At 60.0% G+C, this 54,563-nt stretch carries 56 protein-coding genes (1 of these 56 running past the window's edge); 24 read left to right on the top strand and 32 right to left on the bottom strand.

Translation table 11 applies throughout. The features are described 5' to 3' along the window. The 3 genes from F3H58_RS02345 to F3H58_RS02335 all read left to right on the top strand — a co-directional run. On the top strand, positions 1-652 hold the 3' portion of the coding sequence (locus F3H58_RS02345) for a cytochrome c1 (protein ID WP_149741072.1). The gene continues 257 nt to the left of window position 1, outside the view; 652 of the gene's 909 nt are visible here — the last part of the coding sequence; the start codon falls outside the window, past its left edge; its stop codon occupies positions 650-652. An 84-nt stretch (positions 653-736) separates the two neighbouring features. Continuing rightward, the gene (locus F3H58_RS02340; RefSeq protein ID WP_149741071.1) at positions 737-1,129 is read left to right on the top strand and encodes a GFA family protein; all 393 of its coding nucleotides are present in this window, start codon (positions 737-739) and stop codon (positions 1,127-1,129) included. 92 nt (positions 1,130-1,221) lie between these two features. Continuing rightward, positions 1,222-1,764, top strand: a complete 543-nt coding sequence (locus F3H58_RS02335) for an adenine phosphoribosyltransferase (RefSeq protein WP_149741070.1) — start codon at positions 1,222-1,224, stop codon at positions 1,762-1,764. 43 nt (positions 1,765-1,807) lie between these two features. On the opposite strand, the gene F3H58_RS02330 is transcribed toward F3H58_RS02335, so the two are convergent. The 3 genes from F3H58_RS02330 to ychF all read right to left on the bottom strand — a co-directional run bounded on the left by F3H58_RS02330 (position 1,808) and on the right by ychF (position 4,141). After that, positions 1,808-2,275: a MaoC family dehydratase gene (locus tag F3H58_RS02330; protein WP_059757406.1), complete on the bottom strand. Its 468-nt coding sequence runs from the start codon at positions 2,273-2,275 to the stop codon at positions 1,808-1,810. Continuing rightward, complete coding sequence (locus F3H58_RS02325; protein ID WP_149741069.1) at positions 2,272-2,745, bottom strand: MaoC family dehydratase; 474 nt, start codon at positions 2,743-2,745, stop codon at positions 2,272-2,274. Before F3H58_RS02325 ends, F3H58_RS02330 begins: the two co-directional genes overlap by 4 nt. Before the next feature lie 292 nt (positions 2,746-3,037). Next, positions 3,038-4,141 carry a redox-regulated ATPase YchF gene (gene ychF / locus F3H58_RS02320; RefSeq protein WP_149741068.1) on the bottom strand — a complete coding sequence of 368 codons (1,104 nt, stop codon included), beginning with the start codon at positions 4,139-4,141 and terminating at the stop codon, positions 3,038-3,040. A gap of 241 nt (positions 4,142-4,382) precedes the next feature. On the opposite strand from ychF, the gene clpS reads away from it, so the two are divergent. Then, positions 4,383-4,694, top strand: a complete 312-nt coding sequence (clpS, locus tag F3H58_RS02315) for an ATP-dependent Clp protease adapter ClpS (protein WP_035260429.1) — start codon at positions 4,383-4,385, stop codon at positions 4,692-4,694. A gap of 3 nt (positions 4,695-4,697) precedes the next feature. Here clpS and F3H58_RS02310 read toward each other — a convergent pair whose 3' ends face one another. The 5 genes from F3H58_RS02310 to F3H58_RS02290 all read right to left on the bottom strand — a co-directional run bounded on the left by F3H58_RS02310 (position 4,698) and on the right by F3H58_RS02290 (position 9,987). Beyond that, a complete protein-coding gene (locus F3H58_RS02310) occupies positions 4,698-5,150 on the bottom strand; it encodes a GNAT family N-acetyltransferase (RefSeq protein WP_149741067.1) in 453 nt (150 codons plus the stop codon). A 7-nt stretch (positions 5,151-5,157) separates the two neighbouring features. Beyond that, the gene (pth, locus tag F3H58_RS02305) at positions 5,158-5,874 is read right to left on the bottom strand and encodes an aminoacyl-tRNA hydrolase (protein ID WP_149741066.1); all 717 of its coding nucleotides are present in this window, start codon (positions 5,872-5,874) and stop codon (positions 5,158-5,160) included. Positions 5,875-5,963: 89 nt separating this feature from the next. Further along, on the bottom strand, positions 5,964-6,677 hold the full coding sequence (locus tag F3H58_RS02300; RefSeq protein WP_149741065.1) for a substrate-binding periplasmic protein: 714 nt from the start codon (positions 6,675-6,677) through the stop codon (positions 5,964-5,966). A 17-nt stretch (positions 6,678-6,694) separates the two neighbouring features. Next, positions 6,695-9,082: an EAL domain-containing protein gene (locus tag F3H58_RS02295; protein ID WP_149741064.1), complete on the bottom strand. Its 2,388-nt coding sequence runs from the start codon at positions 9,080-9,082 to the stop codon at positions 6,695-6,697. A 296-nt stretch (positions 9,083-9,378) separates the two neighbouring features. Next, positions 9,379-9,987, bottom strand: coding sequence for a 50S ribosomal protein L25/general stress protein Ctc (locus tag F3H58_RS02290; protein ID WP_065655715.1), 609 nt, complete (start codon positions 9,985-9,987; stop codon positions 9,379-9,381). Positions 9,988-10,292: 305 nt separating this feature from the next. Here F3H58_RS02290 and F3H58_RS02285 point away from each other — a divergent pair, with 305 nt between their 5' ends. From F3H58_RS02285 to adh, 3 genes are all read left to right on the top strand, one after another. Beyond that, the gene (locus tag F3H58_RS02285) at positions 10,293-12,377 is read left to right on the top strand and encodes a putative bifunctional diguanylate cyclase/phosphodiesterase (protein WP_149741063.1); all 2,085 of its coding nucleotides are present in this window, start codon (positions 10,293-10,295) and stop codon (positions 12,375-12,377) included. A gap of 105 nt (positions 12,378-12,482) precedes the next feature. Further along, entirely contained in the window at positions 12,483-13,442 is a 960-nt protein-coding gene (locus tag F3H58_RS02280; RefSeq protein ID WP_065655946.1) for a helix-turn-helix domain-containing protein, read from the top strand. A 173-nt stretch (positions 13,443-13,615) separates the two neighbouring features. Continuing rightward, on the top strand, positions 13,616-15,133 hold the full coding sequence (gene adh / locus F3H58_RS02275; RefSeq protein WP_127757805.1) for an aldehyde dehydrogenase: 1,518 nt from the start codon (positions 13,616-13,618) through the stop codon (positions 15,131-15,133). A gap of 132 nt (positions 15,134-15,265) precedes the next feature. On the opposite strand, the gene F3H58_RS02270 is transcribed toward adh, so the two are convergent. Then, entirely contained in the window at positions 15,266-17,530 is a 2,265-nt protein-coding gene (locus F3H58_RS02270; RefSeq protein WP_149741062.1) for a methyl-accepting chemotaxis protein, read from the bottom strand. A 189-nt stretch (positions 17,531-17,719) separates the two neighbouring features. On the opposite strand from F3H58_RS02270, the gene F3H58_RS02265 reads away from it, so the two are divergent. From F3H58_RS02265 to F3H58_RS02250, 4 genes are read left to right on the top strand one after another with little or no spacing between them, the layout of a single operon-like run. Then, complete coding sequence (locus F3H58_RS02265; protein ID WP_149741061.1) at positions 17,720-18,559, top strand: glycosyltransferase family 2 protein; 840 nt, start codon at positions 17,720-17,722, stop codon at positions 18,557-18,559. 20 nt (positions 18,560-18,579) lie between these two features. After that, positions 18,580-18,867 carry a lipid-A-disaccharide synthase N-terminal domain-containing protein gene (locus F3H58_RS02260; protein ID WP_031233742.1) on the top strand — a complete coding sequence of 96 codons (288 nt, stop codon included), beginning with the start codon at positions 18,580-18,582 and terminating at the stop codon, positions 18,865-18,867. Next, the gene (locus F3H58_RS02255; RefSeq protein ID WP_188128736.1) at positions 18,842-20,350 is read left to right on the top strand and encodes an ArnT family glycosyltransferase; all 1,509 of its coding nucleotides are present in this window, start codon (positions 18,842-18,844) and stop codon (positions 20,348-20,350) included. Before F3H58_RS02260 ends, F3H58_RS02255 begins: the two co-directional genes overlap by 26 nt. Next, the gene (locus F3H58_RS02250; RefSeq protein WP_149741060.1) at positions 20,340-21,188 is read left to right on the top strand and encodes a phosphatase PAP2 family protein; all 849 of its coding nucleotides are present in this window, start codon (positions 20,340-20,342) and stop codon (positions 21,186-21,188) included. The genes F3H58_RS02255 and F3H58_RS02250 overlap by 11 nt, the downstream gene beginning before the upstream one ends. Positions 21,189-21,438: 250 nt before the next feature. On the opposite strand, the gene F3H58_RS02245 is transcribed toward F3H58_RS02250, so the two are convergent. The 6 genes from F3H58_RS02245 to lgt form a co-directional block, all read right to left on the bottom strand. Further along, entirely contained in the window at positions 21,439-22,371 is a 933-nt protein-coding gene (locus F3H58_RS02245) for a ribose-phosphate pyrophosphokinase (protein ID WP_003522877.1), read from the bottom strand. A gap of 221 nt (positions 22,372-22,592) precedes the next feature. Continuing rightward, the gene (locus tag F3H58_RS02240) at positions 22,593-23,342 is read right to left on the bottom strand and encodes a hypothetical protein (RefSeq protein WP_149741059.1); all 750 of its coding nucleotides are present in this window, start codon (positions 23,340-23,342) and stop codon (positions 22,593-22,595) included. A gap of 89 nt (positions 23,343-23,431) precedes the next feature. Continuing rightward, positions 23,432-24,583, bottom strand: coding sequence for a M24 family metallopeptidase (locus F3H58_RS02235; protein ID WP_149741058.1), 1,152 nt, complete (start codon positions 24,581-24,583; stop codon positions 23,432-23,434). A gap of 1 nt (position 24,584) precedes the next feature. Beyond that, positions 24,585-25,379 carry a peptidoglycan editing factor PgeF gene (gene pgeF / locus F3H58_RS02230; RefSeq protein WP_149741057.1) on the bottom strand — a complete coding sequence of 265 codons (795 nt, stop codon included), beginning with the start codon at positions 25,377-25,379 and terminating at the stop codon, positions 24,585-24,587. 151 nt (positions 25,380-25,530) lie between these two features. Next, entirely contained in the window at positions 25,531-26,631 is a 1,101-nt protein-coding gene (locus F3H58_RS02225; RefSeq protein WP_149741056.1) for a class I SAM-dependent methyltransferase, read from the bottom strand. Between the two features lie 15 nt (positions 26,632-26,646). Then, positions 26,647-27,459 carry a prolipoprotein diacylglyceryl transferase gene (lgt, locus tag F3H58_RS02220; RefSeq protein ID WP_174039662.1) on the bottom strand — a complete coding sequence of 271 codons (813 nt, stop codon included), beginning with the start codon at positions 27,457-27,459 and terminating at the stop codon, positions 26,647-26,649. A 308-nt stretch (positions 27,460-27,767) separates the two neighbouring features. On the opposite strand from lgt, the gene F3H58_RS02210 reads away from it, so the two are divergent. The 4 genes from F3H58_RS02210 to F3H58_RS02195 all read left to right on the top strand — a co-directional run bounded on the left by F3H58_RS02210 (position 27,768) and on the right by F3H58_RS02195 (position 30,133). After that, positions 27,768-28,031 (top strand): accessory factor UbiK family protein, encoded by a 264-nt coding sequence (locus tag F3H58_RS02210; RefSeq protein ID WP_003522871.1) that lies wholly within the window; start codon positions 27,768-27,770, stop codon positions 28,029-28,031. Between the two features lie 428 nt (positions 28,032-28,459). Continuing rightward, complete coding sequence (locus tag F3H58_RS02205) at positions 28,460-28,960, top strand: type III secretion system chaperone family protein (protein ID WP_003522870.1); 501 nt, start codon at positions 28,460-28,462, stop codon at positions 28,958-28,960. 1 nt (position 28,961) lies between these two features. Continuing rightward, a complete protein-coding gene (gene proC, locus F3H58_RS02200) occupies positions 28,962-29,780 on the top strand; it encodes a pyrroline-5-carboxylate reductase (protein ID WP_125145549.1) in 819 nt (272 codons plus the stop codon). An 11-nt stretch (positions 29,781-29,791) separates the two neighbouring features. Continuing rightward, the gene (locus tag F3H58_RS02195) at positions 29,792-30,133 is read left to right on the top strand and encodes a tRNA-binding protein (RefSeq protein ID WP_149741054.1); all 342 of its coding nucleotides are present in this window, start codon (positions 29,792-29,794) and stop codon (positions 30,131-30,133) included. A 70-nt stretch (positions 30,134-30,203) separates the two neighbouring features. Here F3H58_RS02195 and F3H58_RS02190 read toward each other — a convergent pair whose 3' ends face one another. The 4 genes from F3H58_RS02190 to F3H58_RS02170 all read right to left on the bottom strand — a co-directional run bounded on the left by F3H58_RS02190 (position 30,204) and on the right by F3H58_RS02170 (position 33,678). Beyond that, positions 30,204-31,583: an ATP-binding protein gene (locus F3H58_RS02190; RefSeq protein WP_149741053.1), complete on the bottom strand. Its 1,380-nt coding sequence runs from the start codon at positions 31,581-31,583 to the stop codon at positions 30,204-30,206. Between the two features lie 31 nt (positions 31,584-31,614). Continuing rightward, complete coding sequence (locus tag F3H58_RS02185; RefSeq protein WP_003522866.1) at positions 31,615-32,328, bottom strand: response regulator; 714 nt, start codon at positions 32,326-32,328, stop codon at positions 31,615-31,617. A 2-nt stretch (positions 32,329-32,330) separates the two neighbouring features. Then, positions 32,331-32,837 carry a MarR family winged helix-turn-helix transcriptional regulator gene (locus F3H58_RS02180; protein WP_031234081.1) on the bottom strand — a complete coding sequence of 169 codons (507 nt, stop codon included), beginning with the start codon at positions 32,835-32,837 and terminating at the stop codon, positions 32,331-32,333. A gap of 241 nt (positions 32,838-33,078) precedes the next feature. Further along, entirely contained in the window at positions 33,079-33,678 is a 600-nt protein-coding gene (locus F3H58_RS02170; protein ID WP_065655730.1) for a DUF1236 domain-containing protein, read from the bottom strand. 230 nt (positions 33,679-33,908) lie between these two features. Here F3H58_RS02170 and F3H58_RS02165 point away from each other — a divergent pair, with 230 nt between their 5' ends. Then, positions 33,909-34,553 (top strand): MBL fold metallo-hydrolase, encoded by a 645-nt coding sequence (locus tag F3H58_RS02165; RefSeq protein WP_003522863.1) that lies wholly within the window; start codon positions 33,909-33,911, stop codon positions 34,551-34,553. 145 nt (positions 34,554-34,698) lie between these two features. On the opposite strand, the gene F3H58_RS02160 is transcribed toward F3H58_RS02165, so the two are convergent. From F3H58_RS02160 to F3H58_RS02140, 4 genes are all read right to left on the bottom strand, one after another. Continuing rightward, positions 34,699-34,914 carry a cold-shock protein gene (locus F3H58_RS02160; RefSeq protein ID WP_003494703.1) on the bottom strand — a complete coding sequence of 72 codons (216 nt, stop codon included), beginning with the start codon at positions 34,912-34,914 and terminating at the stop codon, positions 34,699-34,701. Positions 34,915-35,358: 444 nt separating this feature from the next. Continuing rightward, positions 35,359-36,261, bottom strand: coding sequence for a DMT family transporter (locus tag F3H58_RS02150; RefSeq protein ID WP_149741052.1), 903 nt, complete (start codon positions 36,259-36,261; stop codon positions 35,359-35,361). A gap of 150 nt (positions 36,262-36,411) precedes the next feature. Continuing rightward, complete coding sequence (locus tag F3H58_RS02145; protein WP_149741051.1) at positions 36,412-36,723, bottom strand: hypothetical protein; 312 nt, start codon at positions 36,721-36,723, stop codon at positions 36,412-36,414. Between the two features lie 146 nt (positions 36,724-36,869). Then, positions 36,870-37,796, bottom strand: coding sequence for an EAL domain-containing protein (locus F3H58_RS02140; RefSeq protein ID WP_149741050.1), 927 nt, complete (start codon positions 37,794-37,796; stop codon positions 36,870-36,872). A 211-nt stretch (positions 37,797-38,007) separates the two neighbouring features. On the opposite strand from F3H58_RS02140, the gene F3H58_RS02135 reads away from it, so the two are divergent. Beyond that, positions 38,008-39,210, top strand: coding sequence for a pyridoxal phosphate-dependent aminotransferase (locus F3H58_RS02135; protein WP_003522859.1), 1,203 nt, complete (start codon positions 38,008-38,010; stop codon positions 39,208-39,210). Positions 39,211-39,268: 58 nt separating this feature from the next. On the opposite strand, the gene F3H58_RS02130 is transcribed toward F3H58_RS02135, so the two are convergent. Then, the gene (locus F3H58_RS02130; RefSeq protein ID WP_149741049.1) at positions 39,269-40,375 is read right to left on the bottom strand and encodes a calcium:cation antiporter; all 1,107 of its coding nucleotides are present in this window, start codon (positions 40,373-40,375) and stop codon (positions 39,269-39,271) included. 194 nt (positions 40,376-40,569) lie between these two features. Between F3H58_RS02130 and F3H58_RS02120 the strand changes: the two genes are divergently transcribed. Continuing rightward, positions 40,570-40,836: a DUF2188 domain-containing protein gene (locus tag F3H58_RS02120; RefSeq protein WP_003522857.1), complete on the top strand. Its 267-nt coding sequence runs from the start codon at positions 40,570-40,572 to the stop codon at positions 40,834-40,836. 109 nt (positions 40,837-40,945) lie between these two features. Here the strand turns inward: F3H58_RS02120 and F3H58_RS02115 are convergent, their stop codons facing one another. Further along, positions 40,946-41,890: a LysR family transcriptional regulator gene (locus tag F3H58_RS02115; RefSeq protein ID WP_149741048.1), complete on the bottom strand. Its 945-nt coding sequence runs from the start codon at positions 41,888-41,890 to the stop codon at positions 40,946-40,948. An 89-nt stretch (positions 41,891-41,979) separates the two neighbouring features. Here F3H58_RS02115 and F3H58_RS02110 point away from each other — a divergent pair, with 89 nt between their 5' ends. Further along, entirely contained in the window at positions 41,980-43,017 is a 1,038-nt protein-coding gene (locus F3H58_RS02110) for an NAD-dependent epimerase/dehydratase family protein (RefSeq protein ID WP_149741047.1), read from the top strand. Beyond that, positions 43,017-43,406, top strand: a complete 390-nt coding sequence (locus F3H58_RS02105; protein WP_149741046.1) for a DUF6220 domain-containing protein — start codon at positions 43,017-43,019, stop codon at positions 43,404-43,406. The genes F3H58_RS02110 and F3H58_RS02105 overlap by 1 nt, the downstream gene beginning before the upstream one ends. Positions 43,407-43,459: 53 nt before the next feature. Here F3H58_RS02105 and F3H58_RS02100 read toward each other — a convergent pair whose 3' ends face one another. From F3H58_RS02100 to trxB, 4 genes are all read right to left on the bottom strand, one after another. Then, entirely contained in the window at positions 43,460-44,572 is a 1,113-nt protein-coding gene (locus F3H58_RS02100) for an alkene reductase (protein ID WP_065655738.1), read from the bottom strand. Positions 44,573-44,699: 127 nt separating this feature from the next. Beyond that, positions 44,700-44,990, bottom strand: a complete 291-nt coding sequence (locus F3H58_RS02095; RefSeq protein ID WP_003522852.1) for an ArsR/SmtB family transcription factor — start codon at positions 44,988-44,990, stop codon at positions 44,700-44,702. 599 nt (positions 44,991-45,589) lie between these two features. Then, positions 45,590-46,486: a LysR family transcriptional regulator VtlR gene (locus F3H58_RS02090; protein ID WP_020011327.1), complete on the bottom strand. Its 897-nt coding sequence runs from the start codon at positions 46,484-46,486 to the stop codon at positions 45,590-45,592. Positions 46,487-46,510: 24 nt separating this feature from the next. Next, the gene (gene trxB / locus F3H58_RS02085; RefSeq protein ID WP_003522850.1) at positions 46,511-47,485 is read right to left on the bottom strand and encodes a thioredoxin-disulfide reductase; all 975 of its coding nucleotides are present in this window, start codon (positions 47,483-47,485) and stop codon (positions 46,511-46,513) included. 267 nt (positions 47,486-47,752) lie between these two features. On the opposite strand from trxB, the gene F3H58_RS02080 reads away from it, so the two are divergent. After that, positions 47,753-48,220, top strand: a complete 468-nt coding sequence (locus F3H58_RS02080) for an Lrp/AsnC family transcriptional regulator (RefSeq protein WP_020811379.1) — start codon at positions 47,753-47,755, stop codon at positions 48,218-48,220. 25 nt (positions 48,221-48,245) lie between these two features. Here F3H58_RS02080 and F3H58_RS02075 read toward each other — a convergent pair whose 3' ends face one another. Together F3H58_RS02075 and greA are read right to left on the bottom strand one after the other, a co-directional pair. After that, positions 48,246-49,301 (bottom strand): glycosyltransferase family 4 protein, encoded by a 1,056-nt coding sequence (locus F3H58_RS02075; RefSeq protein WP_149741045.1) that lies wholly within the window; start codon positions 49,299-49,301, stop codon positions 48,246-48,248. Positions 49,302-49,391: 90 nt separating this feature from the next. Next, positions 49,392-49,868: a transcription elongation factor GreA gene (gene greA, locus F3H58_RS02070; RefSeq protein WP_003522847.1), complete on the bottom strand. Its 477-nt coding sequence runs from the start codon at positions 49,866-49,868 to the stop codon at positions 49,392-49,394. Positions 49,869-50,089: 221 nt separating this feature from the next. Between greA and F3H58_RS02065 the strand changes: the two genes are divergently transcribed. From F3H58_RS02065 to F3H58_RS02055, 3 genes are all read left to right on the top strand, one after another. Beyond that, on the top strand, positions 50,090-51,322 hold the full coding sequence (locus tag F3H58_RS02065; RefSeq protein ID WP_142845462.1) for a putative DNA modification/repair radical SAM protein: 1,233 nt from the start codon (positions 50,090-50,092) through the stop codon (positions 51,320-51,322). Next, the gene (locus F3H58_RS02060) at positions 51,322-52,770 is read left to right on the top strand and encodes a UdgX family uracil-DNA binding protein (RefSeq protein ID WP_149741044.1); all 1,449 of its coding nucleotides are present in this window, start codon (positions 51,322-51,324) and stop codon (positions 52,768-52,770) included. Before F3H58_RS02065 ends, F3H58_RS02060 begins: the two co-directional genes overlap by 1 nt. 151 nt (positions 52,771-52,921) lie before the next feature. Beyond that, positions 52,922-54,061 (top strand): GGDEF domain-containing protein, encoded by a 1,140-nt coding sequence (locus F3H58_RS02055; RefSeq protein WP_149741043.1) that lies wholly within the window; start codon positions 52,922-52,924, stop codon positions 54,059-54,061. Positions 54,062-54,140: 79 nt separating this feature from the next. On the opposite strand, the gene F3H58_RS02050 is transcribed toward F3H58_RS02055, so the two are convergent. Then, positions 54,141-54,329: a type II toxin-antitoxin system antitoxin gene (locus tag F3H58_RS02050; RefSeq protein ID WP_149741042.1), complete on the bottom strand. Its 189-nt coding sequence runs from the start codon at positions 54,327-54,329 to the stop codon at positions 54,141-54,143. Positions 54,330-54,563 lie beyond the last annotated feature (234 nt).

The raw sequence follows: 54,563 nt of genomic DNA, 5'->3' as shown, positions 1-54,563 counted from the left end.
TTCCTTCCGCACGCTGGAGGATCTCGGCTATTCGGAGGAGCAGGTGAAGGCTTTCGCCGCGGAATATGAGGTACAGGACGGGCCGAACGCCGATGGTGAAATGTACAATCGCAAGGCCGTGCCTTCCGATCATTTCCCTTCGCCTTTCCCCAACCATGAGGCGGCCGCTGCCGCCAACGGCGGAGCGGCCCCGCCCGACATGTCGCTGCTCGCCAAGGCGCGTGGCGTGGAGCGCGGCTTTCCGCAATTCCTCATCGACATGATCCCGATCGTCGGTGGTTACCAGGAAGGCGGCCCGGATTACATTCATGCGCTGCTGACCGGATATCAGGATCCGCCGGCCGGCATAAAAAACCCGGATGGTTCGGAGTACAAGGTGTCGGAAGGCACGCACTTCAATCCGTACTTCGTCAGCGCCACTTCCTTAAAGATGGCGCCGCCGATCAGTGCCGATCAGGTAACCTATGACGACGGCGCGCCGCAGACCGTGGACCAATATTCCAAGGACGTTGCTGCGTTCCTGATGTGGGCGGCAGAACCGCATCTGGAAGAGCGCAAGCGCACCGGCTTCATGGTCATGGTGTTCCTGTTCATCTTCACGGCGCTGATCTATCTCACCAAGAAATCGGTCTACGCCAACAAGGAACATTGATCGGCATCCAGAAGATGCCCGTCAGTGATTGGCCCCCACGGTCTTCCGTGGGGGCCTTTTCATGTGCCGGGAGGGATGGTGGAAATGACGACAATTCGTAACGGCGGCTGCCTGTGCGGCTCCATCCGTTTTGAAGCGAAGGGCGAGCCCGGTAATCCGCACACTTGCTCCTGCGATATCTGCCAGCGGCATTCTGGCGCCCCCAGCCTTGCCTGGGTGGAGTTCGAGAAGGATGCGGTGACATGGACGGGAGAGGGCGGCGCGCCTTCGACTTTCCGATCCTCCGATTATTCCAGCCGGGCTTTCTGCCCGATCTGCGGCAGCACGCTTGGCGCCGTCGACGACGCGCCGACGGTTGCGCTGGTCGTTGGAAGTTTCGATGACAGGGACGACGAGGCGCTGCGGCCCCTGTCGCATTCCTTCGATGATGTCTGCCCGGTCTGGGCGCGGATCGAAGGAATGTTGCCGGCGGAATGAGCGCCGGTCCTTTTTAGTTGGTCCGCAGCCGTCAAGTTGATAGGGTGGCCCGAACCTTCTGATCCATTTCCCTTATCTCAACTGGAAATACCATGACCGTTATCGCTTCGGAGCTTTCCGCTGCCATCCGTTCCATTCTCGACTATCCGAAGCCGGGCATCATCTTCCGGGACATCACGACGCTGCTCGGCAACCCCCGCGCTTTTCGCCGTGCCGTGGACGAACTCGTGCAGCCCTATGCGGGAACGAAGATCGACAAGATCGCCGGCATGGAAGCACGCGGCTTCATTCTGGGCGGTGCGGTGGCGCATCAGCTATCGGCCGGTTTCGTGCCGATCCGCAAGAAGGGCAAGCTGCCGCACACCACCGTCCGTGTCGCCTACAGCCTTGAATACGGCGTCGACGAAATGGAAATGCATGTGGATGCGGTCCAGCCGGGCGAAAAGGTCATTCTGGTCGACGACCTGATTGCCACGGGCGGCACTGCCGAAGGTGCGGTCAAGCTGCTGCGGCAGATGGGTGCGGAAATCGTTTCCGCCTGTTTCGTTATCGACCTGCCCGATCTCGGTGGCCGCAAGAAGCTGGAAGACCTCGGTGTCGAGGTGCGCACACTGGTGGAATTTTCCGGCCACTGAGATGGTAACGGGGCAATGGTGACGCTATTGCCCCGACGCTTTGCTATTCGAATTCCAGAACCCCGCTCTGGAAGGTCATCACCGTTTCTCCCGACTGGTTGACGCCCTCGTTAAATGTGGTGTTCAGCCAGACGCCGGCCCTGGATTCCAGCGCTCGGGTCTCGAGCAGGGTCACGAAATAGGTGACATCGTCTCCGGCGAAGACCGGTTTTTTCCATTTGAGTTCGCGAAAGCCGGGGGAGGGGCCGAGTTTGGGCGGCTCAAGGCCCTGTAGCTTCAACCTTTTCACCTCTTTGGCCCAGTGAGAGAGGAAGCATTTCATCCAGCCTGCGCCGGTGTGCCAGCCGGAAGCGCAGAGAGCGCCGAAAACGCTGTTCTTTGCGGCTTCCGCGTCGAGATGAAAGGGCTGCGGATCGAAATCGCGTGCAAAACGGATGATGTCTTCGGCGGAAAAATGCAGCGTGTCGAGGGTGACACGTTCGCCGATGGGAGAAAGTTCTGCCAGTTTCATGCTGCAACGCCTCCATTGCCACGCATCAGGAACATCACGGTGTTTTCCCCGTACGATACCAGACCGCCGCGCTGGTTATAAAGCTCGTGGCGTAATTTCACGAGGCCGATGCCGGGGCGCGAGGCGGAGGGCCGCTGTTCCAGCACGATGGATTTTCCGACAAGCGTATCGCCCGCCAGAACCGGCTTTTTCCAGTCGACGAAGTCGATGCCGGGGCTGCCCTGCGAGGTCGAGTTCGAGATGTAGCTGTCCGCCATCATCCGCATCAGCAGGCTGCAGGTGTGCCAGCCGGAAGCCGCCAGCCCGCCGAGAATGCTCTGGCGGCCAGCCTCTTCGGAAAGATGCATCGGCTGTGGGTCGAATTCGCTGGCGAAGGCGATGATCTGCTCTGCGGAGATCGATTGCGGGCCTAAAGGAAATTCCCGACCGACGGAAAAATCCTCATAGGCATATGTCGCGACCGGCGTCATGGTTTCCTCCCTTCGCACAGTCAATATCGGCGGCATCTAAAATGATTTTTTCCTTTACGTAAAGGTCAAATCGAGGAAGCGATGCAGAGGAATGGGGCGAGTGGCTGCCGCTTGTTTCTTCTCCCCGAGGGGGAGACGGTCGCGGCAGCGGGATGAGGGGGCGAGGATCGATATATTCGGAGAGCTTGCCCCCTCATCCGAGCCTTCGGGCCACCTTCTCCCCGGTGGGGAGAAGAAACCGTGCCGCGATGTCCGGGCGACTACGCCCCGACCGTCCTCACCTCAACCCAGATCAGGTATTGAAGCGGAAGTGGATGACGTCGCCGTCCTGAACCACATATTCCTTGCCTTCGTCGCGAGCCTTGCCGGCTTCCTTCGCGCCGACTTCGCCCTTGAAGGCGACATAGTCGTTGTAAGCGATGGTGTTGGCGCGGATGAAGCCGCGTTCGAAATCGGAGTGGATGACGCCGGCGGCCTGCGGGGCCTTGGTGCCGCGCTCGATGGTCCAGGCGCGGCATTCCTTCGGGCCCACGGTGAAATAGGTGATGAGATCGAGCAGCTTGTAGCCGGCGCGGATCAGGCGGTCGAGGCCTGCTTCCTCGAGCCCGAGGGCGGAGAGGAATTCCTTCGCCTCTTCATCGGGAAGCTGTGCGACTTCGGATTCGATCGCCGCGGAGATGACGACCGATTCGGCGCCCTGGGCCTTGGCCATTTCGGCAACGGCCTTGGTATGTTCGTTGCCGTCGACGGCGTCGCTCTCGGCGACGTTGCAGACGTAGAGGACCGGATGCGCGGTCAGGAGGTTGAGGCCCTGAAGGATGCGCAGTTCCTCGGCATCCAGCGTGGAGAGCAGGGTGCGGACCGGCTTGCCTTCGTTCAGGAGCTTCAGCGAGGCTTCCATCAGCGGCAGCTGCGCCAGCGATTCCTTATCCTTGCCGGTGGCGCGCTTGCGGGTCTGTTCCGTGCGGCGCTCAAGGCTTTCGAGATCGGAAAGCATCAGCTCGGTCTCGATGGTTTCGGCATCGGCCACCGGGTTGATGCGGCCTTCGACGTGAGTGATGTCGTCATCTTCGAAGCAGCGCAGAACGTGAACCACGGCGTCCACTTCGCGGATATTGGCGAGGAACTGGTTGCCGAGGCCTTCGCCCTTCGATGCGCCGCGCACCAGGCCGGCAATATCCAAGAAGGAGATGCGGGTGGGGATGATTTCCTTCGAGCCGGCAATGTCGGCGAGGATTTTCATGCGCGCATCCGGAACCGCCACTTCGCCGGTGTTCGGCTCGATGGTGCAGAAGGGATAGTTGGCCGCCTGCGCCGCTGCCGTTTTCGTCAGCGCGTTGAAGAGAGTGGACTTGCCGACATTTGGCAATCCAACGATACCGCATTTGAAGCCCATGGCTTGAAACCTGTCCGTTTGAAAGAATTCGTTGAGGAGCCTTTTGCGGAAAGGGCAGGGCAAGGTCAAGCCCGCGGGCCGATTTGTGCGGGCAAAGCCCCTTTAATGGTGCGGAATTTCGGGCAGGGTTGCCGATGCTGCGGTTGCGGCGCAATATAAGCCGGTCAAGCGATCGATCTTTCGTCATCAACGGGGTTTTCCCATGAACAACCGCGATGAGCGACAGGCACGAGCGACCATGATGAGTGACAGTCCTGTCGATCTCAAGCCGAAGCCGAAAGTCAAACCGAAGCTGGAGCGGCCGAAGCTCTACAAGGTCATTCTGCTGAATGACGACTATACGCCGCGTGAGTTCGTTACCGTGGTGTTGAAAGCCGTCTTCCGCATGAGTGAGGAGACCGGCCACCGGGTGATGATGACGGCGCACCGCTTCGGCAGCGCTGTCGTCGTTGTCTGCGAGCGCGATATCGCCGAGACCAAGGCCAAGGAAGCGACCGATCTCGGCAAGGAAGCGGGTTTTCCGCTGATGTTCACCACCGAGCCGGAGGAGTGAGCGTTAATCCTGCCTTATCTGAAAACCCGTCTTGTTCTGCACGAAACCGCAGCTTTCGTAAAAGGCGTGGACCTCCGGGCGTTGTCGCCCGGTCAGCAGCATCACCTTGTAGCAGTTCGCCGCAAAAGCGGCCTCGACGGCATGGCGCACCACCGCGCGGCCATATCCGCAGCCGCGACGGTTCTCCAGCGTCACCACGTTTTCAATAAGGGCATAGGGGCGGGCGGCGCGCGTCAGGTTCGGAACGATCTGCAGCGTGGCGGTGGCGACCGCTTCTTCGCGTTCGGTCGCAAGAAATACGGTCAGGCCCGGCTGGGCGAGCATGGCTGCGAAAGCCGTGTTCGCTTCTTCTGCCGTCATTTCACGGTCGGACGGATTGAGCGCCCGGTAAAGGTCAAGCAATCCGGCCAGATCGCTGGCTCCGGCTGCGCGCAGAACGATGGGCTCCGAAGACATTTGCGATCTAGTCCTTCTTGCTGAACATGCGTTGCAGCATTTCGGCCATCGGGCCGGTTTCCGGCAGCTTTTTCGGCTGGGCGCTGTTGCGTGCCTGATGGATATGGGACTGTGCGGCGGGTTTGGCTGCCTTGGCCGGCTTTTCGGCTTCCGGCTTGCTGCCCGTGGCGAGCGCCAGCTTGTTCATCAGCTGCGAATCCTCGGCTTTCACCAGCATGGCGGCATTGTCGGCAATGGCGTCCAGAAGCGGATCGAGCCAGACCCGGTCTGCCTTGGCGAAATCGCCGAGCACGTGGCCGTGCACCCGTTCCTTGTCACCGGGATGGCCGATGCCGAGACGCAGGCGGCGATAGTCCCTGCCGCAATGGGCGTCGAGCGATTTCAGGCCGTTGTGACCGCCATGGCCGCCGCCGGTCTTGATGCGGGCGCGGCCGGCCGGCAAATCCAGTTCGTCGTGGATGGCGATGATATCTGCCGGCGCGAGCTTGAAAAAGCGCATGGCTTCGCCGACGGACTCACCCGAAAGGTTCATATAGGTCAGCGGCTTCATCAGCAGGACCTTTTCACCGCCGATCTCGCCTTCGGAAATCTCCGCCTTGAATTTTTTCGACCAGGGCGCAAAGGACGGCAGGCGCTGCAGCGCATCGACGGCCATGAAGCCGATATTGTGACGGTTTCCCGCATATTGCGCGCCGGGATTACCAAGTCCTGCGATGATCTTCATGGGGCATGTCCGCGTTTTGCCTGATGATGCTGTTGTCACCACCCCGAAAACCGCCGGCTGTCAATCTTTTTATGGAATTTCGGATGGGATCAGGGGCTGACGAGATTGTAGCGGTCGAATATCCGCTGCTGCGTTCCATCGGCGATCAGCCTGTCCAGCCGGGCCTGTAATTTCGCGATGACCTCGTCGGGCACGCTTTTGTTGCAGGCAAGTCCAAGCTGCTGCCGGGAGAGAGTTATCACTTCGCTGAACGTGTCGGCGGGCAGGCTTTTGAAGGTGCTTTCAGACATGGGCATCAGGTCGATGCGGCCGGCCTTCAGCTTGTGAAGCGTGATCTCGAAATCCGCGCCGACATCCACCTGCGGGAAACCGAGCTTTTCCAGAAGCGCTTCGGTATAATCTCCACGCTGGGTTCCCACCCGATATTTCTTGGCTTCCTCAAGGCTGAAGGCTTCGATATTCGCGTTGCGGCGCGCCACGAGAATGTTGCGGTCGATATGGATCGGCGTGACCCATTTGAACTGTTTTTCCCGCTCCGGTGTTCTCGCAGCGGCGAAGACGCAGTGCATGGCCTGCGTTCTGGCCAGTGCGATGGCCCGCGCCCAGGGCATGACGGCGACCTCGTAACTGGTGCCGGTGTCTTCGAGCACGGTTCTGAGCTGGTCGAAATAGACACCCCGCACGCTGCCGTCGCTGGCCTGCAGATTATAGGGCGGATAGACCTCGGTGGTCAGGAAGAGCTTGGCCGCGCTGGCCGGAGTGGCGAGTGCAAGAAAGATCAGGCAAAAGCGGATCAATCCCATGGCTGCCCCCTGCCGATTCATGCTTGCCGCGCAGCGGCGCGGTTCTGCCCGGACGCCGTGTCGAGTGAGGAGATCAGCCTTTCGACCGGCTGCGGACGCGCGAAGAAATAACCCTGCCCGAAATCCGCGCCTATATCGCTCAGAAGCGCCTTCTGTTCTTCCGTCTCGACGCCCTCGGCAATGACGGCGCAGTTCATCTTGTGCGAGATGGCCGCGATGCCTTCGACCAGCATGCGGTTGCGCTGCCTGATGTCCATCCTGTCGTCGCAGATCGAGCGGGTGAAGGACTGGTCGATCTTGACGATATCGACCGGAAAACGGCTGAGATAGCTAAGCGAGGAATAACCCGTGCCGAAATCATCCAGCGCGATGCGGCAGCCGAGTTGTTGGATGGCATTGAGGATCGCCCGGACCTGCGGATCGTCCTTCATGATAACGGCTTCGGTGATCTCGATGACCAGCCGTCTGGGAAGAATGCCATGGCGGTGCAGAACGCCGGCGATGCGCGTCGGCAATCCCGGTTCGAATTGCAGGGGCGAGAAATTCACCGCCACATAGGTCTGTTCCATGCCCGGCAGGCGCGACAGCCGGGCGAGATTGGCGATAGACTGATCGAGAATGACATTGCCGATGCGGCGGATAGTGCCGTTTTCTTCCGCAAGGCTGACGATTGCGGCCGGGGAAAGCAGGCCCTTGTCCGGATGGTTGAGACGCAGCAACGCCTCGAAACCCGCCGTCTGGCCGGTGGCGAGGTCTTGAATCGGCTGGAAATAGGCCTCGAACCAGTCTTCGGAAAGCGCCTGCGCGATATCCCGTTCCAGCTCCGCATGTTCGCGCGCCCGGTCCATGATCGAACTGTCGAAGACCTGCGAGCCGTTCTTGCCCGTGCGCTTGCGGGTATACATGGCCATGTCGGCATTCTGCAAAAGCTCGGAGGCGCTCGCGGCGTGCAGGGGATAGACCGCCATGCCGATGCTGGCGCTGAGGCGGATGCTGTTGCTTTCGATCTCGAAGGGCGTGTCGAGCATGGCGCAGATGCGCTCGCAGAATTGCAGGGCGCGCTCTTCCACCTTGTCACCGGCCAGAAGAATGGCGAATTCGTCGCCGCCCAGCCGCGATGCGCTGTCCAGCGGTGTCAGCAGCGGTTCGAGCTTCAACGTGAACTGTTTGAGAACGGCGTCGCCCGCGGCATGGCCGAGATTGTCGTTGATCGCCTTGAACCGGTCGAGGTCGATGAAGAGACAGGCCAGCTCGCTGCCGTTGCGGTCCGCATCGCGGATTTGCAGGTCGAGAATGGCCTCGAAGCCCTGGCGGTTGAAAAGGCCGGTCAGGTGGTCGGAAATGGCCTGCTGGCGGTTGCGCTTTTCCGACTGGCGCAGTTCGGTCACGTCCGTCATGACGCAGAGGCAGGTGCTCTGATGGGCCGTATCGCCGGAATCAAGGGCCTTTTCGAGGATGAGCGCATCCATGAGGCTGCCATCCATGCAATGGAAGCGGACCGTAATGCCGCTATGCGAGGCATCGGGCAGGGGATGAGCCGTCTTGCGCTGCTGGAACAGAAGCCGGTCATCGGGATGGATGAGATCGGCGAAATTCAGGCCGAGTATCCGGGTGCGGTCGTAACCGGTCGCCTGCACCCAATAGTCACTGACGGCGGCAATGCGGTCGTGTCTGTCGAGCGAAAACAGCATCGCGGGCGTGCGGTTGTAGATTTCCGTCTTGCGCTCATGCGCATTTTTGATCTCCAGCTCTTCCTTTTCGAGCTGGGTCTGCATTTCGTTGAAGCTTTTCGCCAGCCGGCCGATTTCGTCCTTCGAGCGCCAGTCGACGTGGTGGCGCGAGCCGAGACGCCGCGTCGCCTCGATGGCGGCCGCGAGCCGCATCAGCGGGCGGATGACCATGAAGCGATTGCCGGCGATGGCGGCAAGAACGATGGTAAGGACGGCGAGTATGAAAATCGTGATGAAGGCCAGTTCGGTGCGGCTGAGAGAAGTCAGAAGGCCGACATCGTCGTAATAGACCGTCAGTTGCCCGACGGTGACGGTGCCCTTTGTGGTCTTGTAGGTGACCTCGCGGGTCATCGAGGCGGCATCCTGAATGATGTCGCTGCCGGCAGTCTGGACGACATCAAGCTGGCCGGATGTATCCTTGACTTCGACCATGCGGATGATGGGATCGGAAACGAGAGTTCCGGTAATCTGGTTTATCGTGTCGTCATCCAGGTCCCACAGGGGCCGGGCAAGCGCCTGCGCATTGGTCGACAGCAGAATCTCAAGGTGGTTACGCTGGCCGCGAATGGCTTCGTGATATGAGAGCGTCAGCAAAAGCGTGAAGAGCGGGGCGACCACTGTAAGAAGTGCGCCGGAAACAATCGCGATAAAGCGACTTTCGACGGAATGAGCCATGTTCGATTGCAGCTACCCTTTGCCCCAGACTTGCTGCGCCCGTTTCCTCCGCCCGGAGGGTTTTGCGAGGGTTTTCGGCAAAAGCCTGTTTTCCCACGCATTTCCTCAGCCCGGCCAGTGTTCCACGACAGCGCGAGGGTATCGTTTCATGGAAGTGTTAATCGACACTGAAACGGGTTCCGTATCAGGTGAGGATGGCAAGCTTTCTGGTTTTAAAGTTCATAAAAACTAAAAGGCCCGTTCCGAAAACGGAACGGGCCTCATTGTTCAAAGCTATCCGGCCTTGCGGCCGCCGATTATTCCTCGGAAGCTTCTTCGGTCGTTTCTTCTGCAACGCCAGCGGCCGGAGCGACGATCGTTGCGATCGTGAAGTCACGGTCGGCGATAACCGGCGTGATGTTTTTCGGCAGCTTCACATTCGAAATGTGGACGTTGTCGCCGATCTTCAGACCAGCGAGATCGACCGTGATGAACTCCGGAATGTCGTTGGCCGGGCAGTGGAATTCCACCGTGTGGCGAACGATGTTCAGAACGCCGCCGATCTTGATGTCCGACTTTTCTTCGTTGACGAAGTGAACCGGAACTTCGACGTTGACGAGCGTGTTGCCCGAAACGCGCAGGAAGTCGACGTGCATGGTGAAGTCGCGGACCGGATCAAGCTGGTAGTCCTTCGGGAGAACCTTGATCTTCTTGCCGTCGACGTCGATGGTCGCAACCGTCGTCATGAAACCGCCAGCGTGGATACGCTTGGTGACTTCGTTGGTCGAGAGCGCGATGGAAATGGGGGCCTGCTTGTCACCATAGATGACAGCGGGAATCAAACCGTTGCGGCGAAGTTCACGAGAGGACCCCTTACCAACTCGTTCGCGCGCCTCGGCCTTGAGCTCATACGATTCTTTGCTCATGGCAATTCCTTTCGAGGTTATATGGAGAGTTCACGCCGAATGAAGCGGCCTGAACCGGAGAGGCCAAAGGCCATCCCGCCCGCGTTGCCTCCAAGGGTGTCTACACGGGTGCGGGCGCTATAATACAAACGGTGCATAAAGACAAGAGCGGCCCGTTTTTGCCGGGTGCCGCTTTGTAATTTTATTAGTTTTCACTAATTCACTCGTTTGTTGCAACCTTTAATATATGCTTATCCATGCACATAAACCGGGTGAAAACTTGGCGAATGATAAGGCTATGCAAAATTCCAATTGCGTAGATGACAATGTTCAAAGTTCTCCAGTGCCTCACCATCGATCACGACTATCGATACACCGCCGCAGCGGTCTTCGTCTGCATGCTGGGCAGTTTCGTGTCGATGCGCCTTTTTTCGAAAGCACGTCTGGCGACGGGCGTGCAGAAGGTCAACTGGCTGTTTCTGGCGGGCGTCAATGGCGGGGCGGCGATATGGACCACCCATTTCGTGGCGATGCTGGGCTATGTCGCGGCGGGCGATGTGGGATACGATCCCTATCTGACCGGGCTGTCGCTTCTGATTGCCATTACCACAACGACTGCCGGCCTCGGCATTTCCGCCTATGGCGGGCGCAGCGTGCTGGTGGAAGCTGGTGGCGTGGTTCTCGGCCTCGGCATTGCGGCAATGCATTATACGGGTATGGCCGCCTATAATGTTCAGGGCATGATTTTCTGGGATCAGGCTTATGTCATCGCCTCGCTGATATTGGGAGCTGTGCTGGGCGCCATTGCGGTCAATCGCGTTGCCCGGCCTGTTAACCGTTTCTGCCAGTATAGCGCGGTGGCCTTTCTCATCCTCGCCATTGCCTCGATGCATTATACCGGCATGGCGTCGATGTCCTTCGCCTTCGACCCGCGCATCGTCATTCCGGAAAACCTGCTTCCGCCGGCCATCATGGGCGGAGGCGCCATTGCGGTGACGCTTCTGCTTCTGGCGCTCGGGCTTTCCACTTATGTCATCGATGCGCAGTCCACCCAGCAGGCGGTTGCCCGCTATCGCCATCTTTCGTTGCACGATCCGCTGACAGGCATTCCCAACCGGGCGGCATTCATCGAACATCTCAATCGCCGCACACGCCATGTCTCGATGGGCGCGCATACGGCGCTCCTGTCCATTGATCTCGACCGTTTCAAGGAAATCAATGACGTGCATGGCCATGCGGCGGGCGACGCCGTGCTGCGCGCCATCGCCGACCGCGCGAGTTCCGTGCTGAAGACCGGAGAGTTTCTGGCGCGCATGGGCGGCGATGAATTCGTGGCGATGACCCATTCCTACTACACCCGCGCAGACGGCGCGGAATTCGCCCAGCGATTGATCGAGCAGATCAGCAAGCCGGTGGAATGGAACGGACAGACATTTTCGGTCGGCGCAAGCGTCGGCATATCGGTTCGCAATACCGGCTCCATCGATGCCGATACGCTGATGGCCCAGGCGGATGTCGCCATGTACCGGGCAAAAAGCGGTACTTCGGACACCATATGCTTTTACGACAAATCCATGGACGAGGCCGCGCGTGAGCGCAACGTGCTGGCCGTCGCCATGCGCAGCGGCCTCGCCAATAACGAGTTCGAGCTTTATTACCAGCAGCAGAACGACACCAAAAGCGGCAGCATCGTCGGTTTTGAAGCGCTTTTGCGCTGGAACCATCCCGAACGGGGCATGGTCTCGCCGACCGAATTCATTCCGATCGCCGAACAGACCGGCTTTATCGTCGAACTGGGCGAATGGGTTCTGAGAGAAGCCTGCGCGCAGGCTGCGCGGTGGAAAAAGTCACTCGCCATTGCCGTTAACGTCGCGCCGCAGCAGCTTGCGGATAATGATTTCCCCGACAAGGTTGAGAAAATTCTCGCCGAGACGGGGCTTGCACCGGAAAGGCTCGAGCTGGAAATTACCGAAGGCAGCATCATCGCCGACCATCGCCACGCGCTCGTCACCATCCGCAAACTCAAGTCGCTCGGCGTCAAGATCGCCATGGATGACTACGGCACGGGCTATTCCTCGCTTTCGACGCTGCAGAGCTTCCCCTTCGACAAGATCAAGATCGACCGCGCTTTCATCGATGGCCTGTCGACCAACGTGCAGTCTGAGGCGATCGTTCGCTCGACGCTCATTCTGGCGCACAGCCTCAATATTCCGGTGCTTGCGGAAGGGGTCGAAACCAAGGCCCATATCGAGTTTCTGCGGCGTGAAGGTTGCCTGCAGGTGCAGGGCTTCTTTTTCGGCAAGCCCGGTCCGCTGACCTCCATCGCCAATCTCGTGGACGATACGTTCCTCTCGGCCGAGGATGAAACGGACGTGACCGCCGGCCGGCGTTATTTCAAGGCGGTCCGATAGTCCGGCGGCGCCTGCGGCTGCGCCCGGCAAGGCCGGTCGCGAAATTTTTTGTTGAAACATGGCCGCTTCCAGCGCACCATCGCCGAAAAGCTTTGGGAGGAGCGTATGCCGACAGACATCGCCCATGCGGAACGCGTGTATGAAACCGCGCGCCATCGTTCTGCAGCCGCAAGTTCTCCGATTGTCGCCTCCTGGCGTCGCTGCATGGTCAAACATCATCTTGCACCGGAGGAAAACCGCAAGCCGATCTTTCTCAGCGAATATGAGTTCCGCCGCGCCCGCGAAAGTGCGGCCGGCCTGATTGCCGAAAGCACGGATGAACTCGACCGCATTTTCCAAAGCGTCGGCAGATCCGGCTGCTGCCTGCTTTTGACCGACGCGCAGGGCGTTGCGCTGGAGCGGCGCGGCGCCTCTGGCGATGATCGTGATTTCCGGGCGCTTGGCCTCTGGTCCGGGGCGGTCTGGAGCGAAGAAAGCGTGGGCACCAACGGTATCGGCACGGCACTGGTGGATGAGCGCTCGGTGGTGGTCTACCGCGATCAGCATTTCTTCACGTCGAATACCGAACTCTGCTGCACCACGGCTCCCATCCGCGATCATACCGGCCGGGTGACGGGCGCGCTCGATATTTCCACCTGCCGCGACGACATCAACGAGATGACTTTCTCCTTCGTCACCCAGGCGGTGAAGGATGCGGCACAGCGCATCGAGGGCAATCTTTTCCGCCGCGCCTTTCCGGGTGCGCGCATCGTCGTCGTCCCGAGCGGTTTCGGCGCGGCGCTGTCGCTGCTCGCCGTAGATCAGGACGATCTCGTGCTGGGTGCGACCCGTGCCGCACGCCTTGCGTTGAAGCTGGACGACGCCCGCATCGCACAGGGACTGCCCGCCGCCGATGTTCTTCAGGAACAGCGCCACGATGGCGGTTCCGATCTTGCGGAAGCGGAGCGCTCGGCGCTGCGGCGCGTGTTGTCGCGCACCAACGGCAATGTCACGCAGGCCGCTTCGCTGCTCGGCATCAGCCGCGCCACGCTTCACCGCAAGATGAAGAAATTCGACGTGCACTAAGGTGCGTGCGGGTGCGTTCCGGCCAATCATGCCGGATCGAGGTGCCTTTGTCGCAGATGTGAGACAATGTGCGCTGCGGAACCGCGCCGCCCCTCTACCGAACCGCGCCATCTAGGCCCACCTTCCTCTCATGCGGTCCGCTGCGGATCGTTTTCATCAGGGAGGATGAAATCATGAACATTCAGGTTCAGCAGAAAGCGGGCGAAGCGCCCTTCAAGCTGAAATACGGCAATTACATCGGCGGCAAATGGGTGGAGCCGAAATCCGGCCGCTACATGGATAATCTTTCGCCGGTCACCGGCCACAAGATCTGCGAAGTGCCGCGCTCGGACGCATCCGACATCGAGTTCGCGCTTGACGCAGCCCACAAGGCTCGCGACAAATGGGGCAAGACCAGCATAACCGAACGCTCCAACATCCTGCTCAAGATCGCCCAGCGGATCGAGGACAATCTCGATCTCATCGCCCGGGCCGAAACCTGGGATAACGGCAAGCCGCTGCGCGAGACCACCAATGCGGATATTCCGCTCGCCATCGACCATTTCCGTTATTTCGCGGGCTGCATCCGCGCCCAGGAAGGCACGATCGGTGAAATCGACAACGATACGGTCGCCTATCATTTCCATGAGCCGCTCGGCGTCGTCGGCCAGATCATTCCGTGGAACTTCCCGATCCTGATGGCTGCGTGGAAACTCGCACCGGCGCTTGCAGCAGGCAATTGCGTGGTGCTGAAGCCGGCGGAACAGACACCGGCCTCGATTCTCATCGTGATGGAACTGATCGAAGACCTGCTGCCGCCCGGCGTCCTCAACATCGTCAACGGCACGGGTCTCGAAGCCGGCAAGCCGCTGGCGCAGAGCAACCGCATCGCCAAGATCGCCTTTACCGGCTCCACCTCGGTCGGTAAGGAAATCATGCGTTATGCGGCCGATAACGTCACCAACATCACGCTGGAGCTGGGTGGCAAGTCGCCGAACATCTTCTTTGCCGACGTGATGAACGAGGACGATGCCTTCCTCGACAAGGCGCTCGAAGGTTTCGCCTTCTTCGCGCTCAATCAGGGCGAAGTCTGCACCTGCCCGTCGCGTGCGCTGGTGCATGAATCGATCTATGACCGCTTCATGGAAAAGGCGATCAAGCGCGTTCAGGCGATCAGCCAGGACGATCCGCTCAATCCGTCGACCATGCTGGGCGCGCAGGCCTCGCAGGAACAGTTCGACAAGATCATGAGCTATCTGGAGATAGGCAAGAAGGAAGGCGCCAGGGTTCTGACCGGCGGCGACCGCAAGACGCTGACGGGCGATCTGAAGGATGGCTATTACATCCAGCCGACCGTCTTCGAAGGCAACAACAAGATGCGGATTTTCCAGGAGGAAATCTTCGGGCCGGTTGTTTCCGTCACCACCTTCAAGACGGTGGAAGAGGCGCTCGAAATCGCCAATGACACGGTTTACGGTCTGGGCGCAGGCGTCTGGAGCCGTGATACCAACATTGCCTATCGGGCCGGCCGGGGCATCGAAGCGGGCCGCGTATGGACGAATTGCTATCACGTCTATCCCGCGGGCGCTGCCTTTGGCGGCTACAAGCAGTCGGGCATCGGTCGCGAGACCCACAAGATGATGCTCGATCATTACCAGCAGACCAAGAACCTGCTCGTGTCCTACAGCCCGAACAAGGTCGGTTTCTTCTGAGGTCCTCCCCGGAAGCCGGCGAGGGGCTGTGGTGCCAGATCGCCGGCGTGTTCCCAGGGGCTTCGGCCCCTGGGAGCCCGGCTTCAAACAGAAAGGCCGGAGGTTTTGCCTCCGGCCTTTTTTCGTTGCGGTTTATGCCGCGTAACGCTGGTCCCGTTGGCGGGGGCCGCCGACCGAGAACTGCCCCACCTGTTCGGTCAGGCCGTCCGCCTCGCTGGATAGCGAGAAGGCGGCGGCCGTCGTTTCCTCCACCATGGCCGCGTTCTGCTGCGTTACATGGTCGAGTTCGTTGACGGAGGCGTTGATTTCGCTGAGGCGGCCGGACTGTTCGCGCGATGCGGTGGCGATCTCGCCGATCTGGTCGTTGACCGACTGGATGCGTTTCTGAATCTGCTCGAGGCTTTCACCCGTCTTCAGCACCAGCGCCACGCCGCTTTCCACATCGCCCGCCGAGGTGGCGATCAGCGTCGTGATGTCCCGGGCGGCGGCTGCCGATTTCTGGGCAAGCTCGCGAACTTCCTGCGCCACAACGGCAAAGCCCTTGCCGGCTTCGCCGGCGCGGGCGGCTTCCACACCGGCATTCAGCGCCAGCAGATTGGTCTGGAAGGCGATCTGGTCGATGACATCGATGATCTGGCGGATCTTGGCCGACGAGGTTTCGATGCGTTCCATCGCCACGATCGCTTCTTTAACGACAGCCGTGGACTTGTGCGCATCCTGCATCGTGCCCGCCGTCGCCTCGACGGCGACATTGCAGCGCGACAGCGAGAGATTGACGGCTTGCGTCATGTCTCCGAGTGCCGCTGCCGCTTCCTCAAGGGCTGCGGCCTGGCGTTCGGTGCGACGCGACAGGTCTTCCGATGCGCTTTTCAGTTCGCCGGAGCCGGAGCGGATGGCATTGGCGCTTTCGCCGATGTTGGAGATGGTCGCTTCCAGGCCTGCCATGGAGTTGTTGAAGTCGATGCGCAGATGATCGAGCGACGGCACGAAGGATTTGTCGATGCGGAGATCGAGCCTGCCGGCCGCGAGATTGGCAAGGCCGGTGGCGAGTGCTTCGACAGCCTCTTCCAGCTCTTTCGCGCTTCTTGCCTTTTCCATTTCCCGCTGGGCGCGTTCTTCGTCCAGTTCTTCGCTCTTGCGATGGGATTCGGCTTCCATGCGCTGCTTGTCCAGAATGCCCTGACGGAAGGATTCCAGCGCGCGCGCCATGGTGCCGATCTCGTCGCCACGGGAAACGGCCTTGATCTCGATGTTGTTTTCACCGCCGTTCAGGCGCTCCATCAGCCCTGCAAGGCCGGTCAGCGGCTTGGTCAGGCTCGCGGAAACGAAAATGCCGATCAGCGTCATGATCGCAAGTACGGCCAGTGTCGCGACCGTCGCCCAGAAGGCGAGATCGTTGGCGGCGGCGAGAACCTTGCTTTCCTGCTGGCCGATGGCCAGAAGATGTTTCTGTCCGAAGACGGAGACCGGGCGATAGGCATAGAAGATGTTGCCCGTAGGTGTCTGCGCCATCACCGTTCCGGCGTTGTTTGCGTTGGAAAGGGCGGCGAGGCTTTCGGACACCGCAGCGTCAGCGCCGCCCGAGAGTACGCCGGCCCGACGTTTGCCGTCGGCGCTCAGGAGAACGGCGTCATCAATGGTCTTGCCGGTTTCCTCGGGCGTCACCACCGAGCCGATGCGATCAGCGGCGATGCGCATGATGACGGCGCCCTTGCGCTGGAGCTGGCCCCAGTTGGAGACGGCGAGCGGCATGCCGATCATGGCCGAATCATTTTCGCCGCCAGTGAAACCTGTGGTGCTAACGACGCCGTCCTTGCCGGCTTCGATGCGGTCGAACAGGTCCTTGATCGCGGCGTTCTGCGGTTCTGTCACGCTGGTGAGGAAGTTCTTCCCCTTCGTCACAGTGTAAATAATGAGGCCGGTCTTGTCGATCACATAGATGTCGCTGACGCGGGTGTTGCGCCAGACGCTGGCGATGGCGGCGTTGATGGTGGCGTGGCGAATGGCGTAAAGCAGTCGCAAGCCTTCGCCATTGAAGGAGGCGCGCTCCTCTTCGGAGACGCCCTCGCGGCGGAAAGCCTGTATGATCGCATCCCTTTCCGTCGGTACAACGGTGGTCATCGTTTCCAGCGCCTGTGCGACCGCGGCGTTCTGCGACAGTTCGGAAATGCTCTGTTCGACGCGCAAAGTATAGGCATCAAGCTGCTTGGACTGGTTGCCTGCAACCGTTTCGAGCCTGATTTCGCTGGCGTCGATCAGTCCCGACTTCCCCATCTCATAGGACAACAGCCCCACGGAAAGACATGAAACCAGCGTTGCGCCCGTGACGAGCGCTGCGAATTTAGCCTTTATCGACAATGATTTAGCTTTGACAGCAGTCGGATTTACACCCGGCATCCTGTTTCCTCCCCCCAAAAAACGTGGCCATACCGTGGCAAAAATTGTTTACGTCCGCGTTAAAAGTGCTGGGAATTGTACGATTGTTTCCCGCATGCCGTGAAAAAATAGCCGGCCGCCACTGACGCGTTTCCCGTAATAAAACTGCAATAGAACGGGCGCATATCGAGTGAAGTTCAACGGCTGTTCATGTTCATGCAAGCTTTCCGCGCTCCTTCTCTCGCCACTATCAATGATGTCTGCGGACTGAGTGCGGACGGATATGACGGAGCCAGCGTGAAACCGAGGCCGGATTTCGCCGTTGTCGTGCCAATGCACAATGAGCAAGCGAGTGTGGAAACGCTCGTGGCGGAGATTTTTGCCGCCTGCCAGCCCGTCGGCGCCTTCGAGATCGTGGTGGTGGACGACGCATCTTCGGACGGCACGGTCGATGCGGTGCTTGCGCTTGGCGATCGTTACCCGATGCTGCGGCTCGTCCGGCATGATCGTCAGGGCGGACAGTCTGCGGCGATCCACAGCGGTGTGCAGGCGGCGCGTGCGCCTGTCATCTGCATGCTGGATGGAGACGGGCAGAACCCGCCGGACAATCTGCCGGCTCTTCTCGCGCCGCTTCTCTCCGCAGGCGCTCCCAGCCGGCTCGGTCTTGTGGCCGGCCAGCGTGTCGGTCGGCGCGATACGCTTGGAAAACGTCTTTCCTCCCGCTTCGCCAATGGGCTTCGGGCGCGGATCTTAAAGGACGGGACGCGCGACACCGGCTGCGGGCTCAAGGCCTTCCGCCGCGACGCCTATCTCGCCTTGCCCTATTTCGATCATCACCACCGCTATTTCCCGGCGCTGTTCAATCGCGACGGCTGGCAGGTCACCCATGTCGACGTCACGCACCGGGCGCGGCTGCACGGGAACTCCCATTACACCAATATCGGCCGCGCGCTTGTCGGCATCCACGACCTGATCGGCGTCGCCTGGCTGCTGCGCCGGCGCAAGCGCTCAAGCTGGGCTGAAACTTTCAAAACGGAGACATCGCCGTGAATGCACCGGCTTTATGGTCCATGCTGCATGTGAACAGCTGGAAGGAATTTCTGTGGGTCTGCACCGGCTTCATGGGCCAGATGCTGTTTACCATGCGTTTTCTGGTTCAATGGATTTCTTCGGAACGGGCGAACCGCTCGGTCATTCCGGTGGCCTTCTGGTATTTTTCCGTTCTCGGCGGTCTGGTGCTGCTTTCCTACGCCATCTGGCGGCGCGATCCGGTGTTCATTCTGGGTCAGGCGTCCGGCCTTTTCATCTATGCCCGAAATCTCTGGTTGATTCATGCAGAACGCCGCCAGCATGCATGAGGCGGCGACCCTGCCTTACGAGCAGGCAGGCGATGAGCGCCGGTGGCTGACATTTGCATTCGCGGCGATTGTCCTTGTAACCGCGTTGCGCGTCGTTGGGCTGGCCTTCAACCGCACCGACCTTTTCGTCGATGAGGCGCAATATTGGCTATGGGGCAGGGAGATGGCGCTCGGCGCCTATTCCAAGCCGCCCCTGATCGGCTGGCTCATTCGCGCGGCAACCGTTCTGGGCGGCGGTGAGGGCACGTTTCAGGTTCGGCTGGCCGCGCCCGTGGTGCATGGCGTCGCGGCGGCGGCCATCCTTGCGCTCGGCCGCATGATCTACGATGTCAGGCTGGCATGCCTGGCCGCCCTTATCTATGTAACCCTGCCGGCCGTAACGCTCGGCAGCCTGCTGATCTCGACCGATACGCCGATGATGCTGTTCATCGTGCTGTCGATGATCTGCGTACGGAAACTTGCGCTGGCCCGCCACGAGTGCAGGGCGGCGTTGGGCTGGAGCATCGCCCTCGGTCTCTGCTTCGGCCTTGGTCTGATGTCGAAATATGCGATGATCTATTTTCTGCCCTGCTTCATCGCCGCCGGCTGGCTCTGTGAGGCATGGCGCATCCGGCTGCGTGACGCGGTCATTGCTGCGCTCGTCTGCGTTGCCGTCATCGCGCCCAATCTGTGGTGGAACGCGGCGCACGATTTCATGACCGCACGCCATACGGCGGATAATGCGAACTGGCATGGCGTCCAGCTGAAGATCGGTTCCGCGCTGGAATTCTTCTTCTCCCAGGCGGGCGTGGTCGGACCGTTCGTTTTCGTCGGCATGATCGTCGCAACAATTCGTGCGAAAAATGCCGAAACCCGGGCGCTGGTCGCTCTTTCGGTGCCGATCGTTCTGCTGATTACCGCGCAGGGTTTGATGTCACGGGCGCTCGCCAACTGGGCGGTCGGGGCCTATGCGGCCGGCGTGCTGCTGGCGGTGCCGGTCCTGGCGTCGCGGCGTTGGCTTACCATGTCCACGCTTGTGCTCGGCGGCATCGTGGCCGTCGCGCTGCCGCTGATGACCATTGCCGGAACGCAATTGCGCCTGCCGAAAGGAGAACTGGCGATGGCGCGGTACCTCGGGCGCGCCGAGCTGGTGTCGACCGGCCTGTCACGGGCGCGCGAGGCGGGTGCGGACGCCATCGTCGCTACCGACCGTTCGATACTTGCCGAGCTTTTTTATCAGCTTCGGGATGAGAAGCAGGTGATGACGCGCGCGCTGCCCGAGACCGGCGTGCCTTCCAGTCACTATGCGCTTCTTTACCCGCTGAAACCGGGCGAGGCGAAAAATCCCCTGTTCCTGGGAAGTGTGGATGGCCTGCCGGCCTGCCTTGCCGGCGAGGCTCCGGTCGCCCGCTGGACCGCCGGGCCGGGTTTCCTCGAGGGCAGGGAAATCGGTCTCTGGCGCCTGCTGCCGCGATGCATGCCGGAGGGCAGCAATGGACAATGATCTTTCGCATATGCGGATCACGATCTGGGTGACACTCGCGACATTGGCGCTCGTCATCCTGTTCGCGACCTTTCCCTCGATCGATCTCAGATTCTCCGCCCTGTTTTTCTCGCCCGTCGAGCAGCCATGGTCCGGCCGTGAGCCGTTTCCCGAATGGTTGCGGGATACGCTGCGCGAAGGTACGGAGCTTGCCACCCTTCTGGCTTTCGTGATCCTTGTCGGCAATCTTCGGCTGGGCACGATGCAGAGAACCGGCTGGCGGGTCTGGGCCTTTCTGTGCGGGCCGGTGTTCCTCTGCGCCGGGCTTCTGGTCAATGGAGTACTGAAGGCGACCATCGGTCGCGCGCGCCCGTTCAGCGTCACCGAATTCGGCGGGCAGCAGCTTTTCACGCCGCCGTTCCAGTACAGTGCGCAATGTTATTCGAACTGCTCGTTTTCTTCCGGCGAAACCGCGCTGATCGCCAGTTTCTTCCTGCCGCTCTGCGTGCTCGTCTGGCCCCGGCTGCAACGGCGCGGACGGTTGATGATGGGAGGCATCGCGGCCGGCATGATCGTTCTCATGTCCGGCTTGCGCATCGCGGCCGGGGGGCATTTCCTCAGCGATGTGGTGATGTCCATCCTGTTTTCCGCTCTAACGACACTATTTCTCTACCGGGCGCTGGTGATCGGACGTCATCGCCATCTGTTTACCGGCGATGCGGTTACAGCCGATACGGTCAGCATCTGGCGTAACGGTCGCCATGCTGTTCTGACCCGGGTTCGGCGCTGGTGGCCGAAAATCAAGGCCGCAGCCTCACGTCTGCAACGGCCGCCGGATGCGGGTGCGGCATCGTCTTAAGAGGAACTTCGGAGTTCGCTTTAATGAGGTGAATGGCGAAGCGCGCCAGACACTCCTGCGTCATCCTCGGACTTGTCTCGAGGATCTGCGACCTGTTGATTTATTTAACATGACTAGGTCCTCGGCACAGGGCCGAGGATGACATCGAGGGAACCAGCGATTTCAAGATAGACCGCAGCCTGCCCGGAAATCTAAACCGGGCGGCAATTCGCCAGACCCTAGAATGATTGCCGAGGTTTGCCGCAGCTGCTCAGTCGAACAGGCCGGAAACCGACTGTTCCTGTGCGGTGCGGTTGATCGCTTCGCCGAGCAGGCCTGCGGTGCTGACCACGCGGATATTATGCGCGGACTGGACACCGGTGGTCGGCTGGATGCTATCGGTGATGACGAGTTCGCGCAGCTTCGAGGAAGCAACACGGGCAACCGCGCCGCCGGAAAGCACGCCGTGGGTGATATAGGCTGTGACGCTGGTGGCGCCCTTTTTCAGCAGCGCTTCAGCGGCGTTGCAGAGCGTGCCGCCGGAATCGACGATGTCGTCGATGAGGATGCAGTCCTTGCCGGAGACATCGCCAATGACGTTCATGACTTCGGATTCGCCCGGACGGTCACGACGCTTGTCGACGATGGCCAGAAGACAGTCCAGACGCTTGGCGAGTGCACGGGCGCGAACCACGCCGCCAACGTCGGGCGAAACCACCATGACATTGTTGGTGTCGTAATGGTCCTTCACGTCGCGGGCCAGAATGGGCGCTGCGAAGAGATTGTCGGTGGGGATATCGAAGAAGCCCTGGATCTGGCCGGCATGGAGATCGAGGGTAAGAACGCGGTCGGCACCGGCTTCGGTGATCAGATTGGCGACGAGCTTGGCGGAAATCGGGGTGCGGGGGCCGGCCTTGCGGTCCTGGCGGGCGTAACCGAAATAGGGAAGCACCGCGGTAATACGCTTGGCAGAGGAGCGGCGCATGGCATCGATCATGATGAGCAGTTCCATCAGGTGATCGTTTGCCGGGAAGGAGGTGGACTGGACGATGAAAACGTCTTCGCCGCGCACGTTCTCGCTGATTTCTACGAATATTTCCTGGTCAGCAAACCGCTTTACAGTGGCATTTCCGAGAGGAACGTTAAGATACTTGCAGATCGCTTCGGCAAGGTGCCGGTTCGAATTGCCTGCGAAAACCTTCATTGCGGCCGCCTGTTTCCATGCCATCGCCTTGCATCACGGGGCTCAATCCACCGTAACCAAGCGTCGTTCAAGGGGAGGAACATCCGGCTGAAAAGCCTTTGCCGGATACGCCTTGTTGCCATGCGCGCCTTAATAGCGCTGTTGCTTCCGATTGCAAGAGGACTCCGCGCTTTCGCAATGATTTTCGTGAAATCTCTGTGACTTCTCCCGCCGTTTTCACCTCATCCCTGTTGAGACTGCTTCCATGACGAATAGTCGTTGAGCGTTTTTGCAGCGATATCCTGCATGACCCTGTCGGTCACGGCGGCCCATGGATCGCCGCCTTTTGCCGCCACCGTTTCCTGCCCCTGCAGGCGGTGAAGCCGCACACCATTGGCGTCCAGAATGTCCCAGACGTAAACGACATTGACCTTGGCGCCATCGGCAAAGGCGGAGAAATATCCCTTCAGGATGTTTTCGGCCGAATTGTCGTTTGAGGCCCGGATGGTCAGCCCCTTCGCCCGCGCTTCGGCCCCGAGCTGGCGCGACAGCGGCGTCACGGCCTGAACCGGGGCTCCGATGATCGGCAGGAAGCGGATGGAGTTTGCGGAAGAGGCGGGCGCAAGCGATGCCGTCTGCTGCGCGGGGGCGGGTTGAGCGGCGGCGGGTGGCTGGGTTGCGGTCTGGTTCTGGCGAAGCGGCTCGCCATACTGGCTGCCGTTGGACAGCGCCTGTGCCTGCGCCTGCAACGAGTTTTGCGGTGCATAGGCGGGAACGGATGTTGCGGTTGCCGGAGCGCCCGTCGGTGCGCGGTCGGCGGCGGCGGCCATCTGGTCGAGATCGCCCTGGGTCACGGGTGTCGATTGCGAGGCATTGTGGCCGACATCCACCTGCGGTGTCAGCGCTTCCGTCGTGTTGCAGCCTGACAGGGCCAGCATCATCGCTGGAACAATGATGGCCGGAAAAAGGGGGGTGAACCCCGTCCGGCTCATGCGATTTTCCCTCTCATGTTCCGCTCCTTCTTGCCCAAGGTGGCGCAATGTAAGGGCGGTTTTCCCGCTCTGTCAAACCCGGCAGCGATTTAAGCTGTGAGAAGATCGAGGTTGTGGCGCGAGAGCGGCTCCGGTGCGCCGTCGGTGGTCAGATAGGTCTGGCCGAGCGTCATGGCTGTGCCGGAATCGGAATCCATCACGATCATATGCACGAAGAGCGTCATGTCGGCGGTGATCTCCTGCGGATTGCCGGCGTGGAACATCTGGTGCTCCATCCAGGACGGCGAGAAGCGCGCGCCCAGCGAATAACCGCAGGAGTTCAGCCGGTGGCGGGTCAAGCCGCGTTCATCCATCACGCGGGCATGCACGTCGAAGACATCGCCGAAGCTCTTGCCCGGTCGCAGCACCTCTTCGATGGCGGTGAGGTTTTGCAGGCAGGCGCTGTAAAGCTCCTTCTGGCGGAAATCCTGTTCGCCGATCACCACTGTGCGCATCATGGCGGCATGGTAATGCGCGCTGACGCCGGCCCATTCCAGCGTCAGCTGATCCTTGTCGTCGAGCCTGCGGCGGCCGGCCTTGTAACGGCACAGCAGCGCGTCCGCGCCGGAACCGACGATGAATTCATTGGCGGGGTAATCGCCGCCGCCGGCCAGAACCGCTCCCTGCATGGCCGCGAGAATTGCGGCCTCGTCCGCGCCGGGCCTGATGAGCGGCAACGCCGCGTCCAGCGCCGCATCGGCCAGTTGGCCCGCCTTGCGCGCATGGGCGATCTCGGCCGGGCTTTTGACGAGCCGCAGGGTGCTGACCAGATAGGAAGCGTCGCTCATCTGGCAAAAGCTGGCGAGCTGGTTGTCCAGCAGGCGGGCGACGCGGCCGGTCATGCCGTGCGTGTCGTATTCGACGCCGATCTTTGCCCCCAGCAGGTCGAGATCGCTCAGCAGGTTCTTGAGATCGAGCGTCGGGTCGGCATTGGGCCGGTCGACCCAGATCAGGATATTCTCGATGATGGAGGTATTGCGGGCCTGCCGCAGATCGGCCGAGCGGGTGAGAAGCGTCATGGAGCCATCCGACTTGACCACCAGCGTCTGGAAGAAGCAGTAGCCGAATGTGTCATAGCCGGTCAGCCAATACATGCTTTCCTGCGCAAAAAGCAGCAGGGCGTCCAGCTTCTCCTCGGCCATTTTCGCGAGCAGCCGCTCGCGGCGGGCATCGAATTCCGAAAGCTCGAAGTGCAGGGCCATATCAGTCCTCCAGAATTGCGATTGCGGAAATCTGCCGGCCGTAATCGGGTTCGGCGCGGTGGGTGGTGCGGCGGTAGGAATAGAAGCGCTCTTCGTCGGGATAGGTGCAGAGGCCGAGATTTTCCGCCTTCACGCCGGCCTTGGTCAGGCGGTCTATGGTGAATTGCTTGAGGTCGAACAGCGCGTGTCCCTGCTTGTCCGCCCCGGCGAAATAATTCGCATAGGCCGGATCGATATCGGTAAAGCGCGCCACATATTCCGGCCCGACCTCATAATTATCCTGGCTGATCGAAGGACCGAGCGAGGCGGCGATACGTTCACGGCTGGCGCCGAGCCTCGTCATGGCCTCGATGGTGTTTTCGAGCACACCGAACAATGCGCCCTTCCAGCCGGCATGGGCCGCACCCACGACGCCCGCCTGCGCATCGGCAAAAAGGATCGGGCCGCAATCGGCGCTCAGCACGCCAAGCACGAAACCCGGTGTCGCGGTTACCATGGCGTCGGCCTGCGGGCGGCTGCCGTCATAGGTCTCATCGACCACGAGGACATCGGGGGAATGGATCTGGTGCACGGTGGCGAGGCGCTCCGCCGACAGGCCGAACCATTGCGTTACGCGCCGGCGGTTTTCCTGCACCCGTTCCGGTTCGTCATGCGAGCCGAGGCCGACATTCAGGCCCTGATAAAGCCCTTCCGACACCCCGCCCTGCCGGGTGAAAAAACCGTGGCGGATACGGTTTTTGCTATAGTCGGCGAGCAGGGGACTCTGGATGGGGAGCGGCAGCGTTGCGTTCTGCATGGTGCGGGAGTTCCTTGGAGAATATCGCTGTTGGCCAGTGAAGTACGGTTAAGCGAGATGTTTCCGGTTGCCGCGGCGTTGCGCGGCGTGTGTGATGCAGTGTGCCTGCTTCGTGTGTCGCGGCGATGTTGGCCCAGAGGTGATTGCGCTGTCAATCCACCGCGCGAAACGGCAGGAGATGAAGCGCGGGACTTGAAACGGCGATGACCTTGAAAAGTTCCCCCATCTTGCCGGCCCCTTCGCCGGCGAGGCGGTTGACCGCTTCGGCGATTTCCAGAGTCTGGTCGGGCGTGGCTTTGGCGGCAAGCGCGGCCGCGCGTTCCTTCAGACCGAGGCCATAGAGAAAGTCGCCCTGTCTCAAAGTGCCGTTGACGTGTACGCCGGTTGCTTCGGCTGTTTTCACGAGGCTTTCGAAATCGACATGGCTGGTGAGATCGGCTTCGCCGGGATGCGCAAGCGCCGGGTCGAAGGCATGGTTGCGCATGGCCTGCAACGTATCGCCATAGCTGCCGACCAGATGGCCGTAATCGATGGCGAGCGCCGTGCCGCCATGGACGGAGAGGCGCTGGCAGATCGCGGTCATCACGGCTTCGCGGGCAGGCGAAATCTCGAATATGGCGCCAATCGGCTGCCGTTCCGGCTGCGGCGGCAGCAAAGCCGGGTCTATGCCGGCAAGCCCGGTCGAGAACACAAGTTCGTCATTGGCGTCGAGGCTGACGACCCGTTCGCGGAAACCCTGTGGTGTTTTTATGAATTGCCGGATCGGAATGGCGTCGAAAAGCTCGTTGGCGACGAGGAGCAGGAAACCTTCCGGCACGTCGTCGAAACTGTCATGCCAGGTCAGTCTGTCCGCATGTGCGGCCAGCGTTTCCTTCTGGATGGCGGAAAGGCGGGGGCTGGTTTCCACCAGATGCACCCGCATCGTCTCGTAAAGCGGCGGTGCGATGCGGCGGATGACGCGCAGCATGTCCGACATCATGGTGCCGCGGCCGGGGCCGATTTCCACCAGTTGCGTTTCCATGGGCGCGCCGTGCCTCTGCCAGGCATGAACCACGAAAACGCCGAGCATTTCGCCGAAAAGCTGGCTGACTTCAGGTGCGGTGATGAAATCGCCCGAACGGCCGAAGGGCTCGCGGCTCCTGTAATAACCGTGCTCCGGGTCAGCGAGGCAGAGCGAGAAGAAGTCGGTAACGCTAAGCGGACCGTTAAGCCGGATAAGTGATTTGATGCGTTGCGCGAGCGGTGTCGTCATGGCGGGTCATACCGTTCAGGCGCTTTTAGCCGCGCTGCGCGCCCGCAGAACCGCCCAGAGGCCGAGGGCGAACATCGGCGTGGAGAGCACCATCCCCATGGTCAGCCAGTTGCCGGCGAGATAGCCGATCTGGGCGTCCGGCTCGCGGAAGAACTCCACGAAGATGCGCGACAGCGCGTAACCGCAGACGAAGATACCGGTGACGACGCCGGGCGTCTTCAGCGCCCTGAATGCATAGATGGCGATTGCAAGAACGATGACGAGCACGAGGCCTTCGAGACCGGCTTCATAAAGCTGGCTCGGGTGCCGCGCGAAGGGGCCGCCGGTCGGGAAGACGACCGCCCACGGCACGTCGGCGATGCGCCCCCACAATTCGCCGTTGATGAAATTGGCGATGCGCCCAAACAGCAGGCCAATGGGTGCTACGGCCGCGACGATGTCGAACATGCTCCAGACCGGAATGCCGTTCTTGCGGGCGAAGAGGATCATGGCGATGGTGGTGCCGATCAGCCCGCCATGGAACGACATGCCGCCGTTCCATATCTCGATTGCCCTGATGGGATTGGCGGCGACCGCGGCGAGATCGTAAAACAGGATGTAGCCGATGCGCCCGCCGAGTACGATGCCGCCGGCTGCCCAGAGGATGAAATCGTCAAGATGCTGCGCCGAAATCGGCGACGTCTCGTTCGGCCACAGGCGGTCCGTGCGGGCGAGGCGGCGGGCATAAAACCAGCCGAGCATGATGCCCGCGACATAGGCGATGCCGTACCAGTGGATCGAGAGCGGGCCGAGGGACAGCGCTACCGGATCGATATTGGGGAAGGGCATGATGGCGAGTTGGGTGGGAGCGGCTAACAATCCGTATATTCCGTCATCGTTGCGGGGCGGACAACGGAACGAGCCATTGCCTCAAGGGGCCGGGCGATGATGCTCACCGGTCTCCCTGACGCCAAGGAAAATGGCGATTGCGATGGCGGCGGTCAAGGTGATTCTTCAAGCTGCGGCTTAAGATAGCAAAGGCCATGCAAGCTCTTGCGATTTTTCGATTTCGCTTGCAAGGCGGCGATGGAGTGCCTACCTGAAGGCTAGCAACAGCGGGCAAGACGATGCCCCTGAACCGACGAAGGATGAGCGCCATGAGCACGACAGGCACCAACCGTTTTCTGGATGAATTCGCCAAGCTGATGACCGATGCGGCCGGCGCAGCGCAGGGTGTGCGCAAGGAAGCCGAAGCAGCTTTTCACGCCCAAGCGGATCGCTGGCTGAACAGTCTGGACGTCGTCCGGCGCGAGGAATTCGATGCCGTTCGCGAAATGGCCATTCAAGCGCGTGATGAAAACGACGCGCTGCGTGCCCGTATCGAGGCTCTGGAAGCGAAGCTTTCCGCCGCCAAGGACTGATTTTTGAACGCTTTTTTCGATGGGTCCCGGATCGCTTGCGATTCCGGGACTTTTTGTTTTCGGCCCATTCCGCCCGAAATGACTCCCGGTTGTTAAAAACATCCCTCCTGCGCGAATTTTTTGGGGCCTGTGGACACTTCCAAAAAACGCAATCGGCAGAGTCGCTTATGTATCTCGCCTGAGGTGATGGGGGAGGAGATATCCACTGTTCAAAAAGCAAAAATGGCGGGGAAGGGGTGGCAGCAGGACTCGGCCATTATACACTGATTTTAAATGATGATTCGAAAAGACCTGGTAAGCTCCAGACAGGGTGAATGCGTAATTCTGGTGGTGTCGGGCAATCGTCTCAAATGTTTATCCCGGTTTGTATGTGCGTTTTGTGCCCGGCGTTCAAAACAGGACATTCCTACCGGCTGAGAAGGTGCCGCATGAGTCTGATAGAATTTGAAATTGAGCGTCAGTCCAATCCCGTGGACATGATCGAGATCGTCGCGGCCTCGAACGACTGGTCGTTCGAACGTTCGGGCGAAGATGAGATCGCCATGACCGTCGCCGGTCACTGGGCCGACTATCACGTTTCCTTTTCATGGATGGAAGAGTTCGAGGCGCTGCATCTTGCCTGCGCCTTCGACATCAAGGTGCCGGACCAGCGCGTCAACGAAGTCATTCGTCTGCTATCCCAAGTCAACGGTCAGGTGCTGATGGGGCATTTCGATCTGTGGCGGCAGGAAGATGTGGTGATCTTCCGCCAGTCCCTGCTTCTGGCGGGCGGCGCCGAACCGAACAACCAGCAGGTGGAAGTGCTGCTTTCCAGCGCGCTGGAGGCCTGCGAACAATATTATCAGGCATTCCAGTTCGTCGTCTGGTCGGGACTGGATGCGAAAAGTGCAATCGAAGCGGTCATGTTCGAGACCGTCGGAGAAGCGTAAGATGGTATATAAGGCTTCCGGGCCGCTCGTCCTGGTGGGCGCCGGCAATATGGGCGGCGCTCTGCTTTCAGGCTGGCTGAAAAAGGGCGTGCCGGGATCGCAGGTCATCGTCATCGATCCGCGCCCTTCCGACGCCATGCGGACGACGATTGCGGAAGCCGGAGCCACCCATAGCGAAAGCGTGCCCGAGGGTGTGAAGGCCGGTATTCTTTTCGTGGCGGTGAAGCCGCAGATGATGGAAGCCGTACTACCCTCACTGAAACCCCTGCTGGGCCCGAATACGGTCGTCGTTTCCATTGCGGCGGGCACCACCATCGGCACGTTCGTTTCGCATTTCGGCAAGGTTGCCGCCGTGCGTGCCATGCCCAACACACCGGCCATGGTCGGCCGCGGCGTAACGGGGGCCTATGCCAACGAGCTAGTGACGCCGGAGCTTAAAACGGTGGTGGACGGGCTGCTGAAAGTCAGCGGCCCGGTCGAATGGGTGGATGCCGAAAGCGATATCGACGCGGTGACCGCGGTTTCGGGAAGTGGCCCGGCCTATGTCTTCTATCTTGTGGAATGCATGGCCGAAGCCGGCCGCAAGGCCGGTCTGCCCGCGGATGTGGCCATGCGTCTGGCGCGCGAGACCGTGGCCGGCGCCGGCGAGCTGCTGCATCAATCCTCCGACGAGGCGGCGCGCCTGCGCCAGAATGTGACCTCGCCGGGCGGCACCACGGCTGCGGCGCTGTCCGTGCTGATGGCCGAAGACGGCATGCAGCCCCTGTTCGATAGGGCGGTCGCTGCCGCGAAAACGCGCGCCGAAGAGCTGGCGGGCTGAAGGGGCGGGCCATGAGCGGTGAAATTTCCTATGCCGATTTCGAAAAGGTCGATATTCGCGTCGGCACCATCATTGAGGCCGAGCCTTTTCCTGAGGCGCGCAAGCCTGCTTTCAAGGTGAAGATCGATTTCGGGCCGGAGATCGGCGTCAAGAAATCTTCGGCGCAGATCACGGTGCATTATACGCTGGAAAGCCTTGTCGGCCGGCAGGTTCTGGGCGTGGTGAATTTTCCGCCGCGCCAGATCGGCCCTTTCCGGTCCGAGGTCCTGACGCTCGGTTTTGCCGATGCCAATGGCGATATCGTGCTTGCCGCCGTTGAACGGCTAGTGCCGAACGGCGAGAAAATGTGCTGATGGAACACGACGGCTCAGTGCCGGAGTGACGGAAACCGCAAGTCCGTGACACACTTTTCGATCCGGTGTTTTAAGCCGGAATTTTGACGATTACCCGCAATCCACCCATCGGGCTTTCATCGAGCGTCACATCGCCGCCATGGCTGCGGGCGATATCGCGAACGATGGAAAGGCCAAGGCCAGTGCCCGAAGCATTGAGGTTGCGCGCCTCGTCCAGCCGGAAGAACGGCTTGAACACATCCTCGCGTGAGTTCTCCGGAATGCCCGGCCCGTCATCGTCAAAGGTCATGATGATGGAGCGTGGCGCCTTGCGGATATCGATGTGGAGATTGCTGGCGTAGCGCCGCGCATTTTCAGCCAGATTGGCGACGAGCCGGGACAGTGCGTTCGGCCGCGCGATGATCCGCTCGATATTATAAAGCTCGTAGCTGAATTTCTTGCCGTGCAGCTCGAAATCATGGCCGATTTTTTCAAGAAGGGCCGGAAGCTCCAGCGTGCCGACATCCTCTTCGACATCGGTACGGGCAAAGGTCAGATAGGCCTCCAGCATCGACTGCATGTCCTCGACATCCTTGTCGAGCCCCTCGAGGTCGGGATTGTCGCCCGCGAGCGCCAGTTGCAGCTTGAAGCGGGTGAGGATGGTGCGCAGGTCGTGGCTGACGCCGTTCAGCATGGCGGTGCGCTGCTCCATCTGCCGCTCGATACGCTCGCGCATCAGGATGAAGGCGAGGCCGGCGCGCCGCACCTCATCCGCACCGCGCGGGGAATAGCCGCTGATCTTCTGGCCCTTGCCGAAGTTTTCCGCCGCCTTGGCGAGCGCTTCGATGGGTTTGATCTGCCCGCGCAGGAAGAGGATGGAGATGGCGATCAGCACCAGTGACGCCCCGACCATCCAGACAAGGAAGATATGGGTGTTGGAGGCATAGGCCGCGCTGCGGCTGGTAAAGACGCGCAGTGTCTTGTCTTCCAGCTGGACGCGGATTTCGACCAATGAACCATTGCCATAGGTGTCGATCCAGAACGGTCGGCCGATCTGCTGCGTTAACTGATCCGCCAGAATCCTGTCGAGGATCGAAAACAGCGGCTCAGGTCTAGGAGCAGGCAGATCCGCCTTCGGTTCGATATAGACGCTCAGACCCAGCTTGTCGCGGGCGATGCGGATGACGCGTTGATAGTCGTCTTCCTCCGGGTCCGTCTGCAGAAGTTCGATGATCGCGGCGATATCGCGCGTTACGGCGGAGGAGAGGCGTTCCGTCACGAGCTGCCAGTGGCGTTCCATGAAGACCGCCGCGACCACGCCCTGAAGCAGGATCATCGGCAGGATGATGATGAGCAGCGAACGGGTGTAGAGGCCGGTTGGCAGCCAGTGGCGCAGCCATCTGCCCGACATGCGCCAGGCCTTGGCCACGCCGCTGTTTCTGACCGTGCTGAGAAAATCGAGGCTCGCCATGGCCGTGCGTTCGCCCTTCGTTGGGTGCTCGTCAGTCCACGCTCAGGCGGTAACCGATGCCGCGCACCGTTTGCAGATAGACAGGATTGGCAGGGTCGTCCTCGATCTTGCGGCGAAGACGGTTGATCTGCACGTCGATGGTTCTTTCGCCCACTTCCGATTCCGCTTCCACCAGCTCATGGCGGGGAATGGTATCGCCGGCGCGCAGCGCAAAAAGCAGCATGATCTCCTGCTCGCGATCCGTCAGGCGGATCGTTTCGGGACCGCGCCGCAATTCCTTTTTGGGGATGGAGAAGCTGTAGGGCCCGAACATGATCTGTTCGATCTTGGGCGTATCGGGCGAGGTATTGCGCCGCAGGATGTTGTTGATGCGCAGCACGAGCTCGCGCGGGTCGAAGGGTTTGGCGAGATAATCATCCGCTCCCGCTTCCAGCCCGGCGATGCGCGAATCCGCTTCCGAGCGGGCGGTCAGAAGGATGACCGGCACGGATTTGTCCTCGTTCAGCGAGCGGGTCAGCGAAAGTCCGTTTTCGCCGGGCATCATCACGTCGAGGATGAGCAGATCGAAACGTATGCCCACCATTTTGCGCCGTGCTTCGGCGGCATCGGCCGCCACGGAGATGCGATAGCCCTTGTCGCCCAGAAAGCGCTGCAGAAGATCGCGGATGCGGGCATCGTCGTCGACGATCAGGAGGTGGGCGGCATCGTCATCCGCCGGTGGACGTTTGGTCGGTGCTGTCGCCATCGTCACTCGTCCTCCACGGTGGTGGTCGTCGTCGGGCTGCGCATCTGCGCCAGGAATTTGCGCACGCAGGCGCGGGCGTCCGGCCCGAGACCTTCCAACGCGCGGTCGATGCGGCGCGACTGCGGCTCGCTCAGCGCCAGCGCCAGTTCACGGCCCGTCAGCGTGGGGTAAAGCCTGCGCTGGCGGCGGTCTTCCGGGCCTGCCATCTGGCGAATGTAACCGTCATCGATCAATTGCTTCAGCACACGGGCAAGGCTCTGCTTGGTAATCTGCAGCGTATCGAGCAGATCCGCCACCGTCATGCCCGGCTGCCGGCTGACGAAATAGACCACCCGGTGATGCGCCCGCCCATATTCCAGTTTCGACAGAATGACATCGGGATCGGAGACGAAATCGCGATAGGCGAAAAACAGCGCCTCGATCGTGTCGAAGTCGATCTTGCCGTCGTCAACCTTCGGGAGTGCCGGTGTCTGCCTGGCGGCTGCGGTTTTGAGCGATTGCGGTGGCACTGCGGTTCCTTCATATTCTGCGGCTGTCTGATCATAGGCTGACAGGCGTCGATGCGCCAATATTCTGTAAACATAGCCGAAAATGCGTCCGCTCGGGAGAATGCCGCGATCATTTTCTGTTGCGGTGGATAATATGGCGCGGGTGCGGGTGCAACTGGAATCCTGAGTGGCCTTTACCGGAAATAAAAAAGAGCGCGGAAACTCCGCGCTCTTCATCCGTCTATTTATGTGCGCCGTGCGTTTACTGATAGACGTAAACGATCCGTCGCGTCGAAGGTTCGACCAGAACCGGCACGTCGTTCACCCGGACATAACGATATTGATAGTCCGGAATTTCGACGAGACGTGTATCCGACGGCAACACGCTGCCGACGGCTATGTCGCCGTCATAGGTGACGGTGTCTGCGGGATGTTCGTCAATGTAGGTGATCACCGATTGCGGCGGATCAACCTCGCCGACGCGGCCGAGGTTCGGATCGCCGGGATTGGGTTCTGCCTGCACGCTCGAGGTCGTTTCATAGGTCACGACTGGTACGCTGAGTTCCGAGCGGCGCTGTTCGAGAATGACCGGAGAGCCCTCATACATGACATTCAGATAATCGGCGTGGGCCCAGCCGCGCAGGCCGTTGACTTCGATCCGGCACCAGCTGCTGCCTTCCATGCAGCCATCCAGAACCGCATTGCTGCCGCGGGTGGCCAGTCCCACTTCGGGATAGTCTTCACCGGGGCCTGAGCGAACGGAAATATCCGATGCGGTGGTGGCGACCATGGCGGCGTTCGCGAAACCGGCCATCAAGGCGAAGGCGCCGCCAGCCATGAGCATTTTAAGCGTCTTGTCCATGTGTCTCACTCCTTTCAAGACTGGACCTAGAACGTCGAAACCATCGGGGCGTTCCACATTTTTTGCCGGCAATTCCCGCCATCAGCCGAGGATTTATTGCTACCTTACTGTTTCTAATTATATTTTAGACTGTTTCAGTCGCCGGAAGTCGGCGTCTTTTCCGCCGCCATTGTGCCGCACCCGGTCGCGGGCTATAGGAGGCTGGAGCTTTCAGACAGGAGATACAGGATATGGGAAAATTGCAGGCGGGCATTATTCCGGTCACGCCATTCGAGCAGAATTGCACCATCCTGTTCGATCAGGACACCAAGGAAGGTGTCGTCGTCGATCCCGGTGGGGATGTGGACGTCATTCTCCAGGTCGTGTCTGAAAACGGCATCACGCTGAAGGAAATCTGGCTGACGCACGGGCATCTCGATCATGCCGGCGGTGCCGATGAACTGCGAGAAAAGCTGTCGCTGCCGGTCATCGGGCCGCATGAGGACGACCGGCCCTTGCTCGAAAGGGTTGAGGCGCAGGCTGAAAAATACGGCATTAGCGGTCTTCGGAACGTTGCGCCTGACAAATGGCTGAAGGACGGCGACAGGGTATCATTCGGGGACCATGTCTTCGAAGTCTATCATTGCCCGGGCCATGCGCCCGGCCACGTGATATATTACAACCGCGACCAGAACTTCGCCCATGTCGGCGACGTGCTGTTTTCGGGATCGGTGGGGCGCACGGACCTGCCGGGCGGAAACCACGAGCAATTGATGGCGTCCATTCGCGACAAGCTTTTGCCGCTGGGTGACGATGTCGGTTTCATCTGCGGCCATGGCCCGGGTGGACGGCTGGGCGAGGAACGGCTCACCAACCCCTATCTCAAGGGGCTCTGAGCGCCGGCCCATTAGAGTTTTTCCGCATTTCCAGACGGAAAACCGCATTCCACTTTTCCTGAAAATGCCCTAAGGCCTGCGGGACCGCACAAAAAAACCCGGCATTCCTGCCGGGCTTCAACTAGAAAAGAAAGCCGTTTTAGGGTCAGCCAGCAATCTGCAGATTGACTGCCTTCGGCCCCTTGCCGCGACGATCCGGTTCCGTGTCGAAGCTCACTTTCTGATTTTCTGAAAGTCCGGACAGGCCAGAAGCCTGTACGGCAGAGATGTGAACAAAGATATCAGCGCCACCATTGTCTGGCTTGATGAAGCCAAAGCCTTTGTCTGTATTGAAGAATTTTACGGTGCCAGTTTCGGCCATGCATCAGGTCCTTTTCGCTCTGCCCGCGTTCAGCTACAGGCAGCATTACAGTTTTGCCCCGCGTGGGCGTTGGCAGGCAGTTTTTGACTATTGAGAAAATGGACCTTCGCAGCGGGAAGTAATGGCGTTCTCATCCAACGTTTTTCGTCCCACCGCCCGAGGTTTATAGCGTCCCCAGTGCGCAAAATTATAGGCCTTCCCATGCTCGCAAATTGCCCGAACCGCGGTAGAGTGATGCGTTTATCGAAAATTGGCAAGCAAAAGTTTTCACGGGCTTTTTGTCAGATAAAAAACCTGCGGTAGAATAACATTGCGCGATCGCATATTTTTTCCGCAGAAGCGACAGTTGATGAAATAATTGCCGTTTACCGCAGGATTTCACGGCAAAATTTGAATGCGCTATCTGGATTTATGGCGGAACGAGAAAAATAAGTTCTTTTTGCGTCAGGCCGCTCCGGCCATGGATTTTTGCCGTTTGCGCGTCAATTCCGGCACCAGTTCCACGATCAGGATCGCGACGAATATGATCAGGCAGCCGATATAGCCGGCGCTTGAAATGGTTTCCTTCAGGAACACCGAAGCCAGCAAAGCGCCGAAAAGCGCTTCCGAGGACAGGAATATCGCGGCCTGCGGGGCGGTGGTGTAACGCTGGCCGATGACCTGCAAAACGAAGGCGAGGCCGGAGGAGACGAGGCCGACATAGAGGATTTCCGCCAGCGACGCCTCGATGGAGGCCATGCTGATCGGTTCGAACACGACGCCGATCATGCAACTAAGAAGGGAGCAAACGGCGAACTGGGTGCAGGAAAGCGCCAGCGGCCTTCCGCTTTCGGAGACGAAGCGTCCGGCCAGCGTGATCTGGCTCGCCCAGAAGAAGGCGCAGATGATGCTGAGAATATCGCCCGTGGTCAGTGCCTCGAATGCGCCGCCGGAGAGCAGGAATATGCCGCCCAGCATCATCAGCGCGCATGGCCAGACGATCCAGTGGGGATGACGGCGGTAAAGCACGACGGCGATCACGGGTACGAAGATGACGTAAAGCCCGGTCAGGAAGCTGGAATTGGTGACGGTCGTGGTCAGGAGCCCGACCTGCTGGGTGGTGGCGCCGCCGAACAGGGCCAGACCCACGAGGATGAAGCTGCCGATTTCGCGCCGGCGCGGCGGCGATTTCAGCGACCATGTTTCCATGAGCGCGAAGGGCAGCACGGCGATGGCGGCGATGGCGAAACGCAGGCCGACGAACCAGAACGGGCCGATAGAGGCCATGGCGGAGGATTGCGCAACGAAGCCGCCTCCCCAGATTGCTGCGGCGAGCAGAAGCAGCATATTGGCCTGAATACGCGTCATTATTGGCACCAGCACGGCAGGGCCGGAAGATCACTCAGTCGCGGCCGTGGCAAACAGGGGATTTTTGAAATATCGATCCGCGATGCGGATGACTGTTTCCGGGTGCTTTAGCAGCAACCTGCCGATGCCGCAAGTCGAGGGAAGGGCCGCTTATTTGTAGCGGCGGGCCTCGTCCTTCAGGCTGCGCCGGGTGAGCGTCAGGCCGCCAATGCCGAGGCCGATGAAGGCCGCGGCCGAAAGGACGATGAGCAGGACGTGGGGACCCGCTTTCGTCGTCGCCGCCACCTGCGGAATGGCGGAAGTATGCAGCGTATCGACCGCCTGAGCAGCCGCATTGGCCGAGGTTGCGATGCCGGCGGCCATGGTGACGATGACAAGAAAAGCCGCAACGGCCATCCAGAGGGAAAACAGCGTTCTCTGCGCCCTTAACCTTTCAACGGAAGTCCGATCGTTGGTAAACATGGCTGTCGCCTCTTGTCCCTGTTCTTAAAGGATAAAAGAGGCTTCGAAATGGACGGCTTGGAGACCGAATTCTGGCGTTCCGCGGCATTTATTGCGGCAATATTGTGGCAAAGCCGGTTAGGAGAGCCGTTTGGCCGGATTTGGCGTCAGAGGCCGCGTTTTCCGAAGGTTCTGGTCTGGCGCAGCGGGTGCGGATCGGCGGGGCGTTCTTCCCGGAAAAATGCCGGTGGCGCAGGGCCTCTTTCGGCCCTTGACGAGGCAAAATATTCATTGCCGAGTTCCGGGAAACGTGTGTCAAAACTGGTCGGGGCAAGTTCTGGCTTTGCCAGCACGTAGCCCTGCATCAACAGGACGCCGAGTTCTTCGCACAGATCGACCTGCCATGCGGCTTCCAGCCCTTCGAAGACCGGCTCTATGCCATCGGCGCGAAACTGGCTGACGATGACGCGCAGAAGGGCAGCACCCGCCGAATTCTGCATGAAATCGCGCACCCAGCCGGCTTCGAATTTCACATAGTCCGGTTTGATGAGCTTCACCCGGTCGATGTCGGAATCGCCCGCGCCATAGTCATCGAGCGCCACGCGAAAGCCGATATCGTGCATGTGGTAGGCGAAGTCGGCGACCATCTGCGTGTCGGAGGCTTTTTTCTCGGAGATTTCGCAGACGATGCGATCCGCCGTCATGCCGGCCTCGTGGGCGGCAAGACGCATGCGCTCCACTTCCTGGCGCATCTTGGCCGGGGTCTGGAACAGGCCCGGATGGAAATTGACGAAGATGCGGGCGCGGGACCGGTTGAGCCTGCCGGTGTTGAGAATGTGGATCGTGCGCAGGATGCTGTCGATATTTTCGATGTCTTCCGGCGCGACGAGCGAGAAGAATTCGCCCGGCGTCACCGGCTCGCCATTGCGATGGGGACGCACCAGACCCTCGAAGGAATCGATGTCGAGGATACCGCTCGCCGTGCGGCGGAAAATGGGCTGCAGGGCCGATTTCAGGTTGAAGGTGCTATAGGCCGTGGACCATGTGCCATCGACCTCGCGGACAAGACTGGAAAAGATGCTTTTGAGCGCCATTTTTCAACCAGCTATAGAGACACGACCTCTAGGCTCGCGAATGTAGCGTATCAAGCGTTACTTCCGGGTTAAGGAAGGTTTAAATTCTGCGATGCAGCACATAAGCCGGCTTTTGACCTTGAAAGAAGGCCTGTCTTTCGACATAGAAAATGCCGCAGATGACAAGTTTTCCAACCTCTGCCGATGTCAACCCCAATAGGACCGATTAAAAATGGCCTTCCTTGCCGACATTCTCTCCCGCGTAAAGCCATCCGCCACCATCGCCGTTACCCAGAAAGCCCGTGAGCTGAAAGCGAAGGGCCGCGATGTGATCAGCCTTGGCGCCGGCGAGCCGGATTTCGATACGCCCGAAAATATCAAGGAAGCGGCCATCGACGCCATCAAGCGCGGCGAAACGAAATATACGCCGGTTTCGGGTATTCCGGAACTGCGCAAGGCCATTGCCGACAAGTTCAAGCGTGAAAACGGGCTGGACTACAAGCCGGAGCAGACGATTGTCGGCACGGGCGGCAAGCAGATCCTTTTCAACGCCTTCATGGCCACGCTGAACCCGGGCGATGAAGTCATCATTCCGGCGCCCTACTGGGTCAGCTATCCGGAAATGGTGGCGATCTGCGGCGGCACGCCGGTTTTCGTCGACGCCACGCTGGAAGACAATTTCAAGCTGAAGCCGGAAGCGCTGGAAAAGGCGATCACGCCGAAGACCAAGTGGTTCGTGTTCAACTCGCCGTCCAACCCGTCGGGCGCCGCCTATTCGCATGACGAGCTGAAGGCGCTGACCGATGTGCTGGTCAAGCATCCGCATGTCTGGGTGCTGACGGACGACATGTATGAGCACCTGACCTATGGCGATTTCAAATTCGTCACGCCGGTTGAAGTCGAGCCTTCGCTCTATGACCGCACGCTGACGATGAACGGCGTCTCCAAGGCCTATGCCATGACCGGCTGGCGTATCGGTTACGCTGCCGGCCCGCTGCCGCTGATCAAGGCCATGGACATGATCCAGGGCCAGCAAACCTCGGGCGCAAGCTCGATTGCGCAATGGGCCGCTGTCGAAGCTTTGAACGGCACGCAGGATTTCATTCCGGCGAACAAGAAAATCTTCGAAGGCCGCCGTGACCTCGTCGTCTCCATGCTCAACCAGGCCAAGGGCATCAGCTGCCCGGCTCCGGAAGGCGCATTCTACGTCTATCCGTCCTGCGCCGGCCTGATCGGCAAGACCGCGCCGTCGGGCAAGGTCATCGAGACGGATACGGATTTCGTTTCCGAACTTCTGGAAGCCGAAGGCGTCGCCGTCGTGCAGGGATCGGCGTTCGGCCTCGGCCCGAACTTCCGCATTTCCTACGCCACGTCGGAAGCGCTGCTGGAAGAGGCCTGCAAGCGCATCCAGCGCTTCTGCGCCGATTGCCGCTGATCGGTTGTGATCTCAAATGAAGAAGCCCGGCAGCGATGCCGGGCTTTTTTCGTTTTGGTCAAAGCCCCAGAAACAGCAGCATGATGAAGGTGGCGAAGAGAATGAAATGCGTCATTCCTTCGATCGCGTTGGTCTCGCCGTCATTGAGATTGATGGCGGCGGCGATAAGGGTAATGAAGACCATGACGGTCTGAACCGGCGTCATCGCCATGATGAAAGGCTGGCCGGTATAAAGCGCGATACCTTCCATGACGGGCACGGTGAGGATGACCGTCGACAGGGATGCGCCCATGGCGATATTGACCACGGCCTGCATGCGGTTTCGCAAGGCGGACCGGAGCGCGGTGAGGATTTCCGGCGATGCCGAGATCGTCGCCACCACCACCGCCATCAGCGCCGGCGGAGCGCTGGTGCCCTCGAGGCTTTCGCTTAAGAAGGCCGACATGAATTCCGCCAGCACACCGATCAGCACCACGCCGGCGATGATGAGGCCGATGGAAAGCGGTACGCTGCCTTCGTCCTCCTCTTCCGCATGGCCGTCCGATGCCTGGCCGGCCGGATGCGCCTTGCGGGGATAGGCATAACTGAAGAAGTAGCTGTGCGGGCCGACCTGCATTTTGAGGAACAGGGCATAAAGCGCGATCATCGCGACGATGGTGAAGGCGGAGTAGACATGCCAGCTTTCATTGGGGATGAATTCCGGCACGATCATCGAAATACCCATGGCGGTGAGGATCATCACGCCATAGGTCTTGCCGGAATCGTCATTATAGGGCTGCTCCCCGTGGCGAAGACCGCCGAGCAGCGCCGCGAGACCGAGAATGCCGTTGATGTCGATCATCACGGCGGAATAGATCGTATCGCGCACCAGAGTGGGAGAACTGGATTCGCTCATGATGATGGCGAGGATCAGCACTTCCACCGCGACGGCCGACAGCGTCAGGATCATGGTGCCGTAAGGGTCGCCGACCTTGGTGGCAAGGATTTCGGCGTGATGGGCAACCCGCATCGAGACGAGAACGATGAGCCCTATCAGCACGACTGCGGCGATAAGCGCCACCGTTTTTCCGGCTTCGAATATTGCATGTTCGGCCAGATAGGCGACGATTGCCGCCGGTACCGCCAGCAGCAGCATGCGCTCCTGTTTCAGAATAGAACCCGCCATCGATTTCCCTTCCCCCTGATCGGCTCAGGCTGTGACGTATCGTCCCCCAGATCAAGCAGGATTTGCGCTTGAATGCTTTTGGTAGGATAGTGGTGTTGCAGGACATGCTGCTCATGCCGCGGTGTCCCATCGGGTGCAATGCTTGAAACGCGGTTGTGGTTGCCATGTCGCCTACCGAGGCAGGAGGACCATGCATGACCAAAGTGGTATATGAAATTGTCGAACATGACGGAGGTTTCGCCTACCGCATGAACGGCGCCTATTCCGAAACATTCCCTTCTTATGCGGATGCCGTCGAGGCTGCGCGCATCGTTGCCGCCGAACAGCAGGTGGGGGGCGATGACGAGGAAATCAGCTATCAGGATGAGAGCGGCCACTGGCATGAAGAATACAGCCAGGGCGGCGACCGGCCGGAAGCCGAGGTGGTCGACAAGACGACGCAGCAGGCCAGACCGTTTTGATCAGCGATCCGTGGATTTCCAGCAAAGCCGGGATCACTTTGCGTATTCCGCCGGTCTCTTTCGGGCGGTTGCGGATGCCGGCCTGCGTGGCATCGATGCGGGATCGGCATTAGCGCCGTTTCGGCGGGGCGCCCGGATCGGTTTCTTTAAGATGCCCCTTGAGGCCTTCGACGAGGGCGCTGAACACGGCACGACATCGCGGCGAGGTCTTGAGATTTTCATGCATCGCGACCCAGGTGTGGAGCGGGATGTCGATTTTCGGAAGAACCTGAACGAGCCGGGGGTCCTTGCGCGCCAGACCGATCTGACAGACGCCGATGCCTGCGCTGGCGCGGATCATGGCAAGCTGCGCGAGATTGCTGTCGGCGCGGATTTCAAAGGAAATTTCCTCAATATCGGGTATGTCCGGATCGAGCGAGCGCATCCGCTGGATGGCCGCCCGAATGAAAGGCGTCTTGCGGTCGAAACCGACCATCCGGTGGTGGTTCAGATCTTCCATGCTCTTCGGGGTGCCGGCTCTTGCCAGATAGTCGCGCGTCGCATGAAATCCCAGACGGAAATTGCCGATATAACGCATGACGATCGCATCCTGCTGCGGTTCGGTCATGCGAATGGCGATATCCGCCTCGCGCCTTAAAAGGTCTTCCAGCGTATCGGAAAGCGAAAGCTCGATTTCAAGCCGTGGGTGAACCTCCTGCATGGCCGTGATGATCGGCGGCAGCATTTCCACGCCGATGATATCACTTGCGCTGATGCGCACCGTGCCTTCGATCTTGCCGACTTCGCCGGAGGCCGCGCGCATGAGGGCGGCGGTCGTCGCCGCGAGATTTTCCGCATAGGGGCGGAGCGCAAGCGCGGCTTCCGTCGGCATCAAGCCGTGCGGCGAGCGGATGAACAGCGGAAAGCCGACGGCCTCTTCCAGCGCGCCGATATGACGTCCTGCCGTCGGCTGGGTGATGCCAAGCTCGCGGGCGGCGGCGGACAGTGAACCGTCGCTCAGCACGCTGAGGAAGGTTCGATAGAAATCCCAGCTGATGTCACGGTTTCTGATCATAAGATTTTGTATAGCTGCTCCACTCATTTCGATAATTTCGTATATCGCGGAACGGGACGATACTCCAGCCCACAACAAGGAGTACGGCGATGATATATGAAAACAACGCAAATACAGCGCAGAATGAACGGCCTCTGGCCCTGATTTTGGGGGTGAATGGCGGTGTCGGCAGTCAGGTCTCCAGAATGCTGCAACAACGGGGATGGCGAGTAAGGGCGATGACGCGCCAGCGGACGTCAACGGGCGCCACGGATGGCGTCGAACGTGTGACCGGGGACGCCATGAACCGGCAGGATGTGATGGATGCGGCAAAAGGCGCGAGCCTCATCGTCCATGCGGTCAATCCTCCCGGATATCGCAACTGGGAAAGCCAGGTGCTGCCGATGCTCGACAATAGCATCGCCGCCGCCGAGGCCTGCGGGGCGCGAATCGTCTTTCCGGGCAGCGTCTATAATTTCGGCCCGGACGCCTTTCCGCTTCTGACGGAAGACAGCCCGCAAAAGCCTTTTACCCGCAAGGGCGCATTGCGTATGGAGATGGAGCGGCGGCTGAAAATGGCGTCGATGCGTGGCGTGCCGGTGCTGATCGTCCGCGCCGGGGATTTCTTTGGGCCGGACGCGAGAAACAACTGGTTTTCGCAGATGCTGGTGAAACCCGGAAGACCGGTCCGGAGTGTCCGGAATCCCGCCGCGCCCTATGCTGGCCATCAATGGGCCTATCTGCCGGATGTCGCAGAGACCATTGGCCGGCTGCTGGACCGCGCAGGCGAGCTTCCGGCTTTCGCCGTCTATCACATGGAAGGTTTCTGGGATTTCGACGGGCTGCAACTGGTTGAGGCCATCGAGCGGGTTGTCGGGCATCCGGTCAGGAGGCGGCAGCTATCCTGGTCGGGCATCAAATTGGCCGCTCCCTTCGTTCCCCTGTTCCGCGAAGTGCTGGAAATGCAATATCTCTGGCAGATGCCGATCCGGATGAGCAATTGCAGGCTAACGGATTTTCTCGGAACGGAACCCAGGACACCGATCGACATTGCAGTAGCGACGACACTGGCGAGCCTCGGCTGCCTTGAGCAGAGGCCGCAGCCGTCGAGCCTTCCTTATCCGGCCGATGCCGGGGGCAGGGTGTGATGGCCACGATTGCGGATGGGATGTCGGCCCGGCGTCGCGTGTTTGCCGTGATTTCGGCAAGCGTGCCGGTGCTGATCTTCGCGCAGGTGCTGCTGGCCGGGCTGTCGATCTATTACGATGGATCGCTGCTTTCGCTGCACAAGGGGCTCGGCTTTCTGATCGCCGTTCCGATCCTGTCGCTGGCGGTTCTCGCTTCTCTATATGACGATCTGCGGCCGAATCTTGCCCGCACGCTGGTCCTGCTTGGTCTTTACTGTCTTCAGGTGGCCCTGATGAGCATCGGGCGGGAAACGGGCAATGGCTTCCTGCAGGCGCTGCATGTGCCCAACGCCTTCGTCATGGGCGCGTTTTCCGATTTTGCCGCGCGGCAGGCGCGAAGCCTGCGCTGAAAGAAAACGCCGCACTGCTTTCGGGCAGTGCGGCGTCTTTGCTTTATCCCTTGTCAGGCAAGCGCCGGATAGTCGGTGTAACCTTCGGCTCCGCCGCCATAGAAGGTCGGCTGGTTCGGCTCGTTGAGCGGCGCGTCATTTTTCAGGCGGCGCACCAGATCCGGATTGGCGATGAAGGCCTTGCCGAAGGCCACGGCATCCACCTTGCCGCTTTCGACGGCCTCGATGGCGCTCTCACGGTCGTAGCCATTATTGGCGATCCAAAGGCCCTTGCCGCCGGCATTGCGATAAGCGGCCTTGAAGGCGGCATAATCGAAAGGCTTGTCGCCCTGCTTGAAATCGCGCGGGCCGCCGGTTGCACCTTCAACGACATGGATGAAGGCGAGATTGCGCTTGCCGAGCTGTTCCACCACGTAATTATAAAGCGGCTGCGGATCGGCTTCGAAAATGTCGTTAGCGGGCGTGACCGGCGAGAGGCGAATGCCGGTACGGCCTGCGCCGATCTCTTCCGCCACCGCATCGACAACTTCGAGCAGGAAGCGGGCGCGGTTTTCGATGGAGCCGCCATAATCATCCGTGCGCTGGTTGGTGCTGGATTTCAGGAACTGCTCGATCAGGTAGCCATTGGCGGCATGGATTTCGACGCCGTCGAAACCAGCCTCCAGCGCCGCGCGCGCGCCGCTGCGGTAATCCTCAAGGATGAGGCCGATATCGTCGATGGTGAGCGCGCGGGGCTCGGAGGTTTCGGCAAAGGCGCCGGTGCCGTCATCATTGATGATATAGGTCTTCGACTTGGCCGGAATGGCGGAAGGCGCGACCGGCTGGCCGCCATGCGGCTGCAGCGAGGTGTGGGAAATGCGGCCCACATGCCAGATCTGCGCGACGATCTTGCCACCGGCAGAATGCACGCTATCCGTCACCTGTTTCCAGCCCGCGATTGCTTCCCGCTTGTAAAGGCCGGGAACGTCAGCGTAACCCTGACCCTGCTGGGAAATCGGCGTGCCTTCGGTGACGATCAGCCCGGCCGTGGCGCGCTGCTCGTAATAGGTGGCGTTGAGATTGTTGGGAATGGCGCCCGGCGAACGGTTGCGGGTGAGGGGGGCCATGACGATACGGTTGGCGAGTGCGATATCGCCGGCCTGTGCCGGTTCGAAAAGACTGGTCATGCGACTTCACTTTCTGGTCGGTTGGCGAAATTGCGCGGGGGACGCGCTGTCTTTCTGTCTGGGTGCCGGAATGAAAACCGTCTTGCGGTTTCCGGTCCGACACCCCGAGGCTCAAAGCTTGGGAGGCTCAGAGATTGGCTTGCAGATAATTGCGGAAGGCGTCGATGGTTTCCTCGTTACGTTCGAAAAACACCCATTGCCCGACCTTTTTCGACCTTATCAGGCCGGCTGCCTGCAACACCGCCAGATGCGACGAGACGGTGGATTGTGACAGGCCGCTGATCTGAAACTGGTTGGCGCATACACCCATGCTGAGGGGATGCTCCTGACAGAAGTGACTTTCCGGAGACTTCAGCCATTCCAGGAATTTCAGCCTTGCGGGGTGCGAAAGGGCTTTGAGGATTTCCTCCGGGTTCATCGGTGCTTCTTCAATATCTGGCATGTCCGATATTTATATCGGTCATTGTCGATATACAAGTCACGTCTCTGTGAGGATCGAGGGGGGCGGGCAGGCATTTCCAAAAAAGAAGGCCGCTGGATATCTCCGCGGCCTGATAAGTTTGAAGGTCAAAACCTCCAGAGGGGAACAGCTGTCGCGTGCCTGAGCAAGCGTGACAGCTGACTAAAATATGGGTGTGGGAATAATGCAAAACAAGGTTGCATCATGCGATATTTCGCCAATTCGGAGAAAATTCTTGCAGGTAAAAAAAGAGGGCCGCCGGATGGATCCAGGGCCCTTTAAGTGTGAAGGTCAAAAACCTCCAGAGGGGAACAGCTGATGCGGTGGAACTGGGAGGAAAAGCCACCGTGTGCATCAGCTGAGAGCGATATGGTGCTTTTTTGTGCACGAAACAACTCTTTTTTGTGCAGGTCAGGCATGCGCACCACGCAGCCCTCGATATTTCCGGTATATTTTATGTGCAATGCTCCCGGGCGGCGCAGGCGCGCCGCTCAGGTATCATGTCAGATAAGCTATTGAAATTTAAAGACTATAACCGAATGCCGATTATTTTAACGTCAGAAGTTCCAGTTCCGCGCCTTTGCGACGATGAAGTCGCGGAAGGCTTTCAACTTTGCAGCGTTTTTCATCTCATCGGGATAGCAGAAATAGGTATCGAAGGACGGAATATCTGCGGCGAGCGATAGCTGGATAAGGCCCGGATCGCGGCCGACGATATAATCCGGCAGGCAGGCGATGCCGATTCCCAGCAGGCAGGCGCGCTTGATCGAGGTCTGGCTGTTGATCTGCAGGTGTGGCGTACGCGTGTTGTCGGATGAGCGTCCGGCGTTCTCCAGCCAGTTGACGTCCAGCAGATAGTTGGGCGCCGGTTCGCCGAAGGAGATGATGCGGTGATTGTCGAGATCCTCTATCGACTGCGGCTCGCCATGGCGGTTGATATAGGAGGGCGCGGCGTAGACGTGCATGTGCACCGTGAACAGCTTGCGCTGAATGAGGTCCGACTGCTGCGGCTGGCGCAGGCGGATGGCGCAATCGGCGTGACGCATGTTCACGTCCAGCTCCTCATTGTCGAGGATGAGCTGGATCGACATTTCCGGATAGAGCTGCAGGAATTCCTGCACCTTGTCCGTCAGCCAGCCCTGGCCGAGGCCGACGGTGGTCGTCACGCGCAGCTTGCCGCTCGGCTTCTCCGTCGTTTCGGTGAGCTGCATCTTGACGGTTTCGAGCTTCAGCAGCACGTCATGGGCGGTGCGATACAGCAACTCGCCCTGTTCCGTGAGGATGAGACCGCGAGCGTGGCGATGGAACAGCTTGACGCCGACATCCTGCTCCAGCGCGCTGACCTGACGGCTGATGGCCGACTGGGACAAATGCAGCTTGTCGGCAGCATGGGTGAAAGACCCTGCTTCGGCTGCGGCATGAAAAATGCGCAGTTTATCCCAGTCCAATGGCATTGCCATGCCTATCCTGCCTTTCGGTTATTCCGCTGCGACAGCAAGCGGTTGATGCGCGGTGAGATAACGTTCCGCTTCCAGCGCGGCCATGCAGCCCATGCCAGCGGCGGTGATCGCCTGACGGTAGATGTCGTCGGTGACGTCGCCGGCCGCGAAAATGCCTTCCACGTCGGTTGCCGTGGAATCGGGGGCGGTCCACATGTAGCCGTTGTCTTTCAGCTTCACCTTGCCCTTGAACAGCTCGACTGCCGGCGCATGGCCGATGGCGACGAAGACGCCGTCGATGGGGAATTCGCTGATCGTGCCGGTCTTGGTGTCACGCAGCTTCACGCCGGAGACGGAAGGCGGCATTGGCGGCTTTGCGGGTGCACCGGTAATTTCGGCGATTTCCGTGTTCCAGAGAATCTTGACGTTTTCCTTGGCGAACAGCCGTTCCTGCAGGATTTTTTCCGAGCGGAAACTGTCGCGGCGGTGAACGACGGTGACCGACTTGGCGATATGGGCGAGGTACAGCGCTTCTTCCACGGCGGAGTTGCCGCCGCCGACCACGATCACATCCTTGTTGCGATAGAAAAAACCGTCGCAGGTGGCGCAGGCGGAAACGCCGAAGCCCTGGAAATGCTGCTCGCTCTCAATGCCGAGCCACTTGGCCTTGGCGCCGGTGGCGATGATCAGCGTATCGGCCGTCCAGACCTGACCGGAATCGGTCTTGACCACGAAAGGCCGTACATTGGTTTCAACCTCGGTGACGAGGTCGCTGACGATTTCCGCGCCCACATGCGTTGCCTGCTTCAGCATCTGGTCCATCAGCCACGGACCCTGGATCGGATCGGCAAAGCCCGGATAGTTCTCGACATCGGTGGTGATCATCAGCTGGCCGCCCTGTTCCATGCCGGCGATCAGCACGGGTTTCAGCATTGCGCGGGCCGCGTAGATCGCCGCGGTATAACCGGCGGGGCCGGAGCCGATGATCAATACCTTCGTGTGGCGGGCAGACATGGAAACGTTCCTTTCAATAGCGGGGCCTCTCGGTAGCAGTGACTTTCGGCACCAGAACCCTCCGGCCGCAAGACGGCGGACAGGCCGCAACCCCTTCGTTGCCCGGTATTTAAGGTTGTCTAGTGTCTTTATTCAAGGGCAGCCTTGCGTTACCAACAAGGCAGTTGTGGATGCGCGCGCAATTTTGTGACCGGGCGGTGGCATAATGTTGCGAATCCCGCGCCGAATAGTACAAGGAAGTTCTACAGCTTAACGAGGTACTCCTCCGTGACCAGCGTCGAACTCGATGCCATCGATCTGAAAATCCTGCGCGAATTGCAGCGCGACGGGCGCATGACCAATGTGGAACTGGCCGAAAGGGTCGGTATTTCCGCGCCGCCCTGCCTCCGGCGCGTCCGCAAGCTGGAAGAGGCGGGCGTGATCGAGGGTTATCACGCCATGTTGAACGCGCCGAAGCTCGGTTTCGATCTCGTCGCCTTCTGCATGGTCGGTCTCAAGCGCCAGTCGGATAGTAACCTGAAGGCTTTTGCGGCGGCAACCGCCGGCTGGTCGCTGGTGCGCCAAGCCTGGATGGTATCGGGCGAGAGCGATTTCCTGCTGCATTGCGTGGCGAAGAACCTGACCGAGTTTCAGGATTTCGTCATCGAAGTTCTGACGGCGGACGAAAATGTCGATACGGTGCGCACCATGCTCACCATCCGGCAGGTCAAGCGCGTCGGTCTGGTGGAAATCTGAGCGGAAGGCTCCGCCTTAAGACGCGTTACCCGCGCCGCAAAGCCTCATAGACGTCGCCGAGACTCGTAGCCTCTTTTTCAAGCGGAAATGTGCTGCGTACATGCGAAAGGCCGGCCTTTGCATGGTTCTCGGCCAGAGCAGGGTCGGCAAGATAGGTCCTTATCGCATCCCTGAGCGATGCATAATCACCCGCCTCGACGACTGCGCCGGTTTCACACCTGACGATCATTTCCTCATAGGCGCCGGCAGTGCTGGTGACGACGGCCGTTTCCGATGCCATGGCCTCGAGCGGCGTCAAGCCGAAACCTTCATTGCGCGACGGGGCGACATAGAGCGTCAGCCGCCGGTACCACGGCTTGATGTCGTCCACCTCACCCTGAAACACAATGCGCTCCGAAAGGCCGGCAGCCTTGACATCGGCCTCGAGTGCCTCGGCAAAAGCCTTGTGTTCCGCCGTTACCCGGCCGGAAACAATGGCTGTCCATTGCGGATGGGCGGGCAATAGCTCGATCATGGCGCGCACGAAGAGATCGGTGCCCTTCTGGTGGCGCACCCGTCCAAAGCAGCCGATGAGATATTGTCCCGGCAGGCCGCTTGCCGCGATCGTGTCTTCCGGACCGGTTGCCGGATGGAACAGGTCGGTATCGACGCCATGCATGACAACGCGATGGGGTACTTCCAGAAACGAGCCGGAGCGGGTGCTGGTCGCGACCACGGCGTCCATCTTCGAAATCAGAAACCGTGTATAGGCGGAATGCCGCCTTTGTGCGGCCGAGGTGAACAGCAGCCTCACCTTCATGCGCAGCACGTCACGCATGAAAAGACCCGGCAACATTTCGAGGTTGCGACGGGCATGCCAGATACGCGGGCCGCCCTGCGGGCCGTTTTGCCAGAGCCGCCAGAGATCGCGGAAGCGCACATGCGGCAGATGCGGCGGCAGGCCGGGGCCGATGACGGCCACCTTCTGTCCCAGCCGGTTCTGCACCGGAATAAGTTGAACGATGGTGGAGGTAACGCCGGAAAGCCTGCGTTTGAAGTTCGGCGCAAGCACCTGCACATCTTTCAGACTGACGTGGGACAAGATGGGCTTCCGTCTTTGCGGCTAATTCGGGGGATTGAAGACGTCAGGAAAAGCAATGCGCCGGCATGGGGCGCATTGCATGTGGGGGCATTAGCCCCACTGAACCGCGAGAATCTCGTAGCCCTTGGCGCCGCCAGGCGCGTTGACTTCGATGCTGTCGCCAACTTCCTTGCCGATGAGCGCGCGGGCGATGGGCGAGGAAATGGAGATGCGGCCGGCCTTCACATCGGCTTCCTGATCGCCGACGATCTGATAGGTCTTTTCCTCGTCGCTATCCTCATCCACCAGCTTGACGGTGGCGCCGAACTTGATCTTCGAGCCCGACATCTTGGAGAGATCGATGACTTCCGCACGTGCGGTCAGGTCTTCGAGTTCGGTGATGCGGCCTTCATTGTGGCTCTGTGCTTCCTTGGCAGCATGGTACTCGGCGTTTTCCGAAAGGTCGCCATGGGCGCGCGCTTCCGCAATCGCCTCGATGATACGGGGGCGTTCCTCCTGCTGGCGCCAGCGCAGCTCCTCCTGCAGCTTGACGAATCCACCCTGAGTCATCGGTACTTTTTCTACCATTTTTTTATCCTTCGCATTCCGGTCGCTTTACTTGCAGACACAAAAAGAAACAGGTTCCGGAGGGGAACTCCGGAACCATGCCAAAATCATAACTGCGCCGACTATATCAGAAGACGACATCGAAATGCCAGCAAATTTGAGGCGTACATATTTCGTAGCGTAATCAATACCTTACCTTATGTTATTGACATTTGTCTATGGAACATATAGTGAACATACCTATGAAGAAGTCGATCAGGCAACGGCTGGCCATTCTCTCCGACGCGGCGAAATACGATGCTTCCTGCGCATCCAGCGGCACGACAAAACGCAACTCCGCAGCATCGGGCGGTCTGGGCTCCACGGAAGGGTCGGGCATCTGCCATGCCTATGCGCCGGACGGGCGATGCATTTCGCTTTTGAAAATCCTGCTCACCAATTTCTGTATCTATGATTGCGCCTATTGCATCAACCGCTCCTCCAGCAATGTCGAGCGGGCACGGTTCACGCCGGAAGAGGTGGTTTGGCTGACGCTGGAGTTTTACAGGCGCAACTATATTGAGGGGCTGTTCCTGTCCTCCGGCATCATCCGTTCCTCCGATCATACGATGGAGGAGATGGTGCGCGTGGCGCGGGAGTTGCGGGTTACCCATGGTTTTCGTGGGTATATCCACCTGAAATCCATTCCCGAAGCATCGCCCAGGCTCATTGAGGAGGCAGGGCTTTACGCGGATCGTCTCTCGATCAATATCGAATTGCCGACCGATAGCGGCATTGGCCGTTTCGCGCCGGAAAAGCAGCCCGTCAATATTCGCCGCTCCATGGCCGATATCCGTCTGAAGATCGAAGAGGCCGGAGAGCCTACCGTCCGGACACGCAAGACCAGGCGCTTTGCGCCGGCCGGGCAGAGCACGCAGATGATCGTGGGGGCGGATGGCGCTGACGATAGCACCATTCTCTCCACCAGCGCCCGGCTTTATGGCAGCTACGGTTTGCGGCGCGTCTATTATTCGGCCTTCAGCCCCATTCCCGATTCGTCGAAAAACCTGCCGCTCATCAAGCCGCCGCTGATGCGGGAGCACCGGCTTTATCAGGCGGACTGGCTGTATCGCTTTTATGGCTTCGATATCAGCGAGATAACGGCAATCGGGGGTGACGGCATGCTCGATCTCGATATCGACCCGAAACTCGCCTGGGCGCTGAAACATCGCGACCGTTTCCCGGTGGACGTCAATGCGGCGGAGCGGGAAATGCTTCTGCGTGTGCCGGGTTTCGGCACCAAGACGGTGGCCTCCGTTCTCTCGTCGCGGCGGTTCCGGCGGCTGCGGCTGGAGGATATCGCGCGTTTTGGTGTTTCCCTGAAAAAGGTGAAGGCTTTCATCGTCGCCGAGGGCTGGACGCCGGGCAAGCTGACCGAGCGGCCGGATTTGCGGGCGATGTTTGCGCCGCAGCCCGAACAATTGTCGTTGTTGTGATGTATGGCCCGGTTCTGGAAGGGCGGGGCGATTTCGGCGAGTGGCGCGATGCCGCGCGTGCGGCCCTTGCCGCCGATATTCGACCGGAGACGATTGACTGGCGGTTGCGGGATGACGGGGCAGGGCTGCTGGATTTCGCCGGCGAGCCATTGCCGACCGTCGATGCCGGCAATGGGCAGGTTTCCGTTCCGGCCTCGTTCGTGGCGCTGGCGCAGGCCGTCATCTGCCATGGCGATCCCGGCCGGTTTGCGTTGCTTTACCGGTTGTTGTGGCGGCTGAAGCGGGACCGAGCCCTGTTGCAGTTCAAGTCCGATCCCGATGTTGCAGAGGCCCGCTTGCTCGAGAAATCGGTGCGCCGGGATTGTCACAAGATGACGGCCTTCGTCCGTTTCAAGGAGTTGCCCTTGCCGCAGGGGCAGGGCGGGCGACGGCGGTTTGTGGCCTGGTTCGAGCCGGATCATTTCATCGTCGAGCGAACGGCAGCGTTTTTCCAGCGACGGTTTACCGATATGGACTGGCTGATCGCCACGCCGAAAGGGTCCGCCCGATGGGATGGAAGCGAGCTGCAAACCTCACGGGAGGCGGCGGCGAAGCCTGATCTGACGGACGAGACGGATGAACTCTGGCGGACCTATTATGCCAATATATTCAATCCGGCGCGCCTCAAGATCAAAGCCATGACGGCGGAGATGCCGAAGAAATACTGGAAGAACCTGCCGGAAGCCGATCTCATTCCCGGTCTCGTTCTCGGTGCTGAGACGCGGGTGCTGGAGATGGCCACCAGGGCGGCAAGCCAGCCGCAGCCCTTTCACCATCGCCTGCAGGCTGCGGCCGCTGCCCGGGAGACGACGCAACCCGTGCCGGACGGCACGCTCGCGTCGCTGGCGCGGGAGGCTGGCCACTGTACCCGCTGTCCCCTGCATTGCAGCGCCACGCAAACGGTTTTCGGTTCGGGGCCGGAGGATGCGGAAATCATGATCGTTGGCGAACAGCCGGGCGATCACGAGGATCTCGCCGGCAAGCCTTTTGTCGGTCCGTCCGGCCAGCTTTTCGACCGGACTCTTGCCGATGTCGGTATCGAGCGCAAAAAGCTCTACGTCACCAATGCCGTCAAACACTTCAAATATGAAACGCGCGGCAAACGGCGCATCCATCAGCGGCCGAATGCGGGCGAAGTGGAGCAATGCCGCTGGTGGCTCAATCAGGAAATCGCGCTTATTCGGCCGAAGCTGATCGTTGCCATGGGCGCAACGGCGCTTTATGCGCTGACCGGCGGCAAGGAAAAGCTCTCGGAGATTCGGAGCCGTCCTCTGCCGATGGAGGAAGGCCGAACGCTTTTTGTCACCGTGCATCCGTCCTACCTCCTGCGCCTTGCCGATGGGCAGGTGAAAGAGGCGGAAATGGTGCGGTTCAAGAAGGATATTAGTTTTATTAGAATATTTGAATAAATTTCCATTTACGCGCTGGAGATTTATTCAATGTTCGAGCCATAACTTGCAGTAGTATCATTTACTGATTATTTATCTGTTATTTTTATTGAAATTTTATACTTAATACTATAATTAAGCTCTCCGAATTTATTTACCGTATGGACAAATCATGTTGAGTGAACTCGACCTTGCGACAGTCATACTGATGCAAAAGTGTTCTTATGTCGTTGGGCTTTTGAGTTTTCTCTATCTGAAAATGACCAATCGCGGCTTGCGCGGTCCCATCCCCCTTGCGGCGGGTTTCGCCTCGATGACGATTGGCTCCACGCTTGCCGGTTATGGCGAATGGGGAATATTGTCGCCGGCGTTGTGGCGGCTCGGCAGTGTCGCTTTCGGTATTGTGGGTTACGCGCTGATCTGGCTCGGCTTGAAGGCGTTGAGCGATGGGCGTTCCGTCGACCGACGGACCGTATCCATTGTCGGCCTCATTTCCGTGCTGGCGATGGTTGTCGCCCAGCAGGTGGCGGACAATAATGCGTATCGCGCGGCGCTCTTCAATGGCTGCGCATCGCTTGCCTATCTCGCCGGGGCATCGGTGCTTTTGGCCAGATGGCGCAGGGAGCCGCTGCTGTCTCGCCTGGCGCTGGGTGGCATCACCGGCATCTCCGGTCTCATTTCGCTATCGGTGGTGAAAAGCGTGCTTTTGCCCGATTATGCTACCATCGATCTGGTCAATGCGTTTTTCTTCATCATCATGCTGAACTTCGCCATTGCCCTGTTCGTGATGATGTTCGTAGCCGAGCGGTCGGAGCGAAAACTGCTTGTTCTTGCGAATACCGACCCGCTGACGGGCGTGAAGAACCGGCGCTTCTTCTTCCAGACCATGCCTGCGACGCCCGATCCGGCCGATGCGGCCATGTTGCTGGATATCGATCACTTCAAGTCGATCAACGACCGTTTCGGCCATGCCGTCGGCGATAGCGTGCTGCAGGAAGTGGCGAAGCGCATCGGCGGCAGCATCCGCAGTGGGGACGTGCTGGCGCGTTACGGCGGAGAGGAATTCATCATCTACCTGCCGGGCGCCGGCGTTCGCAAGGCCTGCATGATCGGCGAGCGCATTCGCGATGCGATTGCGGTAACCGAGGTCGATTGCGGCGGTCTGCGTGTCGGCGTCACCATCAGCATCGGCGTTGCCGCCACTGGCGAGATGCGCTGCGATCTCCAGACGCTCGCGGAAATGGCGGACCGCGCACTTTACCGCGCGAAAATGGAAGGGCGCAATTGCGTTCGGGAGGCGCAGGCGGCATAGGCGAGGCTGCGGGCCGTCGATCTTTCCGCAGGGCCGCACCGCATCTTCGTGTCGCGTAGCGTCGTTGTTGCCCTTCTGTCTAAAAGGGCGGCTTGTCTGCTTCATCCGCCGTGGCGCGACGGGACAGGGCCTCTTTCAGAAGAACCTCGATCTGGGCATTGACGCTGCGCAACTCACCGCTCGGGGTGTGCCGGATCATGTTCAATATTGCGGGTTCGATCCGCAGCGGAAAAGCCACACGCTCCGGTCCCGGTGGACGTCCAGCCATGGTCAGTCCCTCAAGGCGCTTTGGCTTATCGGGGCCGCGCGTTCCCATCGCTGGGACCTTATGGCGGGGTACCTCAGCATCTTCATGGAGCGTTTGACCGGAGCTTTGGCAACGGCGCGGCGAATGGCTGCGGGCGATCCGTCATTGAGCAATAGGGACATCATGGGCCTCGTTCGAACCTGATGTTTTGATACCGGCAATGAATTGCAGCAGGATTACGAAATGCAAAACGCC

Origin of the sequence: Rhizobium sp. NFACC06-2 (assembly GCF_900101425.1) — a bacterium.
GTDB lineage: Bacteria > Pseudomonadota > Alphaproteobacteria > Rhizobiales > Rhizobiaceae > Agrobacterium > Agrobacterium leguminum.
Note: the sequence above shows the minus strand (reverse complement) of the source record. Positions and strands in the feature narration are given on the sequence as shown.

What these genes read in the sequence shown, in the direction of transcription:
- F3H58_RS02055 (WP_149741043.1), top strand. Translation starts at nt 52,922, where the DNA reads ATGTTGAGTGAACTCGACCTTGCGACAGTCATACTGATGCAAAAGTGT.
- F3H58_RS02160 (WP_003494703.1), bottom strand. Translation starts at nt 34,914, where the DNA reads ATGGCCGAAACTGGCACCGTAAAATTCTTCAATACAGACAAAGGCTTT.
- F3H58_RS02135 (WP_003522859.1), top strand. Translation starts at nt 38,008, where the DNA reads ATGGCCTTCCTTGCCGACATTCTCTCCCGCGTAAAGCCATCCGCCACC.
- F3H58_RS02100 (WP_065655738.1), bottom strand. Translation starts at nt 44,572, where the DNA reads ATGACCAGTCTTTTCGAACCGGCACAGGCCGGCGATATCGCACTCGCC.
- F3H58_RS02150 (WP_149741052.1), bottom strand. Translation starts at nt 36,261, where the DNA reads ATGACGCGTATTCAGGCCAATATGCTGCTTCTGCTCGCCGCAGCAATC.
- clpS (WP_035260429.1), top strand. Translation starts at nt 4,383, where the DNA reads ATGAGTGACAGTCCTGTCGATCTCAAGCCGAAGCCGAAAGTCAAACCG.
- F3H58_RS02225 (WP_149741056.1), bottom strand. Translation starts at nt 26,631, where the DNA reads ATGACGACACCGCTCGCGCAACGCATCAAATCACTTATCCGGCTTAAC.
- F3H58_RS02335 (WP_149741070.1), top strand. Translation starts at nt 1,222, where the DNA reads ATGACCGTTATCGCTTCGGAGCTTTCCGCTGCCATCCGTTCCATTCTC.
- F3H58_RS02170 (WP_065655730.1), bottom strand. Translation starts at nt 33,678, where the DNA reads ATGGACAAGACGCTTAAAATGCTCATGGCTGGCGGCGCCTTCGCCTTG.
- F3H58_RS02250 (WP_149741060.1), top strand. Translation starts at nt 20,340, where the DNA reads ATGGACAATGATCTTTCGCATATGCGGATCACGATCTGGGTGACACTC.
- F3H58_RS02120 (WP_003522857.1), top strand. Translation starts at nt 40,570, where the DNA reads ATGACCAAAGTGGTATATGAAATTGTCGAACATGACGGAGGTTTCGCC.
- F3H58_RS02145 (WP_149741051.1), bottom strand. Translation starts at nt 36,723, where the DNA reads ATGTTTACCAACGATCGGACTTCCGTTGAAAGGTTAAGGGCGCAGAGA.
- F3H58_RS02295 (WP_149741064.1), bottom strand. Translation starts at nt 9,082, where the DNA reads ATGGCTCATTCCGTCGAAAGTCGCTTTATCGCGATTGTTTCCGGCGCA.
- F3H58_RS02110 (WP_149741047.1), top strand. Translation starts at nt 41,980, where the DNA reads ATGATATATGAAAACAACGCAAATACAGCGCAGAATGAACGGCCTCTG.
- F3H58_RS02270 (WP_149741062.1), bottom strand. Translation starts at nt 17,530, where the DNA reads ATGCCGGGTGTAAATCCGACTGCTGTCAAAGCTAAATCATTGTCGATA.
- pth (WP_149741066.1), bottom strand. Translation starts at nt 5,874, where the DNA reads ATGAAGATCATCGCAGGACTTGGTAATCCCGGCGCGCAATATGCGGGA.
- F3H58_RS02105 (WP_149741046.1), top strand. Translation starts at nt 43,017, where the DNA reads ATGGCCACGATTGCGGATGGGATGTCGGCCCGGCGTCGCGTGTTTGCC.
- F3H58_RS02090 (WP_020011327.1), bottom strand. Translation starts at nt 46,486, where the DNA reads ATGCCATTGGACTGGGATAAACTGCGCATTTTTCATGCCGCAGCCGAA.
- F3H58_RS02290 (WP_065655715.1), bottom strand. Translation starts at nt 9,987, where the DNA reads ATGAGCAAAGAATCGTATGAGCTCAAGGCCGAGGCGCGCGAACGAGTT.
- F3H58_RS02130 (WP_149741049.1), bottom strand. Translation starts at nt 40,375, where the DNA reads ATGGCGGGTTCTATTCTGAAACAGGAGCGCATGCTGCTGCTGGCGGTA.
- F3H58_RS02260 (WP_031233742.1), top strand. Translation starts at nt 18,580, where the DNA reads ATGCTGCATGTGAACAGCTGGAAGGAATTTCTGTGGGTCTGCACCGGC.
- F3H58_RS02165 (WP_003522863.1), top strand. Translation starts at nt 33,909, where the DNA reads ATGGGAAAATTGCAGGCGGGCATTATTCCGGTCACGCCATTCGAGCAG.
- F3H58_RS02300 (WP_149741065.1), bottom strand. Translation starts at nt 6,677, where the DNA reads ATGGGATTGATCCGCTTTTGCCTGATCTTTCTTGCACTCGCCACTCCG.
- F3H58_RS02280 (WP_065655946.1), top strand. Translation starts at nt 12,483, where the DNA reads ATGCCGACAGACATCGCCCATGCGGAACGCGTGTATGAAACCGCGCGC.
- F3H58_RS02205 (WP_003522870.1), top strand. Translation starts at nt 28,460, where the DNA reads ATGAGTCTGATAGAATTTGAAATTGAGCGTCAGTCCAATCCCGTGGAC.
- F3H58_RS02210 (WP_003522871.1), top strand. Translation starts at nt 27,768, where the DNA reads ATGAGCACGACAGGCACCAACCGTTTTCTGGATGAATTCGCCAAGCTG.
- F3H58_RS02325 (WP_149741069.1), bottom strand. Translation starts at nt 2,745, where the DNA reads ATGACGCCGGTCGCGACATATGCCTATGAGGATTTTTCCGTCGGTCGG.
- F3H58_RS02340 (WP_149741071.1), top strand. Translation starts at nt 737, where the DNA reads ATGACGACAATTCGTAACGGCGGCTGCCTGTGCGGCTCCATCCGTTTT.
- F3H58_RS02050 (WP_149741042.1), bottom strand. Translation starts at nt 54,329, where the DNA reads ATGGCTGGACGTCCACCGGGACCGGAGCGTGTGGCTTTTCCGCTGCGG.
- greA (WP_003522847.1), bottom strand. Translation starts at nt 49,868, where the DNA reads ATGGTAGAAAAAGTACCGATGACTCAGGGTGGATTCGTCAAGCTGCAG.
- F3H58_RS02060 (WP_149741044.1), top strand. Translation starts at nt 51,322, where the DNA reads ATGTATGGCCCGGTTCTGGAAGGGCGGGGCGATTTCGGCGAGTGGCGC.
- F3H58_RS02240 (WP_149741059.1), bottom strand. Translation starts at nt 23,342, where the DNA reads ATGAGCCGGACGGGGTTCACCCCCCTTTTTCCGGCCATCATTGTTCCA.
- F3H58_RS02265 (WP_149741061.1), top strand. Translation starts at nt 17,720, where the DNA reads ATGTTCATGCAAGCTTTCCGCGCTCCTTCTCTCGCCACTATCAATGAT.
- F3H58_RS02255 (WP_188128736.1), top strand. Translation starts at nt 18,842, where the DNA reads ATGCAGAACGCCGCCAGCATGCATGAGGCGGCGACCCTGCCTTACGAG.
- F3H58_RS02140 (WP_149741050.1), bottom strand. Translation starts at nt 37,796, where the DNA reads ATGGCGCTCAAAAGCATCTTTTCCAGTCTTGTCCGCGAGGTCGATGGC.
- F3H58_RS02330 (WP_059757406.1), bottom strand. Translation starts at nt 2,275, where the DNA reads ATGAAACTGGCAGAACTTTCTCCCATCGGCGAACGTGTCACCCTCGAC.
- ychF (WP_149741068.1), bottom strand. Translation starts at nt 4,141, where the DNA reads ATGGGCTTCAAATGCGGTATCGTTGGATTGCCAAATGTCGGCAAGTCC.
- F3H58_RS02185 (WP_003522866.1), bottom strand. Translation starts at nt 32,328, where the DNA reads ATGGCGACAGCACCGACCAAACGTCCACCGGCGGATGACGATGCCGCC.
- trxB (WP_003522850.1), bottom strand. Translation starts at nt 47,485, where the DNA reads ATGTCTGCCCGCCACACGAAGGTATTGATCATCGGCTCCGGCCCCGCC.
- F3H58_RS02190 (WP_149741053.1), bottom strand. Translation starts at nt 31,583, where the DNA reads ATGGCGAGCCTCGATTTTCTCAGCACGGTCAGAAACAGCGGCGTGGCC.
- F3H58_RS02115 (WP_149741048.1), bottom strand. Translation starts at nt 41,890, where the DNA reads ATGATCAGAAACCGTGACATCAGCTGGGATTTCTATCGAACCTTCCTC.
- proC (WP_125145549.1), top strand. Translation starts at nt 28,962, where the DNA reads ATGGTATATAAGGCTTCCGGGCCGCTCGTCCTGGTGGGCGCCGGCAAT.
- F3H58_RS02095 (WP_003522852.1), bottom strand. Translation starts at nt 44,990, where the DNA reads ATGAACCCGGAGGAAATCCTCAAAGCCCTTTCGCACCCCGCAAGGCTG.
- F3H58_RS02195 (WP_149741054.1), top strand. Translation starts at nt 29,792, where the DNA reads ATGAGCGGTGAAATTTCCTATGCCGATTTCGAAAAGGTCGATATTCGC.
- pgeF (WP_149741057.1), bottom strand. Translation starts at nt 25,379, where the DNA reads ATGCAGAACGCAACGCTGCCGCTCCCCATCCAGAGTCCCCTGCTCGCC.
- F3H58_RS02285 (WP_149741063.1), top strand. Translation starts at nt 10,293, where the DNA reads ATGTTCAAAGTTCTCCAGTGCCTCACCATCGATCACGACTATCGATAC.
- F3H58_RS02310 (WP_149741067.1), bottom strand. Translation starts at nt 5,150, where the DNA reads ATGTCTTCGGAGCCCATCGTTCTGCGCGCAGCCGGAGCCAGCGATCTG.
- F3H58_RS02065 (WP_142845462.1), top strand. Translation starts at nt 50,090, where the DNA reads ATGAAGAAGTCGATCAGGCAACGGCTGGCCATTCTCTCCGACGCGGCG.
- lgt (WP_174039662.1), bottom strand. Translation starts at nt 27,459, where the DNA reads ATGCCCTTCCCCAATATCGATCCGGTAGCGCTGTCCCTCGGCCCGCTC.
- F3H58_RS02235 (WP_149741058.1), bottom strand. Translation starts at nt 24,583, where the DNA reads ATGGCCCTGCACTTCGAGCTTTCGGAATTCGATGCCCGCCGCGAGCGG.
- F3H58_RS02245 (WP_003522877.1), bottom strand. Translation starts at nt 22,371, where the DNA reads ATGAAGGTTTTCGCAGGCAATTCGAACCGGCACCTTGCCGAAGCGATC.
- adh (WP_127757805.1), top strand. Translation starts at nt 13,616, where the DNA reads ATGAACATTCAGGTTCAGCAGAAAGCGGGCGAAGCGCCCTTCAAGCTG.